Genomic DNA, 54,068 nt, shown 5'->3' with positions numbered 1-54,068 from the left:
ACTGGCGCATTTGTAGAAGAAGATAGACAATAGAATGATCAAACTTTTTTATAAAAAATAAATTGTCGATCTCAAATTTAGAATCTATTTTGATCAATCTTTTTTTCAAAATGGATTCTTTTTGTTAGCCATAGAATGTGGGTTTGCGTGAGGTTTTTGATCAAACCTTATTCAAAACCAACATGTATTTATTTATTATTCATTAAAAACTCTTTATATTGATTAGCAACTACATCATTAGTAATTCCACCAGAGATTAGATCTTTTTGTTGTCCATTTTCAAAATAAATAATAGTTGGGGTTGAATTAACATACTCCCATCCTTGTTCAAACTCATACACATTATACTGAAATAATTCAACTCCAACTTCTTCTGCGATAGGATTCAAAAGTGGGGTTGTGTATATACAATGGTGACAAGCAGGTGAAAAGAAATAAACAAAGAAACTCTCTTCATTATCTATTTTTTCCTCAAACTGATCAGGAAGTATAATGCTCTGGTAATTTACATCCATTAAGAGCTCTCTCGTTTCTGGCTTTAAATCTTTAGGTGAGGTTTGATACAACCGTTTAGCATCTTCTTCATATTTTGCATATTCTGAAGTTGTTTGACCTTCATCGTTTATAGTGATTGTTTTAGTGGTACCGTCATATATCACATCTGCACCTAACATTTCACCAACTGCACGAAGTGGAACATATGTAGCACCATCAATTACCTTGAGTTCAACATCAACTTGTGTACCATTAACAATCATTTTAAATTCCGATGCAGCAAATACGGTTACTGAAAATAGTAAAATAAATAAGCCAGTAATAAATAATGTTTTTTTCAAATCAAATACCTCCTATTCATTTATAAAGGTAATGTATTCTATAAAATATCAAATTAACCTTTTATTTAATGCTAATAACAACCAAGAGGAGCATCAAAATAAAACAACTTAATTTAATCTCATCTTAATCAAATCCCCAACTAAACCACACATACACTCCATATAAACTACACTTTCCAAATATATAATCAAACTTGTAAACAAAATAATATATTTAACAAGGAGAGAAATTAAAATGAAATTACTTAGTGTAGCGTTAGCTGGTGGATTAGCTTTAACCTCAATTGGAGTAGTAGGAACGAATGCGAATGCAAATGAAACTGTCTCAGACATCACTGAATCTGAAATCGAGAAACAACTTGAACAATACAGCAAAGAAGTCCCGGGGGGAATTGAAACAAATCTAAGTGAACTCCCACAAGAGCTGATAGATCAAATAAAACAATTGCCTATGCCAGAGAACGATGTTGTATTTGTTAATAAAGATGAAACTATCGAAATCGCTGAATATTTAAATGATTCTGGTATAGTAACAGTTGATGAAATGACAGGTGAGATTGTGGTTACGGAAACAGGTCAATGGTTAATGACACTTCCCGAGTTGCTTGCTCAGTTGGGGAATGATGGGGAAGATAAAATAATTAAAGTTTCCAATGAAAATGCACTAGAATATATAAAGAGTTTAATCGTTAAACCAGACGTAGAACACAAATTAATAAACTCTGAAGGTGAAGTAATAGTAGTGGATAGTGAAAGTGATGGTAGTAAAACTCTCTATCTTCCAGATGGCAGTGTCTTGCATTCAAAAGACAAATACGGAAATGTGTATGATGGGGAAGGAAACTTTATGCATAGAATTGTTGGTTTAGAAGTTTATTATGAGGAATATATTCCAAGATAGTGGAATCCCTCGATTTAAGATGAGTCAGTTAGCTCCCTCTTTTTGAAGAGGGAGTATTTTTGTCTTTGATAAAATTTTTAAAAATGTATCATTCTTTCGAATAAAATTACTTCCGTAAACCCTCTACACATAGAATACACATTACTGTGAGATAATACCTCTTAGTAATTTTGGTTAGTACTCTTTCTATACTACTATTGCAAAGAAACTTAAAGATATATTCGGAAGGTCTTTAAAGGTGTCCACTAAAAAGTGAAACTTAAATTGGGTTTGAACATCAAAGTTAGGTTTTACTTTTATCAAATAGGTAAGGAGATTAATATGTATTCAATTCTTGTTGTTGAGGATGATCATGAAATTCGTGAGCTGATCTGTGAATTTTTGCAGACACAAGAATATAAAGTAATGTCAGCAAAAGATGGATTTGAAGGATTTAAGTTATTCCAGCAAAATGATTTTGACCTTGTGATGATGGATGTCATGATGCCAAAGATGGATGGTTTTCAATTATGTCAGCTGATACGTCAAAACTCGGATATACCTATGATCATGTTGACAGCTTTAGAAGATGATGTAGATCAAATTCGAGGATTTGATTTAGGAATAGATGATTATATTACAAAACCTTTCTCATTTCAGGTTCTCATTAAAAGAGTAGAGGCAGTACTTCGAAGGAAACGCCATGCTCAAAAAAATGAACATACCAAGCTTTCATTTAAAGAGTTAGTACTTGATGTAGATTCAATGGAAGTTTATGAAGAGAATGAACCTGTAGAGTTAACGATGAAAGAATTTGATCTCCTTCAAATCTTATTGAAAAACAGAGGAAAAGTAATTCCAAGAGAAACATTGATTGATAACCTATGGGGATATAATTATTACGGGGATACAAGAGTAGTGGATACTCATATTAAAAATATACGAAGAAAATTAAAAGGAGACTATATTAAAACGGTTAAGGGTGTGGGGTATAAAATATATGAGTAAGTTTATTTATTTTCTTAAGAATAGAGGCATTGCTTTTAAAATATTTATGGTAACGATTACACTTTTAATGGTTTCGTCTATGCTCATTTATGCAGCACTTTATTTTTTTCTTCCTGACTTTTATAAACAGTATAAATTAGATCAATTAGAAAAAAGCTTGTCTAAACTCGCTGCGGAGGTAGATGGGGAAAACTTAGATCATGTATTTGAATCTGCTGATAAATATGAAAAAGCAAACAATGCTTTTCTTAGTTTATATTTTTTTGATTTAGAGGCTGGTCATCAAAATGCATCGCTTGATCTGTACGATCAGAGTATTGAAAAGAATGAAGTTGAACAGATCATATATATTCAAGAAATGGGAAGAACAAGTATTACATTAACACAACCTTTATATCCTATTGACGATACGCAAAGAGCTATATTCGTGTTTTTCCCATATACTGTTATTTTTGTGTTCATAATATCTATTGCAGGTGCTTTTTTTTATGCGAAAATGTTGTCAAAACCTTTACTTGAAATCAATAAAGTAGCTAAAAAAATGGCTAAATTAGATTTTTCAACAACAAGCAAATACAATTCAAAAGATGAATTAGGAGAACTATCGACAAGTTTGAATCAGTTATCTGCGCGGTTACAGCAAACGATGGAGGAACTGCATCATACCAACGATCAATTAAAGCAAGATATAGAGCGTGAGAAGGAACTGGAGGCAGAGCGAAGAGATTTGTTTGCCATTATTTCACATGAATTAAAGTCACCCATTACGATAGTCAAAGGGCAATTAGAGGGAATGTTACACAATATTGGGGTTTATAAAGATCGTGACAAATATTTATTCCGATCATTTAAAAATATGGAAGAATTAGAGGGGCTCGTAAAGGAAGTATTACATCTTTCCAAAGTGGATAGAGCAGGTTTTAATCCTGATGTAACTAAAGTGAATTTAACAGAACTCCTAGAACGGATTTGTAATACGCTTGCTTATTTTTCTAGAGAAAAACAATTGGAAGTGAAAATAGAAGCAGACGACAGTCCTATTTTTGCGCAAACAGATAAAAAATTGCTGGAGAAAGCGCTCCTTAATATTATTCACAATGCAATGATGTATTCACCAGTGGGGGCTCAGGTTCAGATCATAAGTAATGAGGAAGATGAAAGCATCAATATTACTGTATTTAACTCAGAAGTTTCTATTGATGAGACACAAATGGACTCCATTTTTGCACCTTTCACAAGGTTAGAAAAATCAAGGAATCGTCATACAGGTGGAAGCGGAATAGGGTTATATATTGTTAAACGAATATTTGACACACTCGGTATCAAGTATAAGATAGAGAATGAAGAGAATGGGGTTTTGTTTACTATGAAGATACCTAAGTGAACTTGTAATCATGAATAATCTTATTAAGCAAAGGATCAATTATATGGAATAGACATTCATTTAGAAAATTTTGATATGAAGTTTGTTGTGATGATACAATCAGAAATGTAAGTGGTGAATATGCCAAGTGGACGATTGTTTCATTTTGCAACCATACATTCATAGGATTAGAGGGGATAATATATGCAATTGGTTAATGATTACATGTCTAATTTAGATGGAGTGAAAAAAGAGTGGACTGAACATCTTGTACAATTTATGAGAGAAGTTTTCCCGGAACTGGAAGAATCCTTTCATTATAAAATGCCTACTTATAGAGGCGATGGGTATTTTATAGCTTTTGCAGCTCAAAAAAACTATTTTTCCTTTTATACTGATGACTTAAGAGTACTGTCGCTGATTAAGGAATTAATTCCATCAGCATCAATGGGAAAAAGCTGTGCCAGAATAAAATACACTATTGAATTTGCTATTGAAGTATTAATGGATGTATGCAAGGAAATTGTAGACTATCATAATGCAAAATCTTCTTCAGAAATTACAGATTTTGAGAGTTTAAGAAAGTGGTCAGATATACCTACTCATGTGCAAAAAATACTATTAGATAACGTATTTTGCTCAAATTGTGGTGTTACCACAATACTTGATTATAATATACAAAATGATCGGCTTGGTTTGGTTTTAAAAGGATCTTGTAAGAAATGTGGTGGAAAAGTAGCGAGGTTAGTAGAGGATGAGTAATGCAATGAAAGTATATCAAGCGCTGTCTTTTGCGACATTTAAGGATAAATTTAAATGAAGAAAATGATTGTAGCTACTACATTATTGGCAATTATTTTCTCGGGATTATATCTTATATCCAATTTTAAAAATACAATGATGTTAAATTCCAATGCCGGTGACATCTCATCTAATGAAGTATTACCAAATCCTACATCCAGTGATAAACAGACTAAAATACCATCTAGTGAACAACCTGAAAATGATAACTTAGAGGACAAGCCTCTAGAAAATGGACTAAATGACACAGAGAACAAATTTAATGAAAGCAAAATCATGATAAAATCTAAGATCAATTTATCTAGTTCAACAGATAGTGATGTGACTGTAATAGAAAAAACAATATCTACAGAGGATGAAGCCAGTGTTATAACTACCGTCCAACCAGAAATTCATGGATTAAAGGACAAACAGTTTGAAAATGAAATCAATAAAAAAATAGCAAATTATTATCAGAATGAGATCAAAGAAATCGAGTCAAGCGCAGCGGAGTATTTGGAAGATATGAAGCGAAATAATTACTCTGCTCATCAATTTGAATTAACAATGAACTATGAAATGATCGTATCCGGAAATTTAGTTCATATACTTATTACAACTAGAACCTATACTGGTGGAGCGACAGATATGGTAAGAGTGATGTCATTGAATATGATCAATGAATCAAATGGTAAAGAAGTTTGTATTACGGATATATTTGATTTAAATACGATGAATCATCTTATAATACAGCATATGAATAACAACGAAAAATACTATCCAACAAATTTATCAGGAGAACTTAGGTTTCAGTCTGTAAGAGAAGATCAAGCTTTTTATATTGAGAATAATACACTGTATGTTTTATTTAATAAATATGAAATAGCTCCAGGTGCAGCAGAAATACAAACTATATCAATCCCTATTATATAAATGAATAAGGAGGCTTTTCCATGAACTTTCGTGTATCCGCCGTACAATATCATCTACACACCATCTCTTCTTTTGCTGAATTTGCACAGCAAGTAGAGCACTATATACGTACAGCACAAGAATATGAAACACAATTTGTACTGTTTCCTGAATTTTTCACAACACAATTATTGTCCATCGGAAATGAAAATGGAGAAGCACTTCGAATTGATGAACTTCCTTTATTTACAGATCAATATATATCATTATTTATAGAAATGGCTGTTAAATATGATATACATATTGTAGGAGGAACACATGTTGTAAAACGGAATGGAAAACTACTAAATATGGCACATCTTTTTTATCCAGATGGTAGAGTGGAAGAACAGCCGAAGCTTCATATTACGCCTACAGAAAAGGAAGAGTGGAACATGGTGGCAGGAGAAACTTTAAATGTATTTGAAACAAAATTTGGGAAGGTATGTATGTTAACTTGTTATGATATAGAGTTTCCAGAGATTGTTCGAATGGCAAGAGCGAAAGGAGCAGATGTTATTTTCTGTCCATCTTGTACCGATGATCGTCATGGATTTTACCGAGTTCGTTATACAAGTCATGCTCGTGCAGTAGAAAATCAAGTGTATGTTGTGTTAACGGGTACTGTTGGATCTTTACCAACCGTTGATTTTATGCGAGCGAATATGGGGCAGGCTGCTGTGATTACACCAAATGATATTCCATTTCCTCCTCGTGGCATTCTAGTAGAAGGAGAATTAAACCATGATGAAATTGTTACTGCTGACTTAAATTTAGAGCTTTTATATCGAGTACGTGCTAAGGGTTCTGTAACAACTTGGAGAGATAGACGTACAGATTTATATACGGATTGGGAGTAATCTAAATTTAGGAACTTTAGGGGGAAGAATGATGTATAGGAAAACAATCTATGTTTTTCAAAATGATAAGCCATTATTAGCTACTGTTCGTCAATATGAAAGAAAAGATATTGCAGCATTAATTGAGGTTCAAAAAGAAAGTTTTCCTCCGCCATTTTCTTCGGATTTATGGTGGAGTATGGAACAATTGGAGGAGCACATTACAAGATTTCCAGAAGGAGCGCTTTGTGTAGAAACAGATGGAGAAATTGCAGGTTCTATGACGGCTCTTCGCATTAATCATCAACATTATATACATAAACATCAGTGGGAAATCGTAACAGATGATGGATATATCCGAAATCATAATCCAGACGGAGATACTTTATACGTGGTCGATATAAGTGTAAAGCCAACCTTTAGAAAGTACGGACTTGGGAAACTAATGATGCAATCGATGTATCACATCGTCATTCAACAAGGCATCTCATCTTTGATGGGAGGGGCACGAATGCCTGGTTATGGAAAGTTGCAGAATCAGTTGTCACCAGAAAAGTATATTGAGCAAGTAGTCTCGGGACAAAGAAAAGATCCTGTCGTATCTTTTTTATTAAGGTGTGGTCGTGTACCCGTCACTCTTTTACCAGATTATTTGGAAGATGAAGAATCAGCTCATTATGCACTGCTTATGGAATGGAAAAATCCGTTTATATGAACAACAATGTCGGTAGCGTGTAATTTTTTCAATTAGCACGATCAGGTATACAACTTCCTTTAATTAACTCATGTCGCAATCATTTAGCAGTTTGTTCCGTATCTTACTTAATTTCTTTCATACCTTTTCTCTCCAAAAACCAAAAAGGCAAATACAGCATAAAAAACGTAACAAGCGCTATAATCTCTAACGGAATGATATACCAAGGCCATGGACCCAAATAATCAATTAAAGAAGGATTGAATGGTTTTCTTGAGACGTACATATAATTGCTACCTATAAATAAATTAAAGGCAAATATAAATAAAGTATAAAGATTTAGATAGAAAAAAGCTCTCCACAAAGATTTCAATGTAGGGCGAAAACCTTCAACAAATACCATGAAAAAATTGGCTATCACTATTCCTCCGTGTGCTATAAAAAACTGAACATATCGAAAATGTGGGAAGGTATATAAACTAATATCTGGCGTGATCATAGCTTGAAGTGCACTGCCAATCCCAACAAAATAAGTGAATTCAAAAAGACGATAACTTTTGATCCAAAGCAATAACGCTGCTAGTAAAAGAGAGATGCTGCTCAAATGAAGTGGAAGTGCATTTCGAAACCCCCATTCATCAACCCACCAAAGCCAAGCATGAAGACTTATTTCTGAAATAATAAGAATTGTTATAATAATTCCTCTTGATAGATTATTAAGGAGGGTTTTTTTTAAGCTGTTTCTATACCAATATATAACCAAAATAATGGCTATCACAGTGAATAAAGACAAAAGGTGCTCAAGGGAAAAGAGGACAAATTGGTTATCACCATCGGGTTGAATAAAAGAAAGCATCATATCATTCCTTACCTATTTTTGAACTAATTATTTTGTATAAATATAGGGGTTAAAAACCTATTACTTAGTTAGAGTGTTGTCAATAATTAAGAGAAATATTATGAGGAATATAAAGATGGTGGAGACTTAACAAGGTGGAAAGCGAATACCTGCAATTAATCTATTTGTATGTTTGTTTTTTTGAAAAATTCGGATGTCTAGTGTTCTACTACTAACAACATCCGAATTTGAAATACTACCGTTTGATTAAAATCTTTTTTTTTATGACTCTATGACTACGCAACATCCTCAAGATTTTGTAACTTGCCAATTCTTTGATCTGGATCAGGGTGGCTAGAAGCTAAATTTGCCCATAATCCTTTTGTATCCCCTAAATCAATCTCATTGAAACGATCAAGTACTTCTATTAGACCAGCTCCATAACCTAATTGGTGAGCGAAATGATCAGCTTCATACTCCTTACTTCTTGAAGTATGCATAACTAAAACTGTACCAAATTTGGTCCACAACCACATCATACCCACTAAGATGATATCAATAAGGAATGTGATTAAGACGCTTCCTAAACTGTGATTAATTACACTGAACATCGATCCAAAGAATGTAAATATAATTCTGTAAAAAATAAATAAAGCTGTCATGATCAAATTTCCGACAGAGACAATTAAGATTAAATCTGTATCTTTGTTTGATAGATGCCCAAACTCATGAGCAAAAGTTGCCTTTATTTGTTCATCACTAAATTCCAACATGCCTTTATTTATACAAATTGTTTTACGTCCAGTTGCAAAAGCGTTTGGAGTTGGATCTTTACTAATAAACAATTTAATATCATCAGGAAGATCGGGATCAAGCTTTTTAGCTTTTGAGTACACTTCGTCAAATAATGGTTGTAATCGATCAATGTGTTCTTTTCGAGCCAATGGTTTACATCCTTGTTGTACACGTAGGATCCATTCTCCGAAGGGAGAAAGAGCTAATACAAGGGATATGCCATACACAATTAGCCCAATAATTGGATCTTGAAATAAAGTGATGACTATAAGTGTATTAAGTAAGAGATAGATGATAATACCCGTATTTCCTTTTTTAAACAAGCGTTGCATAAAATCAACTATGTACATCTCTAATTCCTCCTTTTAAATATTTTCATCTGATAAGGTCATCTAACTTTCAGCAGGAGATATAACAACTTCTACTCAAAGCAAGATTCTCTTTATTGTCATTATAAGACATAATATCACATTTTTCTTGAAAATTTTGTCGAATTATAGAATATAAAGGGATTGTTTTTGAGAGTGATGAAATTGATTAAATGTTTAGGAGGTAGTTTGCAAAAAAGTAATCCAGTACTTTACCTGTCGTAGTAATTATGATACACTGATATTACTACGACAGATAAAGTACTACAGATGGTGTAATTTACACATAAGTATATAAAATATAAACAGAATACAATGAAAGGAAGGGGAATGCATTTGATTAGCAGTGATGTTATTCGAGGGTATAACGACACCATTATTCTGTATATGTTGCTTGACAACGATTCCTACGGATATGAAATATCAAAGAATATTAGGGAATTTTCAGATGAAAAGTACATTATAAAGGAAACAACGTTATATTCAGCTTTCAACCGTTTGATGAAAAATGGCTATATCGAATCATTTTACAAAGACGAAACACATGGCAAAAGACGTACGTACTACAGAATTACACAAGCAGGGAAAAACTATTATAAGGAAAAGTGCACGGAGTGGGATATAACGAAGCAAGTTATTAATCGATTTATTAAGGAGGAGATCTAAAGTGGAAACCATTATGAATTACTTGGATAATATGTTTGCAACTTTGCCAAAAACAAAACAAATGAAAGCCATAAAAGAAGACATTTTCTCCAATATGGAGGACAAATATAATGAGCTTAAAAGAAGTGGGAAGTCAGAAAATGAAGCAGTTGGTATCGTAATTTCAGAGTTTGGAAATATCGATGAGTTAAAGAGAGAGTTTGATATAGATCTTAATGAAGAGAAAGAAGATCTTCCTAGTCTTACAGAGACTGAAGTGAATAATTATTTCAAAGAGAATAAGAAAAATAGCATGTTGATTGGAGCGGGAGTGATTTTATGCCTTTTGGGTGTTTCCCTATTAATTTTAATTCCTCAGTTAGTATCTGACGGTTATATAACGGGATTTTTAGATGGTGGAGATAGGCTGCTTATTCCTTTCTTTATACTTATTGCAATTGCTACTGGTATGTTCACTTATGCTGGTATGAGAATGGGATTTGGAAAATATAGAAGTATAGATAAACGATTCGAATTACCTCTTTATCTGAGAAAATCTATTGAAATCAAAAATGAAACGTTTCATCCAACGTATACACTATCTGTTATTGTTGGTGTTGTACTGAGCATCTTATCACCAATCACTCTATTTATAGAATCAACAATAACGGGGACTGCATCGAATTATGGTGTTGTATTTCAATTGTTTATCATATCGATTGCTGTTTATATTTTCGTCTATTTTGGATGGATCAAGATGAGTTATGATGCCTTATTAAAGATAGGAAGACATTCAAAAATTAATAAATAGACAAAGTAATGTCAATTCCCTATTATTGCTTTAATTAGTAAGTTGATAATTTCTTTTGCAACATCTATCTTGGATTATATGTTTAAAAAAACTAGTCTCTTATTCTTAAAAAAATGAATAAGAGACTTATAGTCATTACCCCATAGAATATGATTAAATCAAAACTGGCACATAAGTAAATAAAGAAGAGAGGAGCGTATGCCCCTCTTTACTTCTGTTCATCATCATCTTTTTGGCCATCCTCCCCATATTCCTAAGGGATTTCCATTCAGATCAAAAAACTGAAAGCTGTAACCTCCATCTTGTTTAAAGACCATATCTTGAACTTCGACTCCCTTTTGAATCATTTCTTGATGAAATTCTTTAATATTATCAACTTGGAACGTAAAAAAAGGTTTTCTTTCTCCTTTTGATGAGATAAAATCCATTTTTGGCAAATCGTTTGTTTGAATCAAGCCAAATCCCATACCATTTAAGTTGAACCATGCTTCATCATCGCCTTCATTAAATGGAAAGCTTAGTTTTAGTCCAAACATTTTCTTATACCACTCCACAGACTCTTTTACATTTTTTACTGGCAACTCTACAATTTGAAGATGAAATGATTTTGCAGCCAAATTGTTCCCCTCCTAAAATGATTTTCATATATATAAAACGAATAAATAGTCATAAAAGAAATGGTTATTTTAAATTTTTCTTGGAACTAATACGTATGAGGTGACCGTTTGGATCAAGAAAATCAAAATAGAAGTAATCTGCTTGCTTCCGTACTCTCGAAACATCTAACCCACAATCACGAAGATTCTTATAAGAAGTATATATTTGATGGATGTTTCCACTTCGAAAAGCATCAATGAATTGTTCCATTAACTCATGGGACATCCCTTTAAAGGAATTGTTAAACATTTTTTTCTGTTCATATGAATTAGTTTCTGCAACCAGCCTACTTAAACGAAGACGGGTTCTTTTAATCGCTTCCTTGACTGCACCTTCCGTCGAATCGATGTGAGCTGCTGTTTCCTTAGCGGTAAAACCAAATATATCAATCATTAATAATAGAACGGTTTGCCTAACGGATAAATGATCTGCTAAGATCTCAAAGGCTTCTCTTATATTTAGAGGATGAATATGATTTGATGGGTATTCATCTATTAGTGGCATTTGCTGAACTGTTTTTTTTCGAAAACCATCTATCCATGTATTTTTGGCGATCCGAAATAAATAGGCTCTATTCAATTCTATTTCTTCATGAAAAGAACGATAAGCCTTCTCAAGGGTTGTTTGATATAAATCCTCACCATCTTCTTTACTTGCAGTGAGTTTGTTACAATAAACTCGTAAAGCTGAGACATGTAGATGGATAAAATCTTCGAATTGAGATTGCATAATTTAAGTCACCGCTGTTCTATGAAATGGATAATTTTCCTAATCATACTACAAGTTCGTTGTTGCATCTACAAACTATGAAAATATGAATTTTAAAGCTCACAAATGAGATTGAACGAAATATCAACAAGGAAATTTAATATAAAGGGAGGAAAACTAGTCATGCCATACATTAATCTTCAAATCACAAAAGGGGCTACACGTGACCAAAAAGCTCAAATTGTTAAGGAATTTACTGAAACTCTAGTAAATGTACTAGGTAAAAAACCAGAACATACGCATATTGTAATTGAGGAAATAGAGGATGAAAACTGGGGTTTTGCTGGAATGCTGACGGATGATTTTCGAAAAAAGGAAGAGAGCTAATTCATAATTCAATCTTAAAAAAGGGAGAGGATAAATCCCCCCTCAAGACTTGACTCAGACCTTGAACCTATCAGAAAAATAGAGGAAAGTGAGGGTCTTATCCTTTAGCTTTCATATCGTTTTGTATAGAATCGCAGGAATAAGGCTATCAAATTCCTCTATTTTTGAGATGTAAGTACAATCTAGTGAAATAGAGGAACCATCAGCCATTAAGTTGAACCATTCAACTCAATCAATGAGAACCATCCACACTTAATGTTTGAAGATTGGATTCATTTTTCTTAAAGGTAGAATTATTGATTTTGTCCTGTAACTGATCGTAAAACAAGTCTTCATTAATGGGAAGATCAACCCAATTATCAGTCCAAGTAGAAAGAAGCATCGCGTTGGATAGTGTTAACCCTTTAATTCCTTCTTCACCGGGTGCTAGAAGTGGAGTACCGTTAAGTATTGCATTGATCCAGTCTTGAGTAATCCCAGCATGGCCAGGGTTTTGTCCTTTCACTGGAATTTCACATTTCCAGCATTCTGGCTCGCCAAATCCACCTTTGAATTCACGGTTGAACTCGGGTTCAGGAACTCGTAAACGCCAGAAGGTTAATTTGTCGTCTTCGATGATGATTTTCCCGCGATCTCCTGTGATTTCAAAACGATTGGTCCCAGGTGCTTCACCTGTTGTGGTAACGAACAAGCCAGTTGCGCCATTTTCATATTCTACATAAGCAGTTACATCATCTTCCACTTCAATATTTCGATATTTTCCAAATGAACAGAAAGCGCGAACGCGTTTTGGCATCATGCCTGTTGTCCATTGCCATAGATCTAACTGATGTGGGTCTTGGTTAATTAAGACACCACCGCCTTCACCAGCCCAAGTTGCTCTCCACCCGCCTGAATCATAATAACTTTGAGATCGGTACCAGTTTGTAATAATCCAGTTGGTTCTACGAATTTCACCTAACTCTCCCGATTGAATGAGATCACGCAGCTTTTGATATATTGGTTTTGTGCGCTGATTGTACATTATGCTGAATACTTTATCAGATTTTGCAGCTACTTCATTCATTTCACGCACTTGTTTCGTGTATACTCCAGCAGGTTTTTCAATTAATACATGTAAACCTGCATTCAAAGCTTTTATTGCAGCAGATGGATGATCATGGTGAGGTGTAGCAATGAGTACAGCATCTACTTGTTCAGACTGTATTAGTTCTTCCAGACTTGAATAACAATGAATCTCTTCACTAAGATTATCTTTTGCCCACTGCAAACGTTCCTTTTGTTCATCAACAACTGCAGTTAAGACAGCCCCTTTAACTTTTCCTTCGAATACATACTTGGAATGGGCTACACCCATATTGCCTATGCCTATAACACCTACTCGTACTGAATCCATTGAATTTCCTCCTAAGTTGATATGACAAACTTCATAGAAAACGCTTACTTTAAGTCTATTTTAACATGAATGAATAAAAAACTACTTTACTCTTATTAACTGAATAGGATGAGAATTTATCTGAGGTTGTTGTTATTTGTATGATATAATGCCTAGTAGAATTGAATCTATTAACTTCTTAAAGGAGATTTTACATCATGTATACCTCCATTCCTATTCAGATAGGATATAAATCAAACAAAGAATATAAACATAACTTTCACTCTCACTCTGAGTTTGAAATCTATTTATTTCATGAGGGCAAGGGGAATTATCTCATTGCTGATAAAATATATGCTTTACAACCAGGAGACCTCATCATTATGCATGGGATGACTTTACATCGGGCGAATGTTCAAACTGATTTACCATATATTCGTTCGATTGTACATTTTGACCCAAGCTATGCTGAAAATTTGTTTTGTTATCCCAATCATTTGGATGTATTAAAACCATTTCATCAATTGAAAAACCACCGAATTTCATTATCTAATGATCAACTAGAAGAGATCAGTAATTTGTTAAACAGGGTACAATCCCTCTCTCAAAGTAACAATGTTTTTGATTATCATGAATTACATACAAGATTTATGGATTTGTTAGTGCTGGTCTATCGATATTTTGAAAGCAGTTTGGATGTTCATCAGGTTCACCTTCCTGGATCAAAGGAAAAACATGCTCAAAACATTATCACTTATATAGAACAAAATTTTAGAGAGGATTTGCACTTAGAGGATTTGGAGTCTGATCTTCATGTAAATCGGCATTATTTATCAAAGCTTTTTAAAGAAGTAACAGGAATTACGATTTTTCATTACTTATTGCAAAGAAGAATCAATGAAGCTAAAATGTTGCTTTTATTAGACAACAGTTTGAGTTTGACCTATGTTTCTTATCAGGTTGGTTTTAAACATCCAGCGCATTTTAGCCGAGTTTTTAAAGAAAGAGTGGGTTGTGCTCCTGACATTTATCGTAAACAACTTCAGCGACAGGATGCCAATGAGAGTTAAGGTTATTTAAAAACACTTTATTCTCGTTTAAGTGGAATATATCACTCCTATGATACGATGAAAGGGTATTCAAATTACGACTGAGGGGTGTTCCGAAAGTGACAAATCATATATCTGAAAAATATGCAGCACAGCTTTATACACTACGAAATGAACTTGAACAAGATTTCTTAGGTGTATTAAGGAATCTGAAAAAAATGGGATGGAAAGCAGTGCAGATTTCCGGATTGAGAGGGCATTCTGCTGAAGATATTTCTGCTGTCTTAAAAGAAACAGGGTTGAAAACAGCTGGGATGCATATCGATATTCAATCTATTTCAAATGACTTGTCGGGTGTCTTGCAACTAGCAGAGCAATTTAACACCAAGGATTTGATTGTACCGATTCTTCCAGATCATCTTCGTAATGAATTAGGTTATAGAATGGTCAAGAATCACTTAAATGCTATAGCTGCAAAAATAAAACCTCTAGGATACACGTTAAGTTATCATAATCATGCATTTGAATTTAATACAGAAATAGAAGGCATGGATGCAATGTCTTATATGTTACAACCGACAGAAGATAATTTGCTGTTAGCAGAAATAGATGTGTATTGGATAAAAAAAGCAGGCCATGATCCTCTTCAATTTATTCAGCGTTATTCAAATCGTATGCCTATTATTCATTTGAAAGATATGACTACAGATGAACATGAAACCTTTGCTGAATTAGGAACGGGTTCAATTGATATGGTCCCAATCCTTCAATGGGGAGAGAAAAATGGGATCCAATATTATGCTGTTGAGCAGGATGTATGTCCTCGTTCTCCAATGGATTGTTTACAGACGAGTCTTGATTACTTAATGAAAATCAGCGAAAAGATATAAAAATGAATGAAATAATTAAATAATGATGGATAGCTAGGTACTTTTTCTCAAAATACATTTGGGATAAAAAGTACCTCTTTTTGTTTAATGATTAGTTTACTACTCAGACTTGAGGGATAGACTTGATGTATCGATAACTAACAAGAAAGGAAAACGGCTAATCATGAAAACAGTAATTGAATCTATAAAATATAACGATGGGAAGTTTCCAAGAAAACAATTGGAGCAAATCATTGAACGAAAAGAAGAAGCTATTCCAGAGCTGTTATTCATTGTGAGGGAGGTGAAGGAAAACCCTGATGTTTTTTTAGAGGATCATGAAAGCCGTATGGACTTCCATTATGCAATTCATCTACTATCTCAATTTAGGGTAAAAGAATTTTTTCCTTTATGGATTGATATCCTAAGTTTGCCTGAGCAATTGTCCGATGCTGTTTTAGGGGATATCATTACCGAGGCAGGTGGGCGTATGATCGCATCTGTATTTAAAGGAGATCTTGGGTCTATTCAAACATTAATAGAAAATACACAGTTAAGCGAGTTTGTTCGGGGGCAAGGTCTGCATGCATTGGTTATTCTTGCACTCCATGGATTGTTAGAAAGAAAATTTGTAATAAACTATTTTAAGACATTGCTCACGGAAAAATTGTCTGAAGAACATGATGGTTTTAATGCTCACTTAGTAAACAGCTGTGTAGACTTATACCCACAGGAAACATATGAATTTATTGAAGCTGCTATTGAAAAAGAAATGGTTGACTTTATGATGATTAGTATGGAGGATGTTGATCAAACTCTGGCCATGCCAAAAGAAACAATTTTTGAAGAAAATTTAACGGATATACATTATCAACTTATAAATGATACGATAACTGAAATGCAGTGGTGGACTTGTTTTGAAGAAGGAAAAAAGGAGGAAGAAATTTCCCCCTTTGCTTTTGATTCTAAATTTTCAAATTCAGAACCTAATCTGAAGTAGAATATATTTTTTATTTTTTGTATTGAGGTATTTCGCAACCATTATCATCACAAACCATACCATCAGCATTTTCTGACGTGAGTGGTTTTAGTGTAGTTGTTTCCTTTTCCTCTGCTGCCACTTTGTTTAAAGCTTCTATAAATACCTCTGTTGGTTGTGCTCCAGAAATAGCATACTTATTATTGATAACAAAAAATGGAACTCCTTGGACTCCAATTTGGTGAGCTAAGGATTCATCTTTTCTAACATCTTCTTGATAGTCTCCATGTTCCAACACTGCTTTTGCTTCTTTTGGATCAAGCCCTACTTGCTCTGCAATATCGAGTAAAGTTTCATGATCTCCAATATGTCTGCCTTCTGTAAAATAAGCTTTTAATAATCGTTCAGTACATTCTTTTTCTTTTCCTTTAGTTGAGGAATACTTTTCTAATCGGTGAGCGTCAAATGTGTTAGTTGGAATCATATCATCAAAACGAAAATCTAAACCAACGGATGCCGCTTGCTTCCCAATTCCTTCATTACTTTTCTTAGCTTGTTCAATAGATATACTATATTTTTTAGCTATCACCTCGTGAATGGACAAATCTATGCCTCGTGGAGAGTTTGGATCAAGTTCAAAGCTTTTAAATGTAACCTCGGTTGAATCCTTTAGGGAAGTTTGATCTAATGCCTCTTCTAAACGTTTTTTCCCAATGTAACAAAAAGGGCATACAAAATCTGAATATACATCTATGTTCATGATGACCTCCTGATGCTGCGATTTATGATTTATTAATAATATACATGTTTTTTAGTTCTTAAGCTAACCAACTACTATTTTATTTTATGAAAACTTGCTATATACTTCACAAATGATCACCAACCTCAATCCCCGCAGCACCAACAGGACCTTTCAAAACAATCTGAGACATCATCAGCGACATTTCCTTAGGAGTCGGGTAGTTCTCTTCTTTTAACCACCAATCAATCATGCCAACGAAAGCCGAGCTTGCAAAATGTATAAGTATTTTTTTGGGAATTTTAAAATCGTCCTCATTCATATTTAGTTCTATAATATTCTCTTCAAATCTACCAACAACAAATTCTTCCAACTTCACCCTGAAATCATATATGCCATGTTCACCAAGCATCACCTGATAAAAGGAACGATGTCTTTCCACATTTTCATAAACGCTCTGTATGGTTAATCGCAGTTTACTTATCATGACTTGCTGTTTTTGAATGTGTTTTTTAGGATTATAAATATTTAATAGCTCTTGAAGTACAGAATTCATCATTTGATCTAATAAATCATATTTATCTTGGTAATGTAAATAAAACGTTGCGCGATTAATCATCGCCTCATCTGCAATATTTTGAATCGTTATGTTATCGAAGCCTTTTTGCTTGATTAACTTTAAGAATGCTTCACCGATTAATTTCCTCGTTCTAATGATTCGAAGATCTTCTTTATTTGCCATTTTTCCATCCTCCAAGAACTTTTTTGTATGATAAACAACAAAAGATAGAAAGGTGTTGCCTATATAACATAAGTGTAAACATTGAATATTGAATCACATTTTTCCTTTATTATAATGGTATTATAAACAACAAAATGTTAATTAATCAACATATTGTTGTTTAAATTGATCTTTCAATAGGTTCAAAGAGTGGAGGGGTAAAATGAAACAGTTGTTTAGTCAAAAGCTATTTTGGGGTGGATTAGTCAGTACTATCTTAGCAGTGTTTATATTTACTTTCGCATTTATGGGTTCAACCGTGAATCCTGTACCTGAAAAGCTTCCGATTGCAATCGTTGTTCAAGATGAAGGGATGAAGCTCCCAGATGGAAGTAGTATGAATTTTGGAGAAATGTTAAAGGTGAAAATAAACAGCACAGAGAATTCATCAGTGAAGTGGTCTTTTTTATCTAGTGAGGAAGAAGCTGTCAATGAGATGAATGAGAAAAAACATTATGCAGCTATAGTGCTGCCAGAAGGTTTATCACGTGATGTTTTTTCGTTATTATCCGACAACGTAATTCACCCTCAAGTGATTATGTATATTAATGAAGGGATGAATATGACTGGGGCCACGATATCCTCACAAATCGTAAATGGTTTCCTGACTACATTTAATCAACAAATTCAAGATCAATTATTTACACAAATTGAGCAGAGTCAAATACAGATTACAATGGAGCAGGCGAAAGCATTAACACAACCGATTCAAATCATAACTGAAAAAATAAATCCTGTTGGATCAAAGTCAGCAAATGGGAATACGCCTGCTTTATTTACTCAAATTTTATGGTTGACTATATTGATTAGTTCTATGGTTTTGTTTATGTTGCAGAAAAAAGTCAGTAATCGGCTTACATTTAGATCTATATCTTTTCAAATCGTTGGAGGTATTGTGTTTGTTGGAACAATATCAGTATTTGTACTATGGATAACAGAGGGAATATTGGATGTTAGCATTCCAAACAGTGGAGAAATGTATGTGCTGATGATACTTATAGGGCTTTCTTTTTTCTTTATTCAAAATGCAATGCTAAATTGGATTGGATTTGCTGCAGCTCCACTCATTATACTATTATTCTTTTTTTCTATGCCGATTTTAACGATGGCTCCAGAACTTTTACCTAGCATTACACAAAATGGGTTGTATTCCTGGGTTCCATTTAGATTCAGTGTTGAGCATTTTAAAGATTTTTTATTTTTTGAAGCGTCTCCTTTTGAAAATGGAGTTGGAACGTTGGCATGGATTGGAATTGGAAGTTTAGTTTTGATGTACTTAGCTTTCTTGAAACCACAAAGAGGGGATAAGGCTCAAAAAGAGAGAGATAGAGCAGGTGCTTAGATAATGAACTAGCAGGAACCATATACTAGGTTTCCTGCTTTTATTTTAATATAAAAAGGTAAATCATCCCTTTGTTGTTATCTATTAAATGATAAAATTCGCTATAAAAAGCTATTTTTTCACCTGACATTTCAACAGTTTTCCCATGGTAAGGATTGTATACTGATATAGTACAAGCCTTGAACCATAAAATGTAAATTGAAGAAAATTAATTTATGGTGAGGGTGTAAATAATATCTGAGAGGAGAAAAAGTGTGAATAAGAAAATCATTTCCACTATTTCAACCGTTTTATTGTCAGTTTCACTTATCGTTCCATCGTTTTCACCAGGGCAAGCAGAGGCTCAAAACGAAAATTATAATATCGAAAGATATGGTGATGTTTTGGATATTGGGCCTAAACTAAGGGATTTATCCCAAGATGAGGAGTATCTAAAGCTTGCAGATGAAAAATTGAGAGAGCAAGCAGCCTCTTTTTCAACTAACGATGAAAGTGAAAGCTCAGAAGAAGACAACTTTACTTTTAATGGAGGAACAAAACCTTTCTTAGTGATTGATGAAAATAGTCAACTGTTTTTAAAGGACTTCACATTACGTAGTGTGGGTGAAGGAGTAGAAATTTGGGTTGCAGATGATCTTTCATTCCCTGAAGGAGATGATAGACCTCCTCATGTAGTAACACAGGAACAAGTAGATCAATTAAGGGAAGAATTTGATGGGAATATATATCCTAAGGTAACTGATTTCTTTGGTGATCCAGATCTTCTTACTGGGGAAAATTCATTTTTAACTGAAATTTTAGGGCTTCCTGAAGACTATTACGTGTCTGAGGAAGGTAAAGATATTATTTTAGTAGACAACATTATAGATGAGAATTACTATGATCCAACCTATCCATTTTTCACTGGTGGATTTTTCTTCTCAACGTTCGAGGATTATATTAACCGAAATATTATTACGATTGATACGCTAGATTGGGAAAATAGATTAGAACAATTCTTTGGTACTACAGCACATGAATATCAACATCTTATTCATAGTGATAAAGATGGAGATGAAGTGCAGTTTATAAATGAAGGAATGAGTGATTTTGCGGAGTTCATCGCTGGATATGGCCATCCAATGGGTCATGTGAATGCATTCCTTGATAAACCAGAAAATTCTCTTGTAGCATGGGATGAGTATGCTGCATCAGGAGCTCCTGAATCAACAGCTGATTATGGTCAAGCTTATTTGCTCCAGTTATATTTGAGTGAACAATATGGCAAAGAATTCATACAAGCCTTAGCTGCTGATCAAGCAAATGGTATTGAAAGTATAAACAATCAACTAGAGGCATTTGATGCAGGTATTGATTTTGGAGAATTGTTTAAAAACTTTAGTACAGCCTTAGCGATTGATAGTGGTAAACCTGGAAATGGAATCTACGAATTTGAAAGCATCGATTTAAAAATTAACTTTGAATCTGCAGCTCAGTTCGAAAAAGATGGAGTTCCAGCGTGGGGAGGAAATTACAAAGTCATTGAACTTGACGATAAAATTAGAACCATTACTTTTGATGGGATTGACTTCCTTCCAGTGAATTGGCTGTCTGTTGCAGATCCACTAGGTTCTGACAACGAAGTATTATGGGGTAATGAGGGACACGAAATTGATAATAGTATAATATTCAAAGCGGACCTTACAGATGTAAGCGAAGCTACGCTATCATTTGATAATTTTATTGATATAGAAGAGCAGTGGGATTATGGTGTAGTTCAAGTCTCAACAGATGAAGGTGAAACTTGGATTAGCTTAGGGAATGAAAATACTCGTTCTGATATATCAGATCCACCGTATCCAAAAATTTTAGAAAATTTACCTGGATTTACAGGTCACTATGAAGGCTGGCAGAATGAAACTTTTGATTTATCTGAATATGCAGGACAAGAGGTATGGGTATCTTTTCGTTACTTAACGGATTGGGGTTTCAATGATACAGGTTGGTTTATCGATAATATTTCTATTCCTGAAATTGGGTTTAATAACGATGGAAGCTCTTTAGATGATTTTTATTCCATTGGTGAACTCAAAGAAGAGTATGTAGATTATGCTGTAACCTTTATCAATGAACGTAATGTTGGCAAGGATGGTAAAAACACAAAATATAAAGTCATTGATGTAGATCCATTTAATATCACTGATGAAGATGCGCTTGAATTACGCCAGTTATTTAAAGATGGTACGAATTATATGATTATCTGGTATGCTCCAGAAGGTGATGATAGAGGTGTTGTAGATTTTACTTACGAAATTCTCACAAAAAGTGATGAGAAGATAAAAAAGTAAAAACACCTTAAATGATTAAATGGCTGTAAAACGTTTCAAAAGGTAAGGGATTGCTCTAAAAGTCTGAAAAAGACGACTAGGCGATCCCTTATTTCATTTGTATTTGAATATGATGTATTGATGGATGCATTAAAATTGATTCAATCAAATAACATATGGAAATATTTACAGATGCTGCACTTCCTAGTAATATAGACGATGAATTTATCACTCTTAATTTATCTGAACCAGAAAGTTACCTGAAAGCAGAGCAATTTTTCTCTAAACTAACAGTGGATAATTGGATGGAGGGTGTAGTCATCAAACCTGAACTACTTGAGCAAAATGTAGTTCCATATATGAAAGTAAGAAATCCAAATTACTTATCAATTATTTACGGTTATGATTATCACTTCCCACATAAATACAATAAGTTAATGAAGCAGAAGAGGATTAATAAAAAGCTTCGTACTTCAAAGAACGAATATTTCTTAGGAAATAAAATGTTAAATATTAATTATGATGACATAAAACCTGACAATGAAACGTATAAGGAAGTTGTTGTGAACCTGTTGTTTGAGGTTGCAGGTGAGAAAGAAATTGATCCTAGATTATAATAGATATATTGAAGGATGACTTGTTGAAATTTTTATAATAAAGTTACACCGAAAGATGATATTGAATACAATTTGATCAAGCTTTTTTGATTTTTTATTTCATAAACGGGCAAAATTGTGAAACAACAAGTATTCTTGATTAATAATTTTGTAGGTCACACTATGAATCTTCACATCAATCACAGTCGTCGTCAAATGAAACCATCCTTTCAATAAATCTTAAGTAAACATTGAAGTTAGTGACCATAATAGAAAATAAGTAGTTCTAATCATTTGGATGGAGGTTTAATAAAGATGAGGAAAAATGATGAATATTTCATGAAAAAAGCATTGAATATAGCTTTTCAAGCTAGATCGGCAGGAAATGAGCCTTTTGGAGCTATATTAGTAAAAGATGATGAAGTGATTATGATTGGGGAAAATAAAATTAATACTTTATGTGATCCTACTCACCATGCTGAAATCGGACTTATTAGAAAGTTTTGTACTGAACATAATATTTTTGACCTATGTCAATATAGCTTATATACTAGTTGTGAACCTTGTGTAATGTGCTCTGGAGCTATGGTTTGGTCGAAACTTGGAAAAATAGTATACAGTGTATCTCACGATCAATTAGCAAAAATAGCAGGTAGTAACATTATGATATCATGTAAAGAAGTATTTGATAAAAGTCCTCAAAAACCAGTAGTGGTAGAGAAAATTTTAAATGAAGAGGGATTAAAAGTATTTGAAGAATATAAATTTTAAATCAGTAACAACTAAAAGAATAAGTTTTATTATAATGATGATAGTGAGATATAAAGATTTGGAGAACGGGCGTTTCCTTTTATTTGGAAACAACGAAATGAAAATGAAAGGAGGTTAATGCAATATGAGCATATCAGTGAATCTAAGTAATAAAGCAAACAAATATGTTATTCATAATTTGTACCCTCTCTATCTTTATGATTTGGCGGAAATTTGGGGAAGATCACCAAATAAATTTGGTGTATTTGAAGAGGATGACACAAAAACATTGTTAGAACAGAATACATTTTTTGATATTTGGTGGGAAAAGGATAATGTGTTATTTCCCCATCTTATCTCTGTAGATGATATTCCAGTAGGGTTGGCTTTTGTTGCTACACCTCCTTTTACACCAGAAAAGACAGATTTTATTATAAATGAGTTTTTTCTACTACGGTTTTTTCGAGGGAGAGGAATCGCTGAGCAGGCTGCGATCATGTTATTTAATCAATACAAAGGCCGCTGGGGATTGTACACGAATTGTACTGATAACAATATAAGAACACTTAGATTTTGGAGAAAAACGTTAGGTAATTATACAAATAGTAATTATGTGGAGGAGCAACAAGATACTCCTGATGGAGTGATGACGTTTTTTGGTTTTAATAATGCAGACTTTTGATAAGTCATAACATTTTAGGCGTAGGAGACCCTTCTTGTGACGCTGCCATGATTACGATACCAGCTAATAGAAGTTTAATCGATCTTCAACAATCTGACGCTTTTCTAAAAGAAAAGCGTCTTTCTTTCTTTTTTAGTCCATATTATGAAATGAAATTAACCAATTCATTTAAGAATTTCAAGGACTTACATCTACTTATAGGGTGATTATTTTATATAAGGTATTTACATGAATAAATAACAGTGGTTTAATGGTTGTAAACCACATGGTCTAGACTAGGTGGTTTGTAGACTTGGATTTATTTAATAACTTCATTTATACCATCCATGATAGATATATAACATTGAAGGAAGGTGGAACTAATTGTGGATAATAAAACATGCCTCATCACAGGCGCCAATGCTGGCATAGGGAAGGCTGCAGCGATACAAATAGCAAAAAAAGGTTATCATGTGATTCTTGCTTGCAGGAATAAGGAAAAAGGGGAAGAAGCTTTAAAGGACGTGAAATTAGCAAGTAATAGTGAATCGATTGAACTAATGCTTGTGGATATGTCATTGCAATCCTCCATTAAAGATATGGTTAAACAATTTCGTGCAAAATACAATAAATTAGATATACTGATTAACAACGCAGCATTTTTTGATATTAGTCAAAAAGAAGCTAAGCTAACAAATGAAGGTATAGAAAGTGTATGGGCAACTAATCATTTGGGTCCTGTACTCTTAACTCAGCTTCTGCTAGAACCTCTCATGTTAAGTCCTCAAGGGCGTGTCATTACAATTTCTTCAAAAGGTTTGATTGTTCATCCTCTTATACAAGTTCAACTTGAAGATCCACAATTTCGTGCTAGAAAATTTAATGTCTCTAAAGCATACTACCAATCTAAAATAGCTCAGGTCATGTATACCTATTGGCTTGCAGAAAAATTAAAAAATACTAAAATTACTGTGAACTGTATCCGTGTAACCAATGTAAAACTGGATATCAACCGCTATCCAAATCTTTCGAAGCTTGCTAAATTTGCTTATTCTATTAAAAGCAAAAGTTCTATATCACCTGAAGAAATGGCAAAAACATATACTTACTTAGCAACTTCTGAAGAAGTGATTGAATTGACTGGAAAATACTTTGATGAAAACAACAAATGGGTTGATTCATCAAAATATAGCAACGATTTTGAGAATATAAATAAGGTAATGGATTTAACTATGAAATGTTTTAAAAATTCAATGTAAACGGTGGTGATGGGAAGAATGCAAAAAGTGCCTAATTACTACAACACGTTTTCTACAATATACGATTTCATATCTTTTCAGAAATATTATGGAAAAGCAAGAGAAGAAGCGGTCAAAAGACTTCAAATTAAAAAAAATATGACCATTATAAATGTAGCATGTGGAACAGGGCAGAACTTTAAATACGTTCAACAGTATTTAAAAGGCACAGGTTTAGTCATCGGGCTGGATTTCTCAAATGGGATGCTGGATCAGGCCAACAAAAAGATAATCAATAATCAGTGGAATAATATCAGGCTAATACATGCAGATGCGAAACAGCTATCATATGAAGATTTACGAAAAAAATTACCTTCAACAACTAGTTTAAACAAGATAGATTGTGTCATATGTGATTTGGGATTAACAGCAATAGAGAATTGGCAAGTTGTTATTGACAACATGTTAAATGTAGTGAAGGACAATGGTAGAATTGTCATTATGGATTGGTATATGGAAGAATTAACATTCAGAGGGAAATTTGTGAATTGGATTGGCAAATCTGATATAACAAGACCAACTTGGAAGTACTTCAAAAAACATGTGGATCATTTCGAACTCGATCACAATTATAATAGAGGAGGCGTTTTTGTAGCCTCTGGGAATAAGAAAATTAATAGATAAAAAAACTATTCCTTGAGGGATAGTTTTTTTGTTAGAAATGGTTAATAACAGGCTTGTTCAACTACAATGTTATGTAATATATCATAAAAAAAATGTAAGCCTTACCACATACCATTTTTTTCAACTTTCATAATTATGAATAACATTGTATAATTATATAATGTCATGTTTTATGACATGAAGAGAATACATACATGAGAGGGGAAATTAGTTTGAGGAAAAAAGTGATTTCAGCAATTTCAACTGCAATTTTATCAGCATCATTGATTGTACCATCATTTTCAGGAGTACAAGTTTCAGCGGCAACCCCAAATATTAATACAGAGAGATATGGGGATGTTATGGATATTGGTTCTGAATTACGCCAACAATCTGAGGATCTAGAATTTTTACAGAGTGCAGAGGAAAAATTGATAGAGCAATCCATCATTATTTCTGGAAATGAAGAAGCAGCAAATTCTGAAAGTGATTCCGAAAGTGATTTTACATTTGATGGGGGAACTAAGTATTTCTTAAACCGCGATTTGCAATTTAAAACATTCACATTAAGAAGTGTTGGAGATAACGTTGAAGTATGGATTGCCGATGATCTCTCATTCCCTGAGGGAGATGAAAGACCAGCACATGTCATTACGCAAGAACAAGCCGATAAAATGAGAGATGAGTTTGAAGGAAACATATATCCTAAGGTAGTAGACTTCTTTGGTGAACCAGATACATTAACGGGAGAGAATGCAACTCTACCTGGAATAGTAGGATTTGAAGAAGATTATTATGTATCTGAAGAAGGTAAGAATATTATTCTAGTAGATAACATTATTGATGATCAGTACAATGATCCATCTTATCCGTTCTTTGTTGCTGGATTTTTCTGGACAACATATGAATATTATATTGACCGTAATATCATCTCAATTGATTCTGCTGATTGGGATACTAGATTAGAAAGTACTTTCTTTGGTACAGTAGCACATGAATATCAACATTTAATTCATAGTGATAAAGATGGGGATGAAACTAGTTGGATTAATGAAGGAATGTCTGATTTTGCTGAGTATATTGTAGGATACGGACATCCTATGGGGCATGTAAACTACTTCCTTGATCATCCTGAAAATTCTCTTGTAGATTGGGACGAGTACTATGCAAGTGGATCGCCTGAAACATTAGCAGACTATGGTCAAGCTTATTTATTACAGCTTTACTTAAGCGAACAATTTGGTAAAGACTTTGTACAAGCTTTATTGAACGATGAAGCAAATGGAATTGAAAGTGTTTCTAATCAGTTAGAAGCTTTTGATACGGGCCTTGATTTTGGTGAGTTATTCAAAAACTTCAGTACAGCTTTAGCTATTGATAGTGATAAACCTGGAAATGGTATTTACGAGTTTGAAAGTATTGATTTAAAAATAAATTTTGAATCCGCAGCTGAGTTTGAAAAGGATGGCGTACCAGCATGGGGAGCAAATTACAAAGTGATTGAACTTGATGATAAAGTACGCAACATCAGTTTTGATGGTGTAGAATTCCTTCCTGCGAAATGGTTATCTGTTGCAGATCCATTAGGTGCTGACAATGAAGTGTTATGGGCAAACTCAGGAGATGAGATTGATAATAGCATTGTAATTAAAGCTGATCTTACAGGTGTAGATGCAGCAACATTAACTTTTGACAACTTTATTGATATTGAAGAGCAATGGGATTTCGGTGTAGTTCAAGTATCAGCTGATGAAGGTGCAACATGGACTAATTTAGCAAATGAAAATACACGCTCTGATATCGTAGATGAAGGGTATCCAACAATTAAAGAGAACTTGCCAGGCTTTACAGGACATTATGCAGACTGGCAGCAGGAATCATTTGACTTATCTGCTTATGCTGGACAAGAAATCTGGGTATCTTTCCGTTACATGACAGATTGGAGTTACAACGATACTGGATGGTTTGTGGATAATATCTCTATTCCTGAAATTGGATATTTACATGATGGAAGTTCTTTAGACGGTGTATATTCTCTGAGTGAACTAAATAGTGAATATGTAGAGTATGCTGTTACTTTTATAAATGAAAGTACAAATAAAAAAGGAAAGAAAACGGAGTATAAAGTTGTTGATGTTGATCCATTTAATGTAACTGAAGAGGACGCATTGCAACTAAGAGAACTATTTAAAGAAGGTAAAAACTACATGATTATCTGGTATGCTCCAACAGGTGGAGAAAAAGGTGTAGTAGATTTCACTTATGAAATTACTACAAAAAGTGAAAAAAAGATAAAGAAATAAGCTAGATATATATCGAAAAATAAAAGGGTTGTCATCTGACAACCCTCTTATTATTTTTTGTAATTATGACACTAACTCCTTCATGAGTTAGCAAACAACTGCACTAGTTCATCCAATACGATTCTATTTCGCAGCCTCAGGTGGAATAAAATGAAGTACAATTCATATCATCCATCCTATAATTATCCATAATTCGACAAAACTTTCTAAAAATAATCCAATATACCTACGAAATTTCGACACAAATACTATATTAAGGAATGTATACTATAAAGTACAAGCCCCCCTATTACATTTTTTTATAACATTAGAATTTAGAATCCGACAGCATCTTTGAGGGACTCAAGATAGAAGTTTTTGTAATGTTATCGATAAAATGGGAGGGATTGTGATTTTATTTTAAATATGAGAGGAGAAAAAAACTATGAACAAAGTGGTTTCCGTAATATCAACTGCATTATTGTCAGTCTCACTCATTGTTCCAACATTTAGTGGAGGTCATGTATTTGCAGAATCAAAAGATGTGAACACTGCAAGATATGGAGATGTCTTAGATATCGGCTCAGAATTAAGACATCAATCAGAAGATTCAGATTTTCTACATAATGCAGAGGAACAATTGATAGAACAAGCAGCAATCATTTCTGAAAATGAGGAAGGTTCAAGCTCTGAAGAAGCTTCAGAAGGAAACTTTACATTTGATGGAGGAACTAAATATTTCTTAAATAGAGACTTAAGTCTTAAAACATTTACATTGAGAAGTGTTGGGGATAACGTTGAAGTATGGATAGCAGATGATCTCTCATTCCCTGAGGGAGATGACCGACCTGCTCATGTGATTACACAAGAACAAGCTGATAAAATGATGGATGAGTTCGAGCAAACGATTTATCCTAAGGTTGTAGATTTCTTTGGTGAGCCGGATACACTAACTGGTCAAAATGCTGAACTTCCAGGTCTTGTTGGTTTACCAGAAGATTATTATTTGTCTGAAGAAGGCAAAAATATTATTCTAGTAGACAACATTCCTGACGAGCAATTTGAGGATCCTGATTATCCGTTTTTCGTAGCTGGTTTTTTCTGGACTGCATATGAGCAATATATTGATCGTAATATCATCTCTATTGATTCAAAAGATTGGGATGAGAGATTAGAGAGTACGTTCTTTGGTACGGTCGCTCATGAATATCAACATCTTATTCATAGTGATAAAGATAGAGATGAAACAAATTGGATTAACGAGGGTATGTCCGACTTTGCTGAATATATCGTAGGATATGGACATCCTATGGGTCATGTGAATTACTTCCTTGATCATCCTGAAAATTCTCTTGTAGAGTGGGATGAGTATTATAACAGTGGAAGCCCTGAAACTTTAGCAGATTATGGTCAAGCTTATTTATTGCAATTATATCTAAGTGAACAATTTGGTAAAGACTTTGTACAAGCTTTATTAAATGATGAAGCAAATGGAATCGAAAGCTTAAATAACCAATTGGCTGCTTTTGATACAGGTCTTGAGTTCGGTGAATTATTTAAAAACTTTAGCACAGCTTTAGCTATCGATAGCAATACACCTGGAAATGGAATCTATGAATTTGAAAGCATAGATTTGAAAATTAACTTTGAATCTGCTGCTGCGTTTGAAAAAGATGGAGTTCCTGCATGGGGAGCTAACTATAAAGTGATTGAGCTTGATGACAAAATTCGCTCAATTAACTTTGACGGTATTGATTTTCTTCCTGCGAAATGGTTATCTGTTGCAGATCCATTAGGTTCTGACAATGAAGTTTTATGGGCTAATCAAGGAGACGAAATCGACAACAGTATTATAATTACAGCGGATCTTACAAATGTAGATGAAGCAACATTAACATTTGACAACTTCATTGATATTGAAGAGCAATGGGATTTTGGTATGGTTCAAGTATCTGTTGATGAAGGTGAAACTTGGACAAGCTTGGCAAATGAAAATACACGTTCTGATGTTGTAGAAGAAGGTTACCCAGCGATAAAAGAAAACTTGCCTGGGTTCACAGGACATTATGCTGACTGGCAGCAAGAATCATTTGATTTATCTGCATATGCAGGTCAAGAAATTTGGGTGTCATTCAGATTTATGACAGACTGGGGTTATAACGATTCTGGTTGGTTCATAGACAACATTTCTATTCCAGAAATTGGATTTACTCAAGATGGAAGCTCTTTAGATGGATTCAATTCATTGAATGAATTAAATGGTGAGTATGTAGAGTATGCTGTTACCTTTATTAATGAACGTAATGTAGGCAATGACGGAAAGAATACAAAATATAAAGTTGTTGATGTTGATCCGTTTAACGTAACTGAAGAAGATGCTCTTGAATTGCGTCAATTATTTAAAGACGGAACGAACTATATGATCATCTGGTATGCTCCAACTGGTGGAGAAAAAGGTGCAGTAGACTTTACTTATGAGATTCTTACAAAAGATGAGGAAAAATCAAAGGATAAATAATATTATTGCACAATAAGTGAAGGGATTGTCTTGTAGGTCTTAAGAAGATCTATAGACAGTCTCTTTTTTATTATTTACTTCATGACATCTCTTAGAGACCCCGATAGGAGTATTGTTATATAATAGAAGTTAAATGATTGATATTATAAGATAATGTCTAAAATGAAATTAGTGGTGAGAAGGTTGAAGCTAAGTGTTTTCTTGTTCATTCTTGGTACAATAACAATGTTTTTAAGTCTTTTATTTGGAGTCCTGTCCTTAATATCAGGTACTAGTGAATTAATTGTAGTGTCTTTTTTTGGTTTTCTGAATGGAGCCATTGCAATGGGAATTGCCGAGTTACTCCAAAAAAAATAAATATACTGAAAGGAAATACATAGATGAGGAAAAAATCTTTGTTGGAAGCATTTAAACAAACCCAATACCAGATAAGTGGTCATGGAAGAAGAAATATACAAGTGTTAAAAGAAGCACTCCTTAATATAGATGGACAGCAAGAAAGTGATTTGTATGGAAAAGGGAAAATCATTGAAGAGTTTCAAACTAAGGTGGCAAAATTTTTAGGTAAAGAATCCGCAGTTTTTTTCCCTAGTGGAACGATGGCACAACAAATTGCTTTGAGAATATGGTGTGATGAAAAAGGACTTAACAAAGTAGCTTATCATCCACTTAGTCATTTAGAAATTCATGAAGAAGATGGACTGAAAAAGCTGCATAACATTGAACCTATTTTGTTGGCTGACAAAAAAAGATTGATAGTTATGGAAGATGTAATGAATATGGGGAAAGATGTAGCCTGTTTATTACTTGAATTACCTCAACGAGAAATAGGGGGACAATTGCCTGATTACAAAACCTTAGAATCCATTTCCACATACTGTCGAGAGCACCATATTAAATTGCATTTAGATGGTGCTAGACTTTTTGAGATTTTACCTTATTATAAAAAATCGGCAGCTGAAATCTGTAGTTTATTTGATAGTGTATATGTGTCATTTTATAAAGGGATTGGTGGGATTGCGGGAGCAATTCTTGCAGGAGATGAAACATTTACAGAGGAATCTAAGATATGGAAAAGACGTCATGGAGGTGATTTGATCAGTCTGTATCCTTACATTATCAGTTCCAACTTTTATTTTGATCAAAGGCTGAATAAAATGAATGAGTATTATGAGGATGCGAAAGAACTCGCTAATTTCTTTAATCAATGTCAAGGGATTTCAACAAATCCACTTGTACCTGCATCTAATATGTTTCATGTGCATTTTGATATGCCAAAAGAGAAGCTGGAATCCACGTTAATTGCCATTTATGAAAAGACGGGAATTGGTATAACGAGCTATGTAAAGGAAACAAGTGTGAAGTCTTGTTATTGTGAAATTAGTATTGGTGATCAATATTGTATTATACCAAAAGATGAATTGAGAAGACTATTTGAGATGTTAATTAAGTAATGAAAACGGTTCAGACTACACTCATTTTAACTATTCATAAAATTGTAAATACTTCTTCTTGGAATTGTAATGATATGTTCTTCTTGTAAGTGTTTGCAGAGATTTATAATAATCTCATAAATACTTCAAGAAATGAGTGATGAGAGATGAATTTAGATCATAAAATTCAACAAAGAAATGCTGATGAATTTAGTATTTTAAAAAGCTTAGCATTTCTTGCTGTTGTTTTTCAAAGCTCCATCACATATGTAATGAATCAGAGTAATATTAAACTTGAAGAATCCTTCATGTTAGGTATGTTATATAATTTTTCAAAATTCTCAGCACCTGTGTTTATTTTTATAGTAGGATTTCATTTAATTCATCAACACAAGGAACCTGTAAAGTATAAAATATATATAAAAGATAAGGTTTGGAAGTTGATATTGCCATATTTGTATTGGTCGCTTATTTATGTGATTTTTTTCACAAACTTATATGGATTATCGTTATTGGTTCTATTCGAAAAGATGCTTACGGGTTCGGCTGCACCGCATTTATGGTACGTCATTATGGTTTTTCAGTTTCACTTAGTATTTCCAATCTTATTTTATTTATTTCAATGGGTAAAAAAACATCTGAATTCTGTCAAATTTGTAATCTGTACTGTAGGATTTGTTGCAATAAGTTATTTTCTGCTTTTGTGGTTAGCTTCTAAATTTATTTTTACTGAAAATGTAGTAACAGAACAATCATGGATGAAGTATATTGACAGGAGTTTTTTGTTTTATTTATTTTATTTTTTCTTAGGAGGATTAGTGGCTTTAACACTGCCTAGTTGGAGAAAGTTAGTCTTAAAATACAGAACATTAAATAAGATTATTTTCTTAGGAATGTTTGCGATAGTTGGGTATGAATTAATTTCACATCAAGGTATTGCACAAATTGATTTAGGTGTGTCAACTTATTTAAAACCTTCTATGTTTTTATACGTTTGTGCTGAAATTATATTATTGTATAGATGTTCAATGGCAATAGTTAAAGGGAGATCAATTATATTTCATGTTTTGAAGTTTATCGGCAAGTATACGTATACAGCTTATTTAGCTCATTTGTTTTTTCTCCAGATCATTGCTGGAGGATTGAAATTTCTTCACGTATCGGGTCAATATATTATTTTGAGTTTGGTTATTTTGGTTATCGTGACCATCATGTCAGTTGGTTTTTCATTTTTCATTGATAAAACACCTGGTGTAATAAACAAAATTAGAGTACTTGAAAGGTTCAATTATATGAGGTTTGTGACTTCAAAAGAGGGAGTAGTTTATAGTAAAATTTTGAGAAGAAGAGATTGATCACTTTCTCTTTATAGCTTGTCCTTGCAAATAGATAGGTTCATAATATATAATATAGTTATAAATAACTAACAGAATAAATATCCTTACAAATTTCAATGAAATAGGGGTGATATCATGACTAATAACTTGAAAATAGGTATAAAATTTGGACTTGTTTTTGGGGTCACCTTTGGTATTGCTTATGGCATTACCACTGGGGTACTTACAAATTTATTTGGATGATTCAATAAGAGAATCTTGCTTTCAGGCTAGTAGAGGATGTACTGATGCAGCTTTGGTAGAGGACGTGACCTGAATTTAGACTAGTGCCAGATGCACTGATACTGCTATTACCTAGAACGTGAAAAGCTCAAGTGTAAAAACTTGAGTTTTTTTGTTTTATCTACTTCTATATAGAAAGATTAAAAATCTAGTCTTGTGTTTTAACTCCTATACTAGCGATTTGAAAACTGACAAATCTGTTGCTAACTCAAATCTCATTCTTATTGAGGGTCGTATACCTTTTATTTGAATAGTTATTTCAATTAGAAGGTATGACCTTGGTATTTCGTAATATGATAATAGTGTTGAATAAACATGAGGAGGAGGAGAAAAATGGGATTACTAGATGGTTTAATGGGAAATGCTTCAGAATTAGATTTAAAAGAGGTGGAGAAAGAGTTTACTCAAGTATTGTCAAAGTCTGAGAGTGTAGAAAAGGCGTTTAAGTTAATCAGAGATTTGTTTATCTTCACAAATAAGCGTGTGATTCTTGTCGACAAGCAAGGAATTACTGGGAAAAAGGTTGAGATTCATTCTTTACCTTACAAAAGTATCACTCACTTTAGTATTGAAACCGTAGGAAATTTTGATTTGGATGCTGAGTTGAAAATTTGGATTTCTGGTGACTCTACCCCACTTCAAAAGAAATTTAACAAGAGTCTTAATATATATGAACTTCAAAGTGTGTTGGCAGAGTATGTATTGAAATAAAAATAATAAACCATTTTTTTTACAAAACAAACTAACTTGTAATCATGTTAGTTTGTTTTTTTCTGTTTAACAGTCTGATTTTACCGAATAGGTTATGTAAATTTCATAACCCCGCTATAAATGTATGTTAACTTCTCATTCTTTTTTATTAGGGTGTGATTTATGTCACAATTCCTATTTTAAACCCCTACTATAATAAACATAACATTAAGTATTCCGATCAAATAGCTTAGAAATAAGGAATGATCACATCAAGTAAAAATGAAGGAAGGATTTACAAATGACCACTTTATCGATTACAAACAGACCAACTTTCCAATTATCACTACAAACATTTAGTTTAGTTTCAAGTTTTATGGTATGGGTAATTTTATCTTCATTAATGCCTTATATTTCACTGGATTTGAATCTAACAGCCACACAAATAACTTGGATTACTTCCGCTCCTGTAATTTCAGGGTCTTTACTTAGAATTCCAATGGGATACTACACAGGAAAATTTGGCGCAAGCAAGATATTTATGTTTAATTTTATTACTTTAATTATCCCTGTTTACTTAATTAGTGTATCTACATCATTTATTGCTTTATTTTCATTAGGGTTATTGATCGGAATTAGCGGTGCTACTTTCTCTATTGGTGTCACATCTTTACCAAAATACTATGCTAAAGAAAAGCACGGTTTTGTAAATGGCATATTTGGATTAGGGAATATTGGAACAGCATTTACATCTTTTCTAGCACCTGTAATAGCTAGTTCATTTGGATGGAGATTCACCATTCAGCTGTACTTAATTTTAATTCTTCTCATGATCTTTATTCTTTATTTCTTTGGAGATAAAAATGAGAAAACAACTACTGAAAAGTTTGTTAATCCTATCACATTTTTGCAAAAAAATAAAAATATATTCGTTGTAGCCCTTTTTTACTTTTTAACGTTTGGTACGTTTGTTACATTTACAGTTATGCTGCCTACTTTGTTAGTGTCAGTATTTGAACTTTCTAAAGTGGATGCTGGTTTAATTACTTCAATATTTATTATTATTGCGACCTTGATTCGTCCAATAGGAGGGATGTTAGGTGATAAATTCAATCCATATTTTCTTTTAGTCATTGTATTTACATCAATAGGTCTTTCAAGTTTATTATTATCTCTAGTTAATGATTATATTATTTTTATTATATCAATTATGATTTTATCTTTAAGTGCAGGTATAGGAAATGGAGTCATTTTCAAAATTGTACCTATGGTTGCAACAACTCAAACTGGAGTTGCTAATGGTCTCGTTGCGGCTACTGGAAGTTTTGGAGGGTTTATTCCGCCTATCATTATTGGCTTTGTTATAAGTATAACAAACAGTTATACGATTGGCTTTGTGTTATTTAGTATACTTTCTGCAGCTTGTCTAATCATGATTTTATCTAAATATAATCTTGAGAATGCATAATAGGAGGAGCTAAAGTTGTTTTGTAATATATTTAACTGATACTTTCTTTTTGTAATCAGTATAATATACACATATTAAAATAAGGGAGAGATAAGATATGGAAAGAATTCAATCATTAGAACAATTTCAAGAGCAAATAAGCAATGATAACTATACGGTCATGAAATTCGATACGACTTGGTGTCCAGATTGTAAAAACCTTGATCGATTTATCGATCCGATTGTAGAAGAGCATTCAGATAAGCAATTTCTTGCAGTTGATGCTGAAAAGTTTCAAGATTTATCACAGAAATATGAAGTGAGGGGAATACCAAGTTTATTAGTATATAAAAATGGTGAGAAAATAGCACATCTTCATAGTAAATTTGCTAAAACTCCAACTCAAATTAGAGATTATCTTAAAGAGTTAGAATAATCCTAAATGATATAAAACCACTGGACATAAGTTCAGTGGTTTACTCATTCTCTATGGGGAATGATGGTTTTGTTAAAGGACAATTTGGAATTTGATATATATCTGGATTGTAAAAGGCAAGTTTGCGTAGAAAGTAACAGGATTCAGGAAAGTGATGTTCTATGAATCGAAGAGTAGATCTGTTTAAAACCTCAGTGCCTTTATATTTTTCAACTAATTTTTCAACTAATTCAAATAATGAAATGACCGACTTGGATACATCCTTTGCAAAAGCGGTTTGAACAGGGAAGCCTGGTGCAGTGAATATCAAATAACCTTTAATTTGGCGATTTTTAACCATATGTGCGCGAAATTCTTGGATTGACTTTTCAGCTTGCTGTATCAAGAAAATTTCTGAAGGGTCCATAATATCGATAAATAATTGTGCGTGTCCTAAATGATCCTCTAACCATAAGTCCAGTAAATCAACTAAAGGCAAAGGTGTAGGGATTTGTCCTCGTACGGAAAAAGATAATATTCTGAGGTATTCTCTATTTTCGCTTAATGTTCCATTTAAGTAGGATGGCCACATGTTTAAATTTACTTTGTTTTGAAGTCGCAAGTGCTGCAGATGCCCTTCAAATTTATAAAATCCTTCTGCAACAGGGTAAACCTCGGTAGAAAATCTTCTCATCTCGATTGAGGAAAAGGAATGTTTTGGATCGATCGAATTCAGCTTACTTCTTAAAGCTCGAAAAGAAGTGATGTATTGATTTGCTATTCCAATCCACTTTTCTTCAGATGGTGATAGGAAATCGTGAATAAAATGGGCATGATCTTCTAGTATTTCCAGCCAAAATTGATGTTCTTCCCATGCTGTTACCTCGAAGTGATTGTTCAATGCTAGTCCTCCTCTACATTTTCATTTTCAACTTCATATTATGCATCAGCCTATCCATTTAAGAGTATTATTCAAAACTTAGGATACTTAACAACAGGCCACTTTTGCTTTCGTAATGCTTTCATTAATTCAGGTCCAACATTTAAGTTGCTTTGAACAAGTTTCTGAGGGGTTAGTGACATCCACTGATTTAATGAAATATCTTCAAATCGATTGCTTTGAAACATTTCAAGAAACCATAAACTTTCATTTCCAATGTTTTGTATGTAATGTCCAAAGGCAAAGGGAACGTATCCAACATCCCCAGCCCTAACATTAAAAGTACGTGCAGTTTCGTCTGCAGCAAAAGCTGTCATTCTTCCCACACCAGTTAGGTAGTACTGCCATTCGTCATTGTTTGGATGCCAATGCATTTCCCTCATCGCTCCAGGTTTGATTTCTACTAATGCTGCTGCAATTCTAGTAGAAATTGGGAAGTTAGTTGAATCTACTATTCTCACTGTGCCTCCTGATGTTGTAATCGGCTTCTGGGCAAGTAAATTATGAGTGAAGCTTTTTGGTACATTGCCATATGGACTTTCTACCATTTGACTTTCTAATGAACCAGGCACTTTGGCTTGGATCATGTACGTTTGATTTTTGGGGATATGAGCAAATGCATTCTCTGAAACACCAAAATTGGCGGATAAAACCTCCTTTGGAGTATGTGCAAACCAATCTGATATGGTGAATGTATCACTTTCTGAGAAACTCCCGTCGTCAAACACGAGTATAAATTCGCAACCATCCTCTAACCCTTGAATTGAGTGAGGCATTCCAGGAGGAAAGTACCATAAATGTCCTTCCCCTACATCAGCAATAAAATTTCGCCCTTCCTGATCCATTGCTGTGATTCGTGCTGTTCCTAATAACATATAGGCCCACTCCGCTTGTTTATGCCAATGCATCTCTCGAACACCACCTGGTGTGAGACGCATATTAACACCTGAGAGAGTTGTTGCAATAGGTAACTCTCTTACGGTTACTTCTCTACTCCATCCACCTTGATACAGCTGCATATTTGTATCTGAAAAAGAAAATTTGAGGTTTGGAATTCTTCCATCATCGGTTTTTGGTGGTACGAACATGTCAGGATTCTCTAAATCTCTACATATATTCCGGGGGCCTAAATCAGTTGCTCCTGCCCCATCTTCTCTAATTGGCTGGGGGATATCCCCATACCCATGTTGATTTTGAGGTCGTTTAGTCATAACAACATCTCCTCATTATTGGAAAACCCATGGCTTAATTAGTTTTAGTGTATGATATGATTTTTTACTTATGTCAGAACATGATTTGTAATTGAGTGATAGAACTATATTTAAGGAATTGATTAAATTGAGGAAGTGGGATTAGAGATCCTTCCAATAATATTCGGTGGGCTTGTTCGATACTTTCTTTTAAACCATTTTCCATTTTAGAGAATTGCTGCTTCAACATTTACTACGAACATTTAACTAACCTCCTACAACCTATAATAATAATTATTGATACATTTCACTGATTATTTGTTATCTTCTTTAAAAAATAAAACTATTTTTTATCTTCTTTATAAGCTAATAATATCCCAATGATAAAGACTGCAACAATGATTAAAAAAGAAATAGTTGCAGTACTTGAATCATCTCTAAAATTTTCAAGGTTTATAATTAAAACGAAAGTTAAAAGAGATAATGCAATAATTAGAAATCCAATTGGTTTGTTCAAGTCGACACCTCCTAAATTAATAATATATGCTGAAAAAATGGATGACAATGTAAAATCAGCTACTCAAAACAAACATTTGTTCTAATGTAGTTTTATGGTATAATTATGTCTTACGATCATAAATTAGATGAAAAATAATAAGTAATTATCAAAAAATCACCCAACTGAATAACTTTAAGTTACGGGATGGGAAATTATAGTATTATTTACATTATAAAACGGAGGTATAACTTATGCCAGAACTCAAATATGAAATTTTAAAAACAATTGCAATCCTTTCTGAATCACCAAAAGGATGGAAGAAAGAATTGAACTTAATTAGCTGGAATGGCCGTGATCCTAAATATGATATTCGTGATTGGTCACCAGATCATGAAAAAATGGGGAAAGGTGTTACTTTATCCCATGAAGAGCTAAAGGAATTGAAACAGCTATTAAATGAAATTGATTTCTAGTAAGAAGATCTTTTCGTAGTGTATAGTAATTTGATTTTAGAAAGAAAAGGAGTATATATATGTCTTTTGTAATCAAACTAAAATGGTTTTTCAAAGAACGTTGGAAAAGTTATGTGTTAGCGATTACGGTTATGACTATTGTGACTCTCCTTACGATGATACCTCCCATTATGATAGGGAAAACGGTAGATGAAATTCGAGAAGGTCAGTTAACATCTGAATCTTTAACCCAAACCGTACTTTTATTGGTTGTTTTAGGTATTTTACTTTACATCTTAGTTTACATATGGATTATGTCTTTGTTTCGCAACTCGGCACTAATTGAAAGTATTTTAAGAAAAAAGCTTTTAACCAAACTAACTAAAATGACACCTAGTTTTTTTCATAGAAACACTACAGGGGATTTAATGGCTTTAGCTACAAACGATGTGCTGGCAATCGGACAAACGGCTGGGTTTGGTGTAATGACCTTGGTAAATACGATTGTAGGTGTTTCGGTTGTAGTTGTTATGATGGTCTTTTTGATTAGTTATAAATTGATGCTGGCTGCATTCATTCCTCTCCCATTTCTAGCTTTGGTAATTAACAAGCTTGGGAAAAATGTAAGAGTCAATTTCCTGGGAGCTCAAGCTTCATTTGGAAAGATGAATGATCAAGCACTGGAATCCATATCAGGAATGAGAGTAATTCGTTCCTATGTTCAAGAGGAAGATGATATCTCCGCTTTTGATAAGGTAACTACAGAAGTGTTGGATAAAAATAGAAAAGTGGCCATATTTAACGCTCTTTTTCAACCGTCTATTTCACTTATTGTGGGTCTAAGTGTTGCAATAGGAATTAGTTATGGCTCCTATTTGGTATATCAAAATGAAATTACATTAGGTGAATTAATTACGTTCAACATCTTTTTAGGCATGTTGATTTGGCCAATGATTGCCTTTGGAGAATTCATAAATGTGCTGCAGCGTGGAAGTGCTTCTGCAGACCGAATGGAAAATGTTTTATTACAAGAATCAGATGTAAAGAATGCAGAAGAGATAACAAAAGTAGGTGCTCCAACAAGTATAGAGATGAAGAATCTTACTTTTAAATATCCAGGTTCGAATACAACTAGCTTGGAGCGACTATCCTTTCGTTTGGAGCAAGGACAGACATTAGGAATCGTAGGTAGAACAGGCAGTGGTAAGAGCACGTTGTTAAAACAATTATTACGGCAATATCCTATCGACAAAGAAAGGTTGTTTATTTCTGATATTCCTGTGGAACAAATTAGTTTGGAGAAAATGAAAGGCTGGATTTCCTATGTACCGCAGGAGCATATGCTTTTATCTAAAACATTAAAGGAAAATATTAAATTAGGTAAACCAGATGCAACACAAGAAGAAATAGATCGTGCTGTCAAAATGGCTTCCTTCACAAAAGATGTTGCGAGGATGACTGATGGTTTGGAAACATTAATTGGGGAGCAGGGTGTGATGCTATCAGGAGGTCAAAAGCAGCGTGTTGCTATTGCTAGAGCCTTGTTGCTTGATGCTGAAGTTCTAATATTAGACGACTCGTTGTCTGCAGTGGATGCAAAAACTGAGAATAAAATTCTTCATGAAATTAGAAGTGAGCGTGCTGGCAAAACAACGTTGATTACTTCTCATCGATTATCAGCAGTGAGTCACGCAGATTGGATTCTAGTGATGGATGAAGGCAGAGTGATTGCAGAAGGAACTCATGAAGAGCTTATGTTTCATGGTGGTTGGTACAAAGAACAGTGGGAGCATCAACAAATGGAAGCTAGCCTAGATTAGTATATACAGTAGGTTTTGATGCAACATTCCCCACTCAAACCATTTTTAAAGGAGTGATATATCATGGAACCGAAACAAAAAGTTTCCAGAAGGCTTTTTCAATACGCTCTTCATTATAAATTTAGAATTTTAGCTGCACTCCTCATACTTTGTGGTGCTGTAGGAGCTGAGCTAGGAGGACCATTAATTCTACAGATCATCATTGATGATCATCTTACTAAAGATGTCATCGAAATGGCTCCTATCTTTAGTTTGATTGGTCTATACATTGTTCTTTTGTTAATAGCAAGTATTTTGAATTTTGTACAGGGATATGCATTGCAAACAACTGCTTTACGTATTATTAAGAATATGCGGATGGATTTAATGAAACATATTCAGCGCATCCCTATCCGATATTTTGATAATACACCAATTGGTCAAGTTGTATCTCGAATAGCGAATGACACTGAGGCTATACGTGATTTATTTATGAGTTTTATGGCTACCTTTGTTGTAAGCTCAGTACAGTTGATTGGGATTTATGTGTTTCTGTTCATATTAGATGCTAGGTTGGCACTTCTTTGTCTTCTTCTACTACCTATTTTTGTGTTGATTATGTATGTACATCTTAAATATGCAAAAGTATATATTACGATTATGCGTGCTCGTTTAAGTGATATGAATGCAATGATTAATGAATCTATTAATGTGATGCCTATCATTCAAGCATTTCGTCGTGAAAAGTTGACGGTTGAAGAATTTGAAAATTTAAATCAGGATCGTTACGAAAACCAGATGAAACAAATTCGGGTGTTTGCACTTTCATCTCGTAATGCAGTTGGAACGATTGGCAGATTAGTAACAGCGATGGTTATTTGGTACTTTGGAAGCCAGTCCCTTGAGGGCGCGATACAGTTCGGAGTATTTTACGTTTTTATTGACTACTTAGGTCGGATTTTCCAACCGATTATAGGGATATTTGATCAGCTTACAAATGCTCAGAGAGCATTTGTTTCAGCAGGAAGAGTATTTACGATACTCGACATGGATGGAACGGAAGTTTCTAATGCAGAGCAAGAACCTCGTCCAAAGGGGAAAGTCCGATTTCATGATGTGACTTTTGCTTATAAATCAGGTGAAAATGTATTGAAAAATATTTCATTTGAAGCCGAAAAAGGAGAAACAATCGCGCTTGTAGGACATACTGGTTCGGGAAAAAGTTCAATTATGAATCTCTTATTGGGATTTTATGAGTCTAATGAAGGTAAGATCACAATAGACAATGTAGATGTGACTACCTTATCTAAACAAGCTTTGAGAAAACATATGGGAATTGTATTGCAAGATCCATTTCTCTTTGCGGGGGATATTAAATTTAATGTTAGTTTATATAATAAAAAAATAGATATGAATAAAGTGAAAGAAGCGCTTCAAAAAGTAGGGGCATCGACCTTTGTTGAAAAGCTTCCAAATGGATATGATGAACCCGTTGTTGAGCGAGGCAGTACATTGTCTGCGGGACAAAGACAATTAATTTCATTTGCAAGAGCGTTGGCATTTGATCCTGCGATTTTAATACTAGACGAAGCAACAGCAAGTATAGACAGTGAAACTGAAGGTTTGATTCAAGAAGCGCTTAAGGTAGTAAGTGAAGGCAGAACAACATTTGTAATTGCACATAGGCTGTCTACAATTAGGGATGCAGATCAAATTCTCGTACTTCATAGAGGTGAAATTGTAGAACGGGGTAAACATAATGAGTTGATGGAATTGCAAGGCAGATATCACAAAATGTATCAGTTACAGAAAGGAAAAAAGGCTGAGCAAACAGCTTCTACTTCTTAGTCAGAGCAATAAGATTTTAGTAAGTACCAGAATCTCCATTGTCTGAAGGTGAATTTGAGTGGTTGTTCAGCATACTGCCTACATAGGGTTCTACCTGTGATGCAGTATCAATAGATGTCTGTTTCCTATTTCGTCTGTCAACATAGATAGCAATGCCTGAAACAATCACAATGGGGATGATAAAAATGAGCCAAAACATATCATTCTCTCCTTTCTGTATACATAACTTGAAATCATTCTGATTATATAGCACTCATAGCAGTGCTTTTTTTGAGTTTACATGAAGAAGAATCATTATGAACTAGAATCATTATGATCTGAATTATGGTTTGAACCTTTATGTGACCATTCACTTTGGTTGGCACCAGGATTAAATATTTCTGGGGAAGAGTCATCTTGAATTTTGGGTTGGTTATTTTTTTTATCAATATAAATGGCTATGCCTAACACAATAATGATCGGAATGAGGAAAATAAGGAATAACATATGAATCTCTCCAATTAAAATTTTATTAGAATACGATTTCAATATGAGCCTGTGTCACTGCCACTTGATTCACGACATGAATGGTCATGAACATCATGATTAGCATTCTGACCAGAATTACCGCCAGAATTACCTCCAGAATTGCCGCTTCTATCAGGCGGATAGAATAAGTGAGATTGACCATGAGGAATATTTGTTGTCTGATTTTTATTCTTTTTATCAATATAAATGGCAATGCCCAACAAAATAACAAAAGGAATCAGAAAAATAAGCCATATCATTTTATAACCTCCTCTTTTTTATTTCTTAATCCTATTATATGGTAATTTAGAAGAAAAGTTTCTTTAAATGATTGAATGGATCTCCTTTGGATTGTAGATTATTATTTATTACGAAGATTTTAAATATAGGTTTCACAAATAAAACCTTTGCGGGACTAGTATTATATGATAAAGTGTATATGTTCAGATATAAATATTGATGATGATAGCACCCATTGCGGTGCTTTTTTAACTGGATAAAATACCTTGAATGAGAAAAGGATATTTAATATATATAAAAAAAGAAGGTAACGAATATGCAAAACTTTTTACAACTCGGAATAAGAGATGAAATTAACAACCTCCTAAAAGAAAATGGAATCTTTACACCTACACCGATACAACAACAAGCGATTCCTCATTTATTAGAGGGAAAAGATGTTATTGGCAAGGCTCAAACTGGAACAGGGAAAACCTTAGCTTTTGTCCTACCGATTTTAGAAAAAATAAATCCTGATAAACCAGAAATTCAAGCAATCATTGTTACACCAACACGTGAGCTAGCTCTTCAAGTAACGGCGGAAGTAAAAAAACTTGTTGCAAAGATAGATAAACTTAACGTTCTAGCTGTTTATGGTGGACAGGATGTGGAAAAACAGCTGCACAAATTAAAGGGAAATAATCAAATTATCGTGGGGACTCCAGGTCGTATCATAGATCATTTAGGTCGTGGAACGATCAAGTTAAACCAGGTTTCTATGCTTGTTCTAGATGAAGCAGATCAAATGCTGCATATCGGTTTCTTATCTGAAGTAGAAGAAATTATTCAGCGTACTCCTTCCACTAGACAGACAATGTTGTTCTCAGCAACGATGCCGCAGCAAGTACGATCATTGGCCAATCGCTATATGCGTAAACCAGAGGATATTCGTGTCAAAGATACGGAAATCACAGTAAAGGATATCAAACAAATCGTCATTGAAACGACAGATCGAGCTAAGGAAGAGGCTTTAATAAGCACGATTGAAAAATTCCGTCCGTTTTTAGCGATCATTTTTTGTCGAACTAAGCGCAGAGCAAGTAAATTAAATGAGGCTTTGCAAGAAAGAGGGTTGATTTCAGACGAACTTCATGGAGATTTATCTCAAGCCAAAAGAGAACAGGTGATGAGACGTTTCCGCGAAATGAAAATACAATTTTTAATCGCTACTGATGTTGCTGCTCGCGGATTAGATGTCGAAGGAGTTACACATGTTTTCAACTATGATATCCCGCAAGACGTAGAAAGCTATGTTCACCGTATAGGAAGAACAGGGCGGGCTGGTGAAAAAGGATTAGCCATTACGTTTGTTGCACAAAAAGATAGAATGGCTTTAAATCAAATCGAGAAAGGCATTAACTTATCCATTAAAAAAGAAAAGGTTGAAGGGCATTCTACAGTTCAGAGATCTAATCAATCTAAAAGAACGAATTCAAAGAAAAGTAGTGCTGGTAAATTCGGAAATAAAAATAATAAATCAAATGGAAATAAAGAGCAAAAAGGGAAAAAGGGAGAAACTAGAAAAGGTGAAAGCAGAAGAGGAGCAGGTAGAAATTCAACAAAATCCTCTGGCAAAAAAAATGATACTAAAACAAGTAATCGTATGAACAATAAAAATAATAAGAGATCAAATGGGAAGCAAAAAAGAAATTCATATAGATGATTCATATCACAATTACCTTTAGTGTAGAAATCAGGTTGCCAGATGAGTGTAGGCTCTAAGGCAACCCTTTTTTTGTACTTTAAGAATTTACATCTGTACTGACAACGACTCCCTTGTCTTTGTCTTGAGATTGCTCGCCAATCTGAGAGTTATGTTTAAACCTGTTGTATCAACTTGTTTAATTCTCTCGATTTGATTCTTTCATATTCGAGACCACCTAGTAGCTCATCTACTAATAGCGGTGATTTCCTTACATATCTCTCTCGAATGATATCATACAGCTCATAAGGGAAAAGCATATCGATAAACATGATTTGTTTTTGTTCTGAGGTAAGGGGTGCGACGGATTCGTATGCTTCAATCATGATATTAAATTGTTCATCATTCCAAATGCCTGTTGTATCAAGTAAAGGAATGACAATTTTTCTCAAATCTCGAATGGGTAAATCATAAGAAACGGTATCTAGATCAATGACCCAAATCTGTTGTTCAGGGTCTAAGAGTGTATTCCCTGTTCCATAATCTTGATGGCATAAATTTGGTGTTGCTTCTATTTGTTGAACCCATTCCATATATCCACTCTCTAATAATCTATTTAAAGTATCCATTCCTTCTTTTATAAAAGGATCAATTTCTTGGATATAGGTTTGTGAAAATGGATCATCTGGAAATTGCTTGGCAACTAGTTTCCAGGTCTCCATTTGCTGACATCTTTTTATATAATGATTAGGCCATCGGCCTAGTTTTTTAAATACAGGAACACCAGCAGGAGGTAAATAACCAACAGTAGCCAAATGAAAATCAGCTAGACCTTTCATAAGAAATTGAAGATCTTCGGTCACCGTTAATTCAAAGGGTCTTCCTTCGATCCACTCATAAACAACAAATAAAAAAGGACCATGTTTTGTATAAAGCTCATTTTGCTGATTTGGGATAATACCTGGCACTCTAGTTCCTTTTTTGGCTAAATAATCTTGTGCATGGATAGAAAACAATGCTTTTTTCTCGGGACGATGGATTCTTTTTAAACAAACTGGACCAGTTTCTGTATGGACTTTCCATACGATGGCCATTTGGCCTCCTTGAATCACTTCAATGTTAGTTACATTCATATTCCAATTGTTCATTATTGTTTCTGCTAAATGTATTAACTTTTGCTCTTCTTCAGGTGATAAAACATATTCACCGCTCTCCTCAACCTTTTCATCTTTTATAGGGTCTTCATTCAAATTTTTCACCATCCTTTGATTTTTTACAGCGAGTAACATTACACCACTTCTTGTGGTGAACATCGGCATCAGTAAATCCTGTACTGAATAAATTGATTTATAATATTTGGGACAATTTCATAACGTCTATGATTGAGTGCTTTAACTACAGCCTCTTTTTCTTTTGTTGAAATGTTCCATTCTTCAGGTATGAGTGATAATATTTCTTCAAGTAATAAAGTGGGGATTGTTTGAATGAGTTCAATTTGTTTTGCAAACTCTTTTTCATTTGTAATTAAGCTTGCCATCGTTTTATGAGTATTGTTATTTAAGACGTTTTCGGGAAGTTTTGTTAAATCTTCAGCTGTCCAAGATAATGAGGCAAATATCTCTGAGTGATCCATCATCCAATATTTATAAATACCTGGAGTTATTTCTTGAAGCCATACATTATGATTTGTTCGATTGGTATTGCATAACCAGTAATCAAACACGATGGTTTTTGCAAAATCCCCTTGATTAGAAATGGAATAAGTTTTTTCTTCATCGATAGAAATGCAATTTTCCAGAAAAAAGACGGCTAACTGTTTAGCATTTTGTTGAGTGTAGGAATTGAGATTGGGAATATCATGTAAGAAAGATGTTGGCATTTCAACAATTTCAGCTTTTGGAATTGGAAGCTCCATATACCGCCCAATACAATACGCAATCCACTGATTAACTAATGTTTTTTCTTCCGTTGCATGCAAGAAATTCACAGCATAGTCAGACTGATTATCGAAAAAGACAAGATGCACGTGGTTTGATTTGCTTTGTAAAGGCATTTTATAATACATCGGGAGCATCTTGATCAACTCTCTTTCATGAATTTTTGCAACATCCGTACGTATTTATCTGCACATTGTGAAATCGAAAATATCTCAACGACTCTTTGAATGGCAGCGTTAGATAGTGATTCATATAAAACAGGATTATCTAGTACTTTATAAATGGATTTTGCGGCTTCTTCAATATCGCCTTCACGAAATAAATATCCTGTTTCCTCATGAATGACAATCTCTGGGATGGAAGATACATTCGGTGCAACAACAGGAACACCACAAGCCATGGCTTCAATAAATGTGTTTCCAAATGATTCTCCTTTAGTTGTGGCAATTGTACATCCACCGGATTGTTTGATTTTTGCATAAAGGTGTGGCATCTGTTGGTATGGAATGATAGGGAACCATTTTATGATTTTATTAAGTTCATTATTTTTCCACTTATTTTCAAACTTAGTGCGATCTTTACTTTGATCCCCTCCAATCACCCAAAATTCAACATCATTTCTTTCTTCGTACATAAGCTTGGCGATTTTCATAAGTTGTTTCCAATTTTTTCTTTGATCTAATCTTCCGATATAAGCAACAACTTTTTTGTTGTTAGGTAAATAAGGTTCAGCAGAGATATCGATTTGTTCTCGAGGCAGTTGTTTGAAAAATGAAGTGTCTACCCCGTTATAAATGACTTCTGTCGGAGAATTGTGGGCAACAAGAATAGATAGAACTCTTTTTTGATGCTCAGAAGGGACTATGAATTTTATTGGATTCACCGTTTCAAAACCTTCTAAATTACGTTTTAATTTAATAATTTCCGGGGTTCTTGCCTCAATTAATATTGGACCCGTATAATTTGCTTGTGATAACCATTTGTAAGCTTGATTGGTGTCCACCACAATAACAGCATCATAATGATGATGTTTCAGCATATGATGAATTTCATTCTCATCTTTGGTTACATACACAGGGGCAATATCCTTCATCATATGCAATCCCCCGAGATCCTTACAATATAAAAACTCAGTATTTATTCCATGTTCTTTAAAATAAATAGCTCGATTCCGCCATCCCGCATTGACTCCTCCAACTGTTAACAATCGCCATATGACTAATAATTTCAAGTTAGTCACTCCTCGATATCATTTAAATATGTGATCGCCTTTAAGTATTCTTCTTTTCTACCAATATCGAAACGCTTTGCAGTGATCAGTTTTCCAAAGCAAGTTTCTGTTTTCCTCAGTTCATTGATAGCGTCGGTTAATTGGATTTCTCCGTCTACACCTGAGCTGATCTCTTCTAAATATGAAAAAATCTGTGGCGTAAAAATATACCTTCCTATCACGGCTAAATTTGAGGGTGGATGATGGGTTGGCTTCTCTACAATATGAGCCACCTTGAATAATTCATGCTCTACTTTTATTGGTTTCACTACTCCATAGTTTGAAAGTTGATCCTTTTTCACCTCATATAGACCAAGTACACTTTTTTTATAATTTTTATAAACTTCGATTAATTGCTTTAGGGCAGGTTTCATTTGATTCAAAATAATTTCGTCTGGCAATAACACAGCAAAAGCTTCATTATGAATAAATTTTTTCCCTAATCGAATTGCATCGCCAAGACCACTGGCGAAAGGCTGTCTAATGTATTGAATATGAACATCTGGTACTTTGATTTTGTCTAATAAATGCTCCTTTTGTTTCTGCTTAAGTACAGTTTCTAATTCAATAGAGCGGTCAAAATAATCAAAAATCAAATTTTTTGAACGTGAAACAATGATTAGAATTTCTTCTATACCAGATTGAATAGCTTCCTCTACAATGTAATCAATTGCAGGTCTATTCCCGATTGGAAATAATTCCTTAGGCACCACTTTTGAAATTGGCAAACTACGTGTACCATAACCAGCTGCAGGTATAATTGCTTTTTTTATCACATTTACATAGCTCCTCTTATTTTTTAATCAGTATATTCCTCCAAAATTAAGTGGGAAAGTTGTCTAAGAACCTATTTTTTCTAAAAACAAATGAGATTAGGAACACCCTACATTTACTTCTCGTATCATACAAATAAGAAACATTAAACTTCAATACGATGAAATGGAGGCTGAAAATGAAAATTGCTTTAATCTCTACTGAAAAATTACCGGTACCAGCTATACGTGGTGGAGCTATTCAAATTTATTTAAACTCGGTTGCTTCCATTATTGCCAAAAAACATGATGTGACAGTGATTTCCATTCAAGATCCAGAGTTGCAAGAGGAAGAGTTGAGAAATGATGTTAAGTATGTTCGTTTTCCTGAAATTCATTATGTTGAAATGATTAAAACATATATTGGGGAGCAAAAGTTTGATGTCATTCATTTATGTAATCGTCCAAATTGGATACAACCGTTCTCTGAGGCAGTGCCACAAACGAAATTTGTACTCAGTGTCCATAATGAAATGTTCTCTTATGAGAAAATGACGGATGCAGAAGGACAACAATGTGTTCAAAAGGTGTCAAAAATTGTAACCGTAAGTGATTTTATCGGAAGTACAATTACGAATCGATTTCCAGAAGCAAAAAATATAACAAGAACAGTGTATTCAGGTGTAGACTTGCATCAATTTCAACCATCTTGGTCTGTAGTAGGGAAAAAGACGAGAAGCATGGTTCGAAATGAACTTGATTTAAATGGAAAAAAAGTGGTTTTATTCGTCGGAAGACTTAGTAAAGTAAAAGGTCCTCATCTTCTCCTTCAAGCCATACCAAAGATCATTGAAAAACATCCTGATCTCATGATGGTTTTTATAGGTTCCAAATGGTTTGGTGATGACAACCTAAATAATTATGTAAGACATTTGTATACACTAGGTGCCATTTTTGAAAAACATGTGACGTTTATTAAATTTGTCAAACCCCAAAATATCCCTCAATTATTTACAATGTCTGACTTGTTTGTTTGTTCATCACAATGGCAAGAACCGCTTGCACGTGTTCATTATGAGGCAATGGCAGCAGGACTGCCACTTATTACAAGCAATCGCGGTGGAAATCCAGAAGTCATTGAAGAAGGAAAAAATGGATATGTCATTCATGATTTTGAGAATCCAGAGGCTTATGCAAAAACGATTAATTTATTGTTAGACGATTCGGGCAAGAGGACCAGTCTGGGTAAATATGGTCGGAAAAAAGTTGAGAATGACTTTAGCTGGAATCGAGTCGCTGAAAATTTGTTATCAGTATATGAGGAAGTGAATACACAGTGAAGGTGAAAAAGGAAGGTGAAGATGATTGGATCAGGAAAATAATCAAGAAAACCATCTGAAACGTGTCCTGCAGTTATATCCATTTGATGTAGGTGAAGTGCATTTACTGGAAAGTCGGAGTGGTAGAACAACATGGGAGGTAAGTACTGATCAAGGAATTAAAATCTTAAAACAAGCACATATGAAACCTAGACGAATGTTGTTTATTGCTGGTGCACACAATGATTTAGTGCAAAAAGGGATACCCATTACTCCAATTCATAAAACGAAAAATGGTGCTATTTGCATCGGTGCAGAAGATCACGCTTATGTTTTATATGATCACATTAAAGGCAATGAAATGATTTATTACAATAAAGAGCAAATGAAGAAGGTTTTTGATTTTGCAGGTAAGTTTCATCATGCTTCAAAAGGATATGTTCCTGCTGCAGAGAGTAAAACGCGCAGTAGGCTGAATAAATGGCATAAGCTCTTTCGATGGAAGCTTCAGGAGCTAGAAGGTCATAAAATGTTAGCACAAACGTATCCTGATGAACCTTTTTCAGTCCTATTTTTAGAATATGCAGATAAAATGCTTGAACGAGGCAGAAATGCATTGAAAGAGCTGGATGAAGGACCATACGAACAATGGATCAAACAATCTATCGAGGATAAAAGCTATTGTCAGCAGGATTTTACACTAGCACGATTTACGGAAGTCAACAGCGAGCCTTTTATGAAGGAGTTGCATTCAATCACTTATGATTTACCTTCAAGAGACTTGCGCATTCTTCTGAATAAAATGATGAAAAAGTTGTCTGTATGGGATACCGATTTTGTGATTGAGTTGCTTCGTTCTTACGATCATAGTTATCCACTAACTAGAGATCAATACAGTGTACTTTGGACGGATCTGAAATTTCCTCATTTATTTTGTGCGATTGTACACAAGTATTTTTTAAGTCAGAAACGTTCGTGGGGTGATGAAAAATATATTTGGGCTCTGCAAAATATAATTGCTGTTGAGGATTCCAAGGAACAATTTTTAAATGAATTATCAGAGATAACTGAAGCTATAAAAGAAGGTGAACGAGGTGAGAAGGCTGAACAATAAAAAAAAATTAGAAACTATCATTCCGAAGCTTGAGTTAGAAAAGTTTAAGTTTTCTCCACCAGGTCCTATGGGATGGAGTTTCGCCGAATATGAGAAAATGCTTGAAAGTCATGAAAAAATTGTACTGAATGAATCTGCGGTGGAAGAAAATTTAGCAAATCTAGAAGGTAAACAATTAAAGGAATATCCAAGTGATGGACTTGTGGCTGAAAAAGAAAACGAAATAGAAATGGATACAAACTTGGAAAGTGATATGGAGGCACACCAGGAAACTCCTCAGGAAGCTTCTCAGGAAGCTCCTAAAGAGCCTATAGATATTGTGGATGAAAAAGATGAGACGTTAATTTATGAAAATGAATTTGAAAGCTCTGAAGAAACGAGTGGGAAGGAGACAAATGAAAAGAAAATGTATACAGCTAGAGGAACAAAGGCTAATTTATTAAAACTATTACAGGGAGAGGAGTTTGACGATAATCAATTTAAAGAAAAACAAATAAAAGACAAGGAAGAGACAAAGCAATCTAATAAAAAAGAGAAAGATATTTCTGATAAACAATCTGATAAAGAAGCAGAGCAACAAAAAAGGAAAGAAAAAGCAAAGGATCAAACTGAAAAAGAGGCTAAAAAAGAATCTAAGAAAGAATCTAAGAAAGAATCTAAGAAAGAATCTAAAAAGGAATCCACAAAAGAAACTAAAAAAGAAGCTGAAAAACAGGAAGACAAACGAACTGAATCAAAAAAGAAAAACACAAACAAAGTTATTGTGCCTAATGATTTTTCCTCTCCACCATGGTTATTACAAGCGATAGATAAAAAAACTAAAAAGAAACAAAAGAAAAAGAAAAAGAAGAAAAAGAACTCATAAGAACGGATTATAAAGAAAATCATAAAGAATTTGTCAATTATTCATGTATAGGTGCATATCATGTAGCGTAATCACCTTAGGATGAGGAGGCGTTTAGGTTGGGTAATGTAAGTAAGGTAAAGGTAGATATGGATTTTGTTGATGGATTTGAAATTTCTCATAAAAAAAGTGCTGAGGAAGTGTTAAAAGGAGTGTTAAAACAAATTAGCAATGCATCATTTGAAGAATTAGAAATCGAATTAGAATTTGATGATGGCAGCACACATGAATATTTAATTGGTGATGATGTAGACGATAGTGATGAAGAAGATGAAGATGACGATGATGACACGGAATAGTATGAAATAGAATTAAATGAAAAGATCTGACTGAGAATGGATGAGTCAGATCTTTTATTTATTATTCAGAGTCCATTATCTACCTACACCTACATATCTGAGTCCGTGTTTTTCGATGGTGATCTTATTTAGTAAATTACGTGCATCTAAAATGAGGTTCCCTCTCATGTTCTTTTTAATTTTCTTCCAATCTAAATGTAAAAACTCATTCCAATCCGTAGTGATGATAACACAGTCAGCTTCCTTTATCGCATCCATAACATGATGGTGTTGAATTACATTTTTCTGTTCGTATATGGCTTTGGGATCATACGAATGCACGTTAGCACCTTGCTCTACTAGTTTGTTTATAAGTTTAATAGCTGGGGATGATCTTGTATCATCTGTATTTGGTTTAAAGGAAAGTCCTAACACGGTACAATTTTTGTTAGACAGATTTGGAATGTGTGATGTTAATTTATCCATGTAAATATCTACTTGAGTTTGATTTACTTCTTCTGTTGCCATCAGTAGTTTTGGGACCAAATCATGTTTTTGTGCAGTATGAATGAGTGACTTAAGATCCTTTGGAAAACAAGAACCTCCATATCCGATACCAGCCTTCAAAAAATGGGAACCGATTCTTGGATCTGTTCCAATTGCTTCAGCAATGTCCATAATATCAACATTAAACGTATCACAAATTCTTGCCATCTCATTCATGAAAGAAATTTTAGTGGCTAAAAAGGAATTGGAAGCATACTTTATCATTTCAGCCCCTTTTAAACTTGTTACAATGAAAGGCGCATCTATGCCATAATATAGTTGTTTCATTGTGAATAAAGACTCTTTATCATTTTCTTCCAAACCTACGACGATTTTATCTGGATGAAGCATATCAAATACAGCTGAGCCCTCTCGTAAAAACTCTGGGTTAGAGACAACATTGAATCGTTCACGTTTCACCTCTAGATCAAGTAACATTTGTACAAGTTTGTCATTTGTTCCAATAGGGACCGTACTTTT

54 protein-coding genes and 1 pseudogene (1 of these 55 only partly in view) are annotated in these 54,068 nt (G+C 33.9%); 36 read left to right on the top strand and 19 right to left on the bottom strand.

Annotation, left to right across the window (positions count from 1 at the left end; genetic code table 11):
• Positions 1-188: 188 nt before the first annotated feature.
• The gene (locus tag Q5Y73_RS20430; protein ID WP_305993768.1) at positions 189-836 is read right to left on the bottom strand and encodes a DUF6568 family protein; all 648 of its coding nucleotides are present in this window, start codon (positions 834-836) and stop codon (positions 189-191) included.
• Between the two features lie 235 nt (positions 837-1,071).
• Here Q5Y73_RS20430 and Q5Y73_RS20425 point away from each other — a divergent pair, with 235 nt between their 5' ends.
• From Q5Y73_RS20425 to Q5Y73_RS20395, 7 genes are all read left to right on the top strand, one after another.
• Positions 1,072-1,737 (top strand): hypothetical protein, encoded by a 666-nt coding sequence (locus Q5Y73_RS20425; protein ID WP_305993767.1) that lies wholly within the window; start codon positions 1,072-1,074, stop codon positions 1,735-1,737.
• Between the two features lie 315 nt (positions 1,738-2,052).
• On the top strand, positions 2,053-2,724 hold the full coding sequence (locus Q5Y73_RS20420) for a response regulator transcription factor (RefSeq protein ID WP_305993774.1): 672 nt from the start codon (positions 2,053-2,055) through the stop codon (positions 2,722-2,724).
• On the top strand, positions 2,717-4,108 hold the full coding sequence (locus Q5Y73_RS20415; RefSeq protein WP_305993766.1) for a sensor histidine kinase: 1,392 nt from the start codon (positions 2,717-2,719) through the stop codon (positions 4,106-4,108). The genes Q5Y73_RS20420 and Q5Y73_RS20415 overlap by 8 nt, the downstream gene beginning before the upstream one ends.
• A gap of 183 nt (positions 4,109-4,291) precedes the next feature.
• A complete protein-coding gene (locus tag Q5Y73_RS20410) occupies positions 4,292-4,849 on the top strand; it encodes an iron chaperone (RefSeq protein WP_305993765.1) in 558 nt (185 codons plus the stop codon).
• 54 nt (positions 4,850-4,903) lie between these two features.
• Positions 4,904-5,800, top strand: a complete 897-nt coding sequence (locus tag Q5Y73_RS20405) for a DUF3298 and DUF4163 domain-containing protein (protein ID WP_305993764.1) — start codon at positions 4,904-4,906, stop codon at positions 5,798-5,800.
• Positions 5,801-5,820: 20 nt separating this feature from the next.
• Positions 5,821-6,678 (top strand): carbon-nitrogen hydrolase family protein, encoded by an 858-nt coding sequence (locus tag Q5Y73_RS20400; RefSeq protein ID WP_305993763.1) that lies wholly within the window; start codon positions 5,821-5,823, stop codon positions 6,676-6,678.
• A 31-nt stretch (positions 6,679-6,709) separates the two neighbouring features.
• Positions 6,710-7,372: a GNAT family N-acetyltransferase gene (locus Q5Y73_RS20395; RefSeq protein WP_305993762.1), complete on the top strand. Its 663-nt coding sequence runs from the start codon at positions 6,710-6,712 to the stop codon at positions 7,370-7,372.
• A 103-nt stretch (positions 7,373-7,475) separates the two neighbouring features.
• Here Q5Y73_RS20395 and Q5Y73_RS20390 read toward each other — a convergent pair whose 3' ends face one another.
• Both Q5Y73_RS20390 and Q5Y73_RS20385 read right to left on the bottom strand, forming a co-directional pair.
• The gene (locus Q5Y73_RS20390) at positions 7,476-8,207 is read right to left on the bottom strand and encodes a YwaF family protein (protein ID WP_305993761.1); all 732 of its coding nucleotides are present in this window, start codon (positions 8,205-8,207) and stop codon (positions 7,476-7,478) included.
• A 278-nt stretch (positions 8,208-8,485) separates the two neighbouring features.
• The gene (locus Q5Y73_RS20385; protein WP_305993760.1) at positions 8,486-9,334 is read right to left on the bottom strand and encodes a zinc metalloprotease HtpX; all 849 of its coding nucleotides are present in this window, start codon (positions 9,332-9,334) and stop codon (positions 8,486-8,488) included.
• Between the two features lie 354 nt (positions 9,335-9,688).
• On the opposite strand from Q5Y73_RS20385, the gene Q5Y73_RS20380 reads away from it, so the two are divergent.
• On the top strand, positions 9,689-10,018 hold the full coding sequence (locus tag Q5Y73_RS20380; protein WP_305993759.1) for a PadR family transcriptional regulator: 330 nt from the start codon (positions 9,689-9,691) through the stop codon (positions 10,016-10,018).
• Position 10,019: 1 nt separating this feature from the next.
• Positions 10,020-10,808, top strand: a complete 789-nt coding sequence (locus Q5Y73_RS20375) for a permease prefix domain 1-containing protein (protein ID WP_305993758.1) — start codon at positions 10,020-10,022, stop codon at positions 10,806-10,808.
• A 224-nt stretch (positions 10,809-11,032) separates the two neighbouring features.
• On the opposite strand, the gene Q5Y73_RS20370 is transcribed toward Q5Y73_RS20375, so the two are convergent.
• Both Q5Y73_RS20370 and Q5Y73_RS20365 read right to left on the bottom strand, forming a co-directional pair.
• Positions 11,033-11,425 (bottom strand): VOC family protein, encoded by a 393-nt coding sequence (locus tag Q5Y73_RS20370; RefSeq protein WP_305993757.1) that lies wholly within the window; start codon positions 11,423-11,425, stop codon positions 11,033-11,035.
• Positions 11,426-11,489: 64 nt separating this feature from the next.
• Complete coding sequence (locus tag Q5Y73_RS20365; protein WP_305993756.1) at positions 11,490-12,194, bottom strand: RNA polymerase sigma factor; 705 nt, start codon at positions 12,192-12,194, stop codon at positions 11,490-11,492.
• Between the two features lie 162 nt (positions 12,195-12,356).
• Here Q5Y73_RS20365 and Q5Y73_RS20360 point away from each other — a divergent pair, with 162 nt between their 5' ends.
• Positions 12,357-12,560 carry a tautomerase family protein gene (locus tag Q5Y73_RS20360; RefSeq protein WP_305993755.1) on the top strand — a complete coding sequence of 68 codons (204 nt, stop codon included), beginning with the start codon at positions 12,357-12,359 and terminating at the stop codon, positions 12,558-12,560.
• A 232-nt stretch (positions 12,561-12,792) separates the two neighbouring features.
• On the opposite strand, the gene Q5Y73_RS20355 is transcribed toward Q5Y73_RS20360, so the two are convergent.
• Complete coding sequence (locus Q5Y73_RS20355) at positions 12,793-13,956, bottom strand: Gfo/Idh/MocA family protein (protein ID WP_305993754.1); 1,164 nt, start codon at positions 13,954-13,956, stop codon at positions 12,793-12,795.
• Positions 13,957-14,153: 197 nt separating this feature from the next.
• Between Q5Y73_RS20355 and Q5Y73_RS20350 the strand changes: the two genes are divergently transcribed.
• The 3 genes from Q5Y73_RS20350 to Q5Y73_RS20340 all read left to right on the top strand — a co-directional run bounded on the left by Q5Y73_RS20350 (position 14,154) and on the right by Q5Y73_RS20340 (position 16,853).
• Positions 14,154-15,005 carry a helix-turn-helix transcriptional regulator gene (locus Q5Y73_RS20350; RefSeq protein ID WP_305993753.1) on the top strand — a complete coding sequence of 284 codons (852 nt, stop codon included), beginning with the start codon at positions 14,154-14,156 and terminating at the stop codon, positions 15,003-15,005.
• A 98-nt stretch (positions 15,006-15,103) separates the two neighbouring features.
• Positions 15,104-15,874: a sugar phosphate isomerase/epimerase family protein gene (locus Q5Y73_RS20345; RefSeq protein WP_305993752.1), complete on the top strand. Its 771-nt coding sequence runs from the start codon at positions 15,104-15,106 to the stop codon at positions 15,872-15,874.
• A 163-nt stretch (positions 15,875-16,037) separates the two neighbouring features.
• Positions 16,038-16,853, top strand: coding sequence for a DUF1186 domain-containing protein (locus Q5Y73_RS20340; protein ID WP_305993751.1), 816 nt, complete (start codon positions 16,038-16,040; stop codon positions 16,851-16,853).
• Positions 16,854-16,863: 10 nt separating this feature from the next.
• On the opposite strand, the gene Q5Y73_RS20335 is transcribed toward Q5Y73_RS20340, so the two are convergent.
• On the bottom strand, positions 16,864-17,592 hold the full coding sequence (locus Q5Y73_RS20335; RefSeq protein ID WP_305993750.1) for a DsbA family oxidoreductase: 729 nt from the start codon (positions 17,590-17,592) through the stop codon (positions 16,864-16,866).
• Between the two features lie 106 nt (positions 17,593-17,698).
• Entirely contained in the window at positions 17,699-18,313 is a 615-nt protein-coding gene (locus Q5Y73_RS20330) for a TetR/AcrR family transcriptional regulator (RefSeq protein ID WP_305993749.1), read from the bottom strand.
• 202 nt (positions 18,314-18,515) lie between these two features.
• Between Q5Y73_RS20330 and Q5Y73_RS20325 the strand changes: the two genes are divergently transcribed.
• The 15 genes and pseudogenes from Q5Y73_RS20325 (at position 18,516) to Q5Y73_RS20255 (ending at position 36,333) form a co-directional block, all read left to right on the top strand.
• Positions 18,516-19,694, top strand: a complete 1,179-nt coding sequence (locus Q5Y73_RS20325; RefSeq protein WP_305993748.1) for a YhgE/Pip domain-containing protein — start codon at positions 18,516-18,518, stop codon at positions 19,692-19,694.
• 254 nt (positions 19,695-19,948) lie between these two features.
• Positions 19,949-22,021: an immune inhibitor A domain-containing protein gene (locus tag Q5Y73_RS20320; RefSeq protein ID WP_305993747.1), complete on the top strand. Its 2,073-nt coding sequence runs from the start codon at positions 19,949-19,951 to the stop codon at positions 22,019-22,021.
• A gap of 194 nt (positions 22,022-22,215) precedes the next feature.
• Positions 22,216-22,617, top strand: a pseudogene (locus Q5Y73_RS20315) (metallophosphoesterase); the annotation flags it as partial.
• 294 nt (positions 22,618-22,911) lie between these two features.
• Positions 22,912-23,367, top strand: a complete 456-nt coding sequence (locus tag Q5Y73_RS20310) for a nucleoside deaminase (RefSeq protein WP_305993746.1) — start codon at positions 22,912-22,914, stop codon at positions 23,365-23,367.
• 124 nt (positions 23,368-23,491) lie between these two features.
• Positions 23,492-24,028 (top strand): GNAT family N-acetyltransferase, encoded by a 537-nt coding sequence (locus Q5Y73_RS20305; protein ID WP_305993745.1) that lies wholly within the window; start codon positions 23,492-23,494, stop codon positions 24,026-24,028.
• A 365-nt stretch (positions 24,029-24,393) separates the two neighbouring features.
• Complete coding sequence (locus Q5Y73_RS20300; protein WP_305993744.1) at positions 24,394-25,266, top strand: SDR family NAD(P)-dependent oxidoreductase; 873 nt, start codon at positions 24,394-24,396, stop codon at positions 25,264-25,266.
• An 18-nt stretch (positions 25,267-25,284) separates the two neighbouring features.
• Positions 25,285-25,929: a class I SAM-dependent methyltransferase gene (locus tag Q5Y73_RS20295; protein ID WP_305993743.1), complete on the top strand. Its 645-nt coding sequence runs from the start codon at positions 25,285-25,287 to the stop codon at positions 25,927-25,929.
• Between the two features lie 212 nt (positions 25,930-26,141).
• A complete protein-coding gene (locus Q5Y73_RS20290; protein ID WP_305993742.1) occupies positions 26,142-28,211 on the top strand; it encodes an immune inhibitor A domain-containing protein in 2,070 nt (689 codons plus the stop codon).
• A 424-nt stretch (positions 28,212-28,635) separates the two neighbouring features.
• The gene (locus Q5Y73_RS20285; RefSeq protein WP_305993741.1) at positions 28,636-30,708 is read left to right on the top strand and encodes an immune inhibitor A domain-containing protein; all 2,073 of its coding nucleotides are present in this window, start codon (positions 28,636-28,638) and stop codon (positions 30,706-30,708) included.
• A gap of 162 nt (positions 30,709-30,870) precedes the next feature.
• The gene (locus tag Q5Y73_RS20280; RefSeq protein ID WP_305993740.1) at positions 30,871-31,065 is read left to right on the top strand and encodes a hypothetical protein; all 195 of its coding nucleotides are present in this window, start codon (positions 30,871-30,873) and stop codon (positions 31,063-31,065) included.
• 23 nt (positions 31,066-31,088) lie between these two features.
• Entirely contained in the window at positions 31,089-32,162 is a 1,074-nt protein-coding gene (locus Q5Y73_RS20275; protein WP_305993739.1) for a threonine aldolase family protein, read from the top strand.
• 146 nt (positions 32,163-32,308) lie between these two features.
• The gene (locus tag Q5Y73_RS20270; protein WP_305993738.1) at positions 32,309-33,496 is read left to right on the top strand and encodes an acyltransferase; all 1,188 of its coding nucleotides are present in this window, start codon (positions 32,309-32,311) and stop codon (positions 33,494-33,496) included.
• A gap of 597 nt (positions 33,497-34,093) precedes the next feature.
• The gene (locus Q5Y73_RS20265) at positions 34,094-34,471 is read left to right on the top strand and encodes a PH domain-containing protein (RefSeq protein ID WP_305993737.1); all 378 of its coding nucleotides are present in this window, start codon (positions 34,094-34,096) and stop codon (positions 34,469-34,471) included.
• Positions 34,472-34,751: 280 nt separating this feature from the next.
• Entirely contained in the window at positions 34,752-35,918 is a 1,167-nt protein-coding gene (locus tag Q5Y73_RS20260) for an MFS transporter (RefSeq protein ID WP_305993736.1), read from the top strand.
• Between the two features lie 97 nt (positions 35,919-36,015).
• Positions 36,016-36,333 (top strand): thioredoxin family protein, encoded by a 318-nt coding sequence (locus Q5Y73_RS20255; protein ID WP_305993735.1) that lies wholly within the window; start codon positions 36,016-36,018, stop codon positions 36,331-36,333.
• Between the two features lie 40 nt (positions 36,334-36,373).
• Here the strand turns inward: Q5Y73_RS20255 and Q5Y73_RS20250 are convergent, their stop codons facing one another.
• The 3 genes from Q5Y73_RS20250 to Q5Y73_RS20240 form a co-directional block, all read right to left on the bottom strand.
• Positions 36,374-37,213: a DUF2935 domain-containing protein gene (locus tag Q5Y73_RS20250; protein ID WP_305993734.1), complete on the bottom strand. Its 840-nt coding sequence runs from the start codon at positions 37,211-37,213 to the stop codon at positions 36,374-36,376.
• A 71-nt stretch (positions 37,214-37,284) separates the two neighbouring features.
• Positions 37,285-38,463, bottom strand: coding sequence for an oxalate decarboxylase family bicupin (locus Q5Y73_RS20245; RefSeq protein WP_305993733.1), 1,179 nt, complete (start codon positions 38,461-38,463; stop codon positions 37,285-37,287).
• Between the two features lie 322 nt (positions 38,464-38,785).
• On the bottom strand, positions 38,786-38,959 hold the full coding sequence (locus tag Q5Y73_RS20240) for a hypothetical protein (RefSeq protein WP_305993732.1): 174 nt from the start codon (positions 38,957-38,959) through the stop codon (positions 38,786-38,788).
• 233 nt (positions 38,960-39,192) lie between these two features.
• Here Q5Y73_RS20240 and Q5Y73_RS20235 point away from each other — a divergent pair, with 233 nt between their 5' ends.
• The 3 genes from Q5Y73_RS20235 (at position 39,193) to Q5Y73_RS20225 (ending at position 43,040) form a co-directional block, all read left to right on the top strand.
• Positions 39,193-39,414 carry a YdbC family protein gene (locus Q5Y73_RS20235; RefSeq protein WP_305993731.1) on the top strand — a complete coding sequence of 74 codons (222 nt, stop codon included), beginning with the start codon at positions 39,193-39,195 and terminating at the stop codon, positions 39,412-39,414.
• Positions 39,415-39,473: 59 nt separating this feature from the next.
• The gene (locus Q5Y73_RS20230) at positions 39,474-41,213 is read left to right on the top strand and encodes an ABC transporter ATP-binding protein (RefSeq protein ID WP_305993730.1); all 1,740 of its coding nucleotides are present in this window, start codon (positions 39,474-39,476) and stop codon (positions 41,211-41,213) included.
• A 63-nt stretch (positions 41,214-41,276) separates the two neighbouring features.
• Entirely contained in the window at positions 41,277-43,040 is a 1,764-nt protein-coding gene (locus Q5Y73_RS20225) for an ABC transporter ATP-binding protein (protein WP_305993729.1), read from the top strand.
• Between the two features lie 16 nt (positions 43,041-43,056).
• On the opposite strand, the gene Q5Y73_RS20220 is transcribed toward Q5Y73_RS20225, so the two are convergent.
• The 3 genes from Q5Y73_RS20220 to Q5Y73_RS20210 form a co-directional block, all read right to left on the bottom strand.
• Entirely contained in the window at positions 43,057-43,239 is a 183-nt protein-coding gene (locus Q5Y73_RS20220; RefSeq protein ID WP_305993728.1) for a hypothetical protein, read from the bottom strand.
• A 95-nt stretch (positions 43,240-43,334) separates the two neighbouring features.
• Positions 43,335-43,526, bottom strand: coding sequence for a hypothetical protein (locus Q5Y73_RS20215; RefSeq protein ID WP_305993727.1), 192 nt, complete (start codon positions 43,524-43,526; stop codon positions 43,335-43,337).
• A gap of 38 nt (positions 43,527-43,564) precedes the next feature.
• Positions 43,565-43,807, bottom strand: coding sequence for a hypothetical protein (locus Q5Y73_RS20210; protein WP_305993726.1), 243 nt, complete (start codon positions 43,805-43,807; stop codon positions 43,565-43,567).
• Positions 43,808-44,103: 296 nt separating this feature from the next.
• On the opposite strand from Q5Y73_RS20210, the gene Q5Y73_RS20205 reads away from it, so the two are divergent.
• On the top strand, positions 44,104-45,489 hold the full coding sequence (locus Q5Y73_RS20205) for a DEAD/DEAH box helicase (protein ID WP_305993725.1): 1,386 nt from the start codon (positions 44,104-44,106) through the stop codon (positions 45,487-45,489).
• 155 nt (positions 45,490-45,644) lie between these two features.
• Here Q5Y73_RS20205 and cotI read toward each other — a convergent pair whose 3' ends face one another.
• The 4 genes from cotI to Q5Y73_RS20185 are packed head-to-tail and all read right to left on the bottom strand — an operon-like array spanning position 45,645 to position 49,451.
• Positions 45,645-46,730 (bottom strand): spore coat kinase CotI, encoded by a 1,086-nt coding sequence (cotI, locus tag Q5Y73_RS20200; protein ID WP_305993773.1) that lies wholly within the window; start codon positions 46,728-46,730, stop codon positions 45,645-45,647.
• 56 nt (positions 46,731-46,786) lie between these two features.
• Positions 46,787-47,533 (bottom strand): HipA family kinase, encoded by a 747-nt coding sequence (locus tag Q5Y73_RS20195; protein WP_305993724.1) that lies wholly within the window; start codon positions 47,531-47,533, stop codon positions 46,787-46,789.
• A gap of 14 nt (positions 47,534-47,547) precedes the next feature.
• Positions 47,548-48,636: a glycosyltransferase family 4 protein gene (locus Q5Y73_RS20190; RefSeq protein WP_305993723.1), complete on the bottom strand. Its 1,089-nt coding sequence runs from the start codon at positions 48,634-48,636 to the stop codon at positions 47,548-47,550.
• A 5-nt stretch (positions 48,637-48,641) separates the two neighbouring features.
• The gene (locus Q5Y73_RS20185) at positions 48,642-49,451 is read right to left on the bottom strand and encodes a UTP--glucose-1-phosphate uridylyltransferase (RefSeq protein ID WP_305993722.1); all 810 of its coding nucleotides are present in this window, start codon (positions 49,449-49,451) and stop codon (positions 48,642-48,644) included.
• A gap of 176 nt (positions 49,452-49,627) precedes the next feature.
• Between Q5Y73_RS20185 and Q5Y73_RS20180 the strand changes: the two genes are divergently transcribed.
• The 4 genes from Q5Y73_RS20180 (at position 49,628) to Q5Y73_RS20165 (ending at position 53,063) form a co-directional block, all read left to right on the top strand.
• Positions 49,628-50,767: a glycosyltransferase family 4 protein gene (locus tag Q5Y73_RS20180; RefSeq protein ID WP_305993721.1), complete on the top strand. Its 1,140-nt coding sequence runs from the start codon at positions 49,628-49,630 to the stop codon at positions 50,765-50,767.
• A gap of 25 nt (positions 50,768-50,792) precedes the next feature.
• Positions 50,793-51,860, top strand: coding sequence for a CotS family spore coat protein (locus Q5Y73_RS20175; RefSeq protein WP_305993720.1), 1,068 nt, complete (start codon positions 50,793-50,795; stop codon positions 51,858-51,860).
• Positions 51,841-52,725, top strand: a complete 885-nt coding sequence (locus tag Q5Y73_RS20170; RefSeq protein ID WP_305993719.1) for a hypothetical protein — start codon at positions 51,841-51,843, stop codon at positions 52,723-52,725. Before Q5Y73_RS20175 ends, Q5Y73_RS20170 begins: the two co-directional genes overlap by 20 nt.
• Positions 52,726-52,823: 98 nt before the next feature.
• Positions 52,824-53,063, top strand: a complete 240-nt coding sequence (locus Q5Y73_RS20165) for a hypothetical protein (protein WP_305993718.1) — start codon at positions 52,824-52,826, stop codon at positions 53,061-53,063.
• Positions 53,064-53,138: 75 nt separating this feature from the next.
• On the opposite strand, the gene Q5Y73_RS20160 is transcribed toward Q5Y73_RS20165, so the two are convergent.
• A protein-coding gene (locus Q5Y73_RS20160) for a UDP-glucose dehydrogenase family protein (protein ID WP_305993717.1) crosses the window boundary here: on the bottom strand, positions 53,139-54,068 show its 3' portion. 348 nt of this gene lie beyond the right edge of the window; 930 of the gene's 1,278 nt are visible here — the last part of the coding sequence; the start codon falls outside the window, past its right edge; it ends in the stop codon at positions 53,139-53,141.

Origin of the sequence: Chengkuizengella axinellae (genome assembly GCF_030730905.1) — a bacterium.
Lineage (GTDB): Bacteria > Bacillota > Bacilli > Paenibacillales > KCTC-33759 > Chengkuizengella > Chengkuizengella axinellae.
Note: the sequence above shows the minus strand (reverse complement) of the source record. Positions and strands in the feature narration are given on the sequence as shown.

Excerpts from the sequence above, each read along its gene's own strand:
- Q5Y73_RS20260 (WP_305993736.1), top strand. The coding sequence starts at position 34,752 with ATGACCACTTTATCGATTACAAACAGACCAACTTTCCAATTATCACTA.
- Q5Y73_RS20330 (WP_305993749.1), bottom strand. The coding sequence starts at position 18,313 with ATGGCAAATAAAGAAGATCTTCGAATCATTAGAACGAGGAAATTAATC.
- Q5Y73_RS20335 (WP_305993750.1), bottom strand. The coding sequence starts at position 17,592 with ATGAACATAGATGTATATTCAGATTTTGTATGCCCTTTTTGTTACATT.
- Q5Y73_RS20325 (WP_305993748.1), top strand. The coding sequence starts at position 18,516 with ATGAAACAGTTGTTTAGTCAAAAGCTATTTTGGGGTGGATTAGTCAGT.
- Q5Y73_RS20295 (WP_305993743.1), top strand. The coding sequence starts at position 25,285 with ATGCAAAAAGTGCCTAATTACTACAACACGTTTTCTACAATATACGAT.
- Q5Y73_RS20245 (WP_305993733.1), bottom strand. The coding sequence starts at position 38,463 with ATGACTAAACGACCTCAAAATCAACATGGGTATGGGGATATCCCCCAG.
- Q5Y73_RS20220 (WP_305993728.1), bottom strand. The coding sequence starts at position 43,239 with ATGTTTTGGCTCATTTTTATCATCCCCATTGTGATTGTTTCAGGCATT.
- Q5Y73_RS20385 (WP_305993760.1), bottom strand. The coding sequence starts at position 9,334 with ATGTACATAGTTGATTTTATGCAACGCTTGTTTAAAAAAGGAAATACG.
- Q5Y73_RS20340 (WP_305993751.1), top strand. The coding sequence starts at position 16,038 with ATGAAAACAGTAATTGAATCTATAAAATATAACGATGGGAAGTTTCCA.
- Q5Y73_RS20390 (WP_305993761.1), bottom strand. The coding sequence starts at position 8,207 with ATGCTTTCTTTTATTCAACCCGATGGTGATAACCAATTTGTCCTCTTT.
- Q5Y73_RS20350 (WP_305993753.1), top strand. The coding sequence starts at position 14,154 with ATGTATACCTCCATTCCTATTCAGATAGGATATAAATCAAACAAAGAA.
- Q5Y73_RS20280 (WP_305993740.1), top strand. The coding sequence starts at position 30,871 with ATGAAATTAGTGGTGAGAAGGTTGAAGCTAAGTGTTTTCTTGTTCATT.
- Q5Y73_RS20425 (WP_305993767.1), top strand. The coding sequence starts at position 1,072 with ATGAAATTACTTAGTGTAGCGTTAGCTGGTGGATTAGCTTTAACCTCA.
- Q5Y73_RS20195 (WP_305993724.1), bottom strand. The coding sequence starts at position 47,533 with ATGTATTATAAAATGCCTTTACAAAGCAAATCAAACCACGTGCATCTT.
- Q5Y73_RS20395 (WP_305993762.1), top strand. The coding sequence starts at position 6,710 with ATGTATAGGAAAACAATCTATGTTTTTCAAAATGATAAGCCATTATTA.
- Q5Y73_RS20360 (WP_305993755.1), top strand. The coding sequence starts at position 12,357 with ATGCCATACATTAATCTTCAAATCACAAAAGGGGCTACACGTGACCAA.
- Q5Y73_RS20415 (WP_305993766.1), top strand. The coding sequence starts at position 2,717 with ATGAGTAAGTTTATTTATTTTCTTAAGAATAGAGGCATTGCTTTTAAA.
- Q5Y73_RS20365 (WP_305993756.1), bottom strand. The coding sequence starts at position 12,194 with ATGCAATCTCAATTCGAAGATTTTATCCATCTACATGTCTCAGCTTTA.
- Q5Y73_RS20270 (WP_305993738.1), top strand. The coding sequence starts at position 32,309 with ATGAATTTAGATCATAAAATTCAACAAAGAAATGCTGATGAATTTAGT.
- Q5Y73_RS20255 (WP_305993735.1), top strand. The coding sequence starts at position 36,016 with ATGGAAAGAATTCAATCATTAGAACAATTTCAAGAGCAAATAAGCAAT.
- Q5Y73_RS20225 (WP_305993729.1), top strand. The coding sequence starts at position 41,277 with ATGGAACCGAAACAAAAAGTTTCCAGAAGGCTTTTTCAATACGCTCTT.
- Q5Y73_RS20405 (WP_305993764.1), top strand. The coding sequence starts at position 4,904 with ATGAAGAAAATGATTGTAGCTACTACATTATTGGCAATTATTTTCTCG.
- Q5Y73_RS20285 (WP_305993741.1), top strand. The coding sequence starts at position 28,636 with ATGAACAAAGTGGTTTCCGTAATATCAACTGCATTATTGTCAGTCTCA.
- Q5Y73_RS20230 (WP_305993730.1), top strand. The coding sequence starts at position 39,474 with ATGTCTTTTGTAATCAAACTAAAATGGTTTTTCAAAGAACGTTGGAAA.
- Q5Y73_RS20305 (WP_305993745.1), top strand. The coding sequence starts at position 23,492 with ATGAGCATATCAGTGAATCTAAGTAATAAAGCAAACAAATATGTTATT.
- Q5Y73_RS20310 (WP_305993746.1), top strand. The coding sequence starts at position 22,912 with ATGAGGAAAAATGATGAATATTTCATGAAAAAAGCATTGAATATAGCT.
- Q5Y73_RS20210 (WP_305993726.1), bottom strand. The coding sequence starts at position 43,807 with ATGATATGGCTTATTTTTCTGATTCCTTTTGTTATTTTGTTGGGCATT.
- Q5Y73_RS20235 (WP_305993731.1), top strand. The coding sequence starts at position 39,193 with ATGCCAGAACTCAAATATGAAATTTTAAAAACAATTGCAATCCTTTCT.
- Q5Y73_RS20215 (WP_305993727.1), bottom strand. The coding sequence starts at position 43,526 with ATGTTATTCCTTATTTTCCTCATTCCGATCATTATTGTGTTAGGCATA.
- Q5Y73_RS20205 (WP_305993725.1), top strand. The coding sequence starts at position 44,104 with ATGCAAAACTTTTTACAACTCGGAATAAGAGATGAAATTAACAACCTC.
- Q5Y73_RS20180 (WP_305993721.1), top strand. The coding sequence starts at position 49,628 with ATGAAAATTGCTTTAATCTCTACTGAAAAATTACCGGTACCAGCTATA.
- Q5Y73_RS20400 (WP_305993763.1), top strand. The coding sequence starts at position 5,821 with ATGAACTTTCGTGTATCCGCCGTACAATATCATCTACACACCATCTCT.
- cotI (WP_305993773.1), bottom strand. The coding sequence starts at position 46,730 with ATGGTGAAAAATTTGAATGAAGACCCTATAAAAGATGAAAAGGTTGAG.
- Q5Y73_RS20265 (WP_305993737.1), top strand. The coding sequence starts at position 34,094 with ATGGGATTACTAGATGGTTTAATGGGAAATGCTTCAGAATTAGATTTA.
- Q5Y73_RS20275 (WP_305993739.1), top strand. The coding sequence starts at position 31,089 with ATGAGGAAAAAATCTTTGTTGGAAGCATTTAAACAAACCCAATACCAG.
- Q5Y73_RS20355 (WP_305993754.1), bottom strand. The coding sequence starts at position 13,956 with ATGGATTCAGTACGAGTAGGTGTTATAGGCATAGGCAATATGGGTGTA.
- Q5Y73_RS20410 (WP_305993765.1), top strand. The coding sequence starts at position 4,292 with ATGCAATTGGTTAATGATTACATGTCTAATTTAGATGGAGTGAAAAAA.